A 55,699-nucleotide genomic window follows, 5' to 3' on the forward strand; every position below is an offset into this window, starting at 1 on the left:
GGCGCCGTCTGTTTCAAGGATGGTCAGCCAGTGGATCAGCGCGTCGCGGAATAGCGGGTTCGCGCCCAGGGCTGGCGGGATGACGGCGTCGACGGCGAGGATGGCAACCACCCGATCCTGCGTCGTGCTTGCCGCGCCGAGGGCTGCGGCGATGGGCGTCGCCAGCGGATCGTCCACGATATGGGGCTGGCCCAGATCATCCTGCCCGGCCTGCCAACGAACCCATGCGGCGACGGCCAGCGACAGCGCGTCGATCCCCTGCCCCGCCGCCAGTCGCGCGGCGATGGTGGCGAGGAGGCGCTGGGGCAGTTTCTGCGATCCGTCCATCGCGATCTGGCGAGTGCGGTGGCGCAGTGTGGGATTGTCGAAACGCGCCATCAACTCGCGGCGATAGGCGGCGACGTCCAGTTCCGGCGGGGGAGACAGGGTGGTTTCCGCTTCGTCCCACAGCGCTTCGACGAAGATGCGCGCTTCGGGCAAGGCGAGGACGTCATGGACATGGTCGATCGCCGCGAGGCCGCCCAGATAGGCGATGCCGCTATGTGCGCCGTTGAGCAGGCGGAGTTTGGCTTCTTCCCATGGGGCGACGGCGGCGGTGATCTGGACCCCTGCGCCGAAATCGGGGCGCGGGCCGCAGAACCTGTCCTCGATAACCCATTGGATGAAGGGTTCGGTTTTGACCATCGCCTGATCCTCGACACCCAGGCGCGCGGTCAGGGCGGCGATGTCGTCGGGCGTGGTGGCGGGGACGATGCGGTCCACCATGGTTTCGGGGAAAGAGCCCTCCGCCGCGATCCAGTCGGCCAGCGCGGCGTCATGGCGGCGGGCAAGCGCCAGCACGGCGTTGCGCAGGCGCGTGCCGTTATGGGGGAGATTGTCGCAGCTGATCGCGGTGAAAGGCGCAAGTCCCGCCGCCTTGCGCTGTGCCAAGGCAGCGACGAGATAGCCGGGCGCGGTTTGGGGGGCGTCGAGTGAGACGAGATCGGCGGCGAGTTGCGCATCATCCTCGATCAGCGCGCCGGTCGCCGGGTCGAGCTTATAGCCCTTTTCGGTGATGGTGAGCGTGACGATATGGGTGTCGGGCGACGCCAGCGCGGCGATGAGCGCTTGGCAGTCTTGCGGGGCGACGATGACATCCTGCACCGCACCGATGATGCGCGCCTGCTCCGATCCGCCGTCGCGCACCAGCATGGTGTAGAGGCCGTCCTGTGGCACCATCTGGTCACGCACCGATGGCGAACGGAGCGAGGCGGCGATGATGCCCCAGCGCAGATCGCCTGCGTTCAGGGCATTATCGAACACCACCGCCTGATGCGCGCGGTGGAACGCGCCGATGCCCAGATGGACGACGCCTGCCTTTACCTGCGCGCGATCATAGCCGGGGCGGATGACGTCGGCGGGCAGACTGGCGAGCGTCTGGCTCGACAGGCGGCTCACAACTTGTAGGCCTGCTTGACGAGATCATAGGCGAGCGCGCGGGCGACCTCGAACGCTTCATCCTCTTCCATGCGATGTTCCACGACCAGTTGCGCCAGCCAGCCGCAATCCATGCGGCGGGCGACGTCATGGCGCGCGGGGATCGACAGGAAGGCGCGGGTGTCGTCGTTGAAGCCGACCGTGTTGTAGAAGCCGCCCGTTTCGGTCGCGCGTTCGCGGAAGCGGCGCATCCCTTCCGGGCTGTCATGGAACCACCAGGGCGGGCCAAGCTTGAGCGCGGGATAATGGCCCGCCAGCGGCGCGAGTTCGCGCGAATAGACATCCTCGTCCAGGGTGAAGAGGATCAGCGTCAGGCGCGGATCGGTGCCGTAAAGGTCGAGCAGGGGCTTCAATGCCTTCACAAATTCCCCGGCGGTCGGGATGTCCGCACCCTTGTCCTTGCCAAAGCGCGCCAGTACGGCGGCATTATGGTTGCGGTGGACGCCGGGATGGAGCTGCATCACCATGCCGTCGGCGATCGACATACGCGCCATTTCGGTGAGCATATGGCCGCGGAACAGTTCCGCCTCCGCCGCGCTGACCGGGCCGCTGGTGACTTTGGCATAGAGCGCCTCAATCTCCGCGCGGGGCAGGTTGGCGGTGAAGGCGGACGGGTGGCCATGGTCGGTCGAGGTCGCGCCAGCCGCGCGGAAATCGGCGCGGCGCTTTTCATGGGCGCGCAGATAGCCCGCGAAGCTGGCGGCATCCTCGCCCGCAATGGCGCAGAAGCGCTGGACATTGGCGATGAATTTGGGGTCGTCGGGGTCCAGCACCGGATCGGGGCGATAGGCGGTGACGACCTTGCCGTTCCAATCGCTGGCGCGGATGGCGCGGTGATGGTCGAGCGGGTCGAGCGGACCTTCGGTGGTGGCAATGACTTCGATATTGTAGCGATCGAACAAGGCGCGCGGGCGGAAAGCCGGGGTTTTGAGCGCGGCGTCGATAATGTCGTAATAATGGTCGGCCGTTTCCGCCTCCAGCCGCACGTCGATGCAGAACGCTTCGGCGAACACCCAGTCGAGCCACATGCGCGACGGCGTGCCGCGGAACAGGTGATAGTTGGCGGCGAAGATGTGCCAGATGGCGCGCGGGTCGCTGGCGGTCGGGCTGCCATCGACGGTCGGCACGCCCAACTCTTCCAGCTTGACGCCCTGGCTGAACAACATGCGGAACACATAATGGTCCGGCACGATCAGCAACTCCGCCGGATTGGCGAACGGCTCGTCATAGGCGAACCAGCGCGGGTCGGTATGGCCATGGGGCGATACGATCGGCAGATCCCTGACACTGGCATAGAGCGCGCGGGCGATGTCGCGGGTACGCGGTTCGACTGGGAACAGGCGATCAGGGTGCAGGATGAGGGGCTTAGGCAAGAATCATGCTCCTTCGACGCTGGCTATGCCAGCGGTGGCAACGACCTGATAGCGCGGAATGATCAGATGAATAGTGCAAAGTGCGACTAGATAGGCGCAGGATGCGACAGCAAAGATCGGGCCGTAACTGCCGACGCTTTCCAATATGGTTCCGGCAAATTTGGCCATCATCATGCCGCCGATCGCGCCCGCCAACCCGCCAAGGCCGACGACCGATCCGGCCATCCAGCGCGGGAACACATCGCCCGGCAGGGCATAGAGATTGGCAGAAAAACCCTGATGCCCGGCGCAGGCCAGACCGATCAGGCCGACCGCGACCCACATGTTTGGCGCATGGCTGGCGAAGGCGATCGGCACGGCGCAAAGAGCGGCCAAGAACATTGCCGTCTTGCGCGCGCGGTTGACGCTCCAGCCCCGGCCCATGAAGCGCGAGGAGGCCCAGCCGCCCGCGACCGAACCGACATCGGCCAGCAGATAGACGGCGATCAGCGGCGGACCGAAATCCAGCATCTTGACGCCATATTGCTTGTTGAAGAAATCCGGCAGCCAGAAGAGGAATGTCCACCAGACCGGATCGATCAGGAAGCGGCCCAGCATATAGGCCCAGGTCTGGCGCAGGCGGAACAGGGTGGCCCATTTGACCGGGCGCTTTTCCTCGACCGGATCGGTTTCGATCCAGGCCAGTTCCTCTGCCGAAAGGCTCTTTTTCTCACGCGGGCGGCGGTAGAAGCTGAGCCAGGCGGCGAGCCACACCACGGTGAGCAATCCAGTGAGGATGAAGGCCCAGCGCCAGCCCATGGTGACCGCGATGATCGGGACGATCAGCGGCGTCAGGATCGCGCCGACATTGGAGCCGGCGTTGAAGATGCCGATGGCGAGCGCCCGCTCCTTCTTGGGGAACCATTCATTGGTCGCGGCGATAGCGGCGGGGAAGGTTCCTGCTTCGCCAATGGCAAGCGGGATGCGGGCGATCAGCATCCCGGCGGTCGAAGTGAAGAAGATATGGGCGACATGGCCGATCGTCCACAGCGTCACCGCCAGCGTATAGCCCGCGCGCGCGCCGATCCGGTCGATCAGGCGACCGAAAAAGACATAGGCAATGCCATAGCCAGCCTGAAACCAGATGGCGAGATCAGCATAGCCGCTTTCGGTCCAGCCATAGCGTTGTTGCAGGTCGGGCTTGAGCGTCGGCAGGACGAGGCGATCGACATAGGATAGCACGACCGCCGCGAACAGCAGGGCGCAGACGATCCAGCGTATTTTGCCGGACGGTTTGGGAATGTCTGTCACTGGCCGCTCCAATGAAAATCGTTGGTGATCCGTCCCCGAAGGAAGGGTGAGAGCAGATGTGCAGGCCGCCCCCACCCTTCCGCGCGATCGGCGCGCCTTCCCTCCCCCGGCAGGAGAGAGAAATCCGTTCCTGGGTTGGCATCACCAGTTGAACATGGTGCCATCTTCCAGCCGGTTCACCGGCAGGAACGCCCGATTATATTCATATTTCGCAGCCAGTTCCTCGTCGATGTCGACGCCCAGACCCGGCGCTTCGCCCGGATGCATCGCACCGTCGGCAAAGGTATAGGCGTGGGGGAATACGGCGTCGGTTTCGGGCGTGTGGCGCATATATTCCTGCACGCCGAAATTGGGGACCGACAGGTCGAAATGCAGCGCGGCGGCCATGCAGACCGGCGACAGGTCGGTCGCGCCATGGCAGCCGGTGCGGACCTGATAGAGATCGGCCAGGTTCGCGATCTTGCGCAGATGGCTGATGCCGCCCGCATGAACCACGGTGGCGCGGATATAATCGATCAGCTGGTTTTCGATCAGTTCGCGGCAATCATGGATGGAGTTGAAGATTTCGCCCACGGCCAGCGGCGTGGTGGTGTGCTGACGGATCAGCTTGAAGGCTTCCTGATTTTCCGCCGGGGTCGCATCTTCCAGCCAGAAGGGGCGATAGGGTTCCAGATCCTTGCCCAGACGGCCCGCCTCGATCGGGGTCAGGCGATGGTGGATGTCATGCAGCAGATGCACGTCCCAGCCCAGCGCTTCGCGTGCCGCCTTGAACAGTTCAGGCACGATGCGCAGATATTTGCTGGTGTTCCAGACATTTTCGGTCGGCAGGTCGGCGTCGGCGGGCTCGTAGAAATATTTGTCCTTGCTGACGCCATAGGTGGACGCCATGCCCGGCACGCCGCACTGGATGCGGATCGCCTTATAACCCTGCGCCTGATATTCCAGCGCGACCCGCACGGTATCTTCGACCGTCGTGCCATTGGCATGGCCATAGACCATCACGCTTTCGCGGCTGGCCCCGCCCAACAGCTGGTAGACCGGCAGGCCCGCCAGCTTGCCCTTGATATCCCACAGCGCGGTATCGACCGCAGCGATGGCCGACATGGTCACCGGGCCGCGCCGCCAATAGGCGCCCTTGTAGAGATATTGCCAGATATCCTCGATCCGGTGCGCGTCGCGGCCGATGAGGCAGGGAATGACATGGTCCTGCAAATAGCTGGCGACGGACAGTTCGCGGCCATTGAGGGTCGCATCGCCCAGGCCATAGACGCCATCGTCGGTGATGATCTTCAAGGTAACGAAATTGCGGCCGGGGCTGGTGACGATGACCTTGGCGTCAATGATCTTTGGCATGGGACGGTCCTGTTGCGATGAGACGAAGGTGGCGATTTGCGTGATGTCGGTATGAGGCCGACACGAAAATGATACCGTTACCATCTGATCGGGGCCGGCACGCTTGTCAATCCTGCACCGCAGCATGAAATATGGCGGCGATGCTGCACCCTATGGGGTCATTTTGCGCTTCGTGATGACCGCCTGGTTACGCTACGACCTTGTCCATGATCCATTTTGCACGACAAGGCCCGGTCCGTTGAGTGAAAGCAGAGCATCGCGCCGCCAGCGCAACGCACCGACGATCAATGACGTAGCGCGCCATGCCGGGGTGTCGCCGATGACGGTGTCGCGCGTCATCAATCGCGAACCGGCGGTCCGCCCGGCCACGCGCGCCAAGGTGGATGCGGCGATTGCAGCGCTCAACTATGCGCCAAGCCCTGCGGCGCGCAGCCTGGCAGGCGGCGAGGAAATGCGGATCGGCCTGCTCTACAGCAATCCGTCCGCATCCTACCTCAGCGAATTTCTGGTCGGCAGCCTGGAGCAGGCCAGCGGTAGCGGCGTGCATCTGATCGTCGAGAAATGGGATGAGCAAACGTCGGTCAAGGCGGTGATCGACCGTCTGTCGCGTGGGCGGATCGACGGGGTGATCCTGCCGCCGCCGCTATGCGATCTGGAGGCGATGGTGCAGGCTCTGGCCGCAGCCGACATAGCGGCCGTTGCCGTCGCCACCGGGCGATCGGGCGGTAATCTGGCCGCGGTGCGGATCGACGATCGGCAGGCCGCCTATGAGATGACCCGCCACCTGATCGCGCTGGGCCACAGCCGCATCGGCTTTATCAAGGGCCATCCCAACCAGAGCGCCAGCCGTCGGCGGATGGAGGGCTATCTCGCGGCACTGGGCGAGGCGGCTATTGCCGTGCAGGACGATTATATCGCGCAGGGCTATTTCACCTACCGGTCCGGGCTGGATGCGGCCGAACAGATATTGGCGCTGGCCAATCCGCCGACTGCCATCTTTGCCAGCAATGACGATATGGCGGCGGCGACCGTGGCGATCGCCCATCGGAACGGGCTGGACGTGCCGGGCGACCTGACCGTTTGCGGCTTTGACGACACGTCGCTGGCAACGACCATCTGGCCGGAACTGACGACGATCCGCCAGCCGATCAGCGCCATGTCGCGCGCGGCGGTCGAGTTGCTGGTGCAGATGCTGCGCGCCCGGAGGAGCAAGATGGAGACGGAACCGGCGCATCTGGTGCTGGACCATCAGCTGATCCGGCGGCAATCGGACGCGCCGCCACGGCTGCGGCCGAAAGTGGGCGGGATTTGGTAACGCCACGGGGCGCTGAAACAAGTTGGGTGTTCCCGCCTGAGCGGGAACACCCAATCCTCTACCGCGACACGTTTACGCTTCGCCGAATACCCGGCGGAAGATGGTGTCGACCTGCTTGAAATGATAATCGAGGTTGAACTTGTCCTCAATCTCCGCGACCGGCAGCGCGGCGGTGACATCAGTGTCGGCCTTGAGCAGCTCCAGTAGCGAAAGCTGGCCGTCCGATTCCCACACTTTCATCGCGTTGCGCTGGACATAGCGATAGCTGTCCTCGCGGCTGACGCCCGCCTGGGTCAGGGCCAGCAGCACCCGCTGCGAGTGGACGAGACCGCCCATCTTGTCGAGATTCTTCATCATCCGCTCAGGATAGATGAGCAGCTTGTCGATGACCCCGGTCAGGCGACCCAGCGCGAAGTCGAGCGTGATGGTGGCGTCGGGGCCGAAGAAGCGCTCGACCGACGAATGGCTGATGTCGCGTTCGTGCCAGAGGGCGACATTTTCGAGCGCCGGAACAACAGCGGCGCGGACGACGCGGGCAAGGCCGGTCAGGTTTTCGGTCAGCACCGGGTTGCGCTTGTGCGGCATCGCCGACGAACCCTTCTGACCGGGCGAGAAATATTCCTCCGCCTCCAGCACTTCGGTGCGCTGGAGATGGCGGACTTCGACGGCGAGGCGCTCGATGGACGAGGCGATCACGCCCAGCGTCGCAAAGAACATGGCGTGGCGGTCGCGCGGGATCACCTGGGTCGAGACCGGCTCGATGGCGAGGCCCAGCTTCTCCGCGACATGCTCCTCAACCGCCGGATCGATATTGGCGAAGGTGCCGACCGCGCCGGAAATAGCGCAGGTGGCGACTTCGGCGCGGGCGGCGATCAGGCGGGCCTTGCAGCGGCTGAACTCGGCATAGGCTTCGGCCATTTTGAGGCCGAAGGTGACGGGTTCGGCATGGATGCCATGGCTGCGGCCGATGGTAGGCGTCAGCTTATGTTCGAAGGCGCGGCGCTTGATGACCTCAAGCAGCTTGTCGATATCCTCGATCAGCAGGTCCGACGCGCGGGCGAGCTGGACCGCGAGGCAGGTGTCCAGAACGTCGGAGCTGGTCATGCCCTGATGCATGAAGCGGGCTTCGTCGCCCACCTGTTCGGCCACCCAGGTCAGGAAGGCGATGACGTCATGCTTGGTGACCGCCTCGATCGCGTCGATCGCGGCGACGTCGATCGCCGGATTGGTCGCCCACCAGTCCCACAGCGCCTTGGCCGCCGATGGCGGCACCACGCCCAGCTCGCCAAGCTTCTCGGTCGCGTGCGCCTCAATCTCGAACCAGATTTTGAAGCGGGCTTCCGGTTCCCAGAGGGCGGTCATTGCGGGACGGGAATAGCGGGGGACCATGGGCGAATCCTGCATAGGAGAGGGATAAGGTGCCGCGCGCCTAGCAGCGTCCTTGCGCCGGGGCAAATCGCGCTGATGTCTTCAAAGAAAATGAAGATACTGCCCTCAACTGGTCGCACTTGGCACAGCAAAGACAGTCGAATTGAGCGGATTCCCAAGACAAGCCGTTGAACATGAACGGATATTCAGGAACATTGGCGGGTTATCAGTCATTATCCCTCCGTCATTCAACGCCGGACAGAGCAAGTTTTCATGGCTCCGGCTCAAATAACCGAGGAGATTGTCATGATCCGCACGCTTCTAGTCACGACCGCCCTTGCCATCGCCGCCCCCGCCATGGCGCAGCAGGCCGCAACGCCGCAAAGTGCGACACCTGCCACGCCAGCAGCGCCAGCGGAACCGCAGGCGGCAACGCCGGAAGCGGCCACTCCGGCAACCCCGGCGACGCCGGCCAACCCGACCAATGCGGTTGCGTCGATCGTCGACACCGAATTTCCGGCCTATGACGCCAATAGCGATGGCCAGCTAGACCAGTCCGAATTTTCCAAGTGGATGGTTGCGCTGAAGGATCAGGAAATGAAGGCGACCGGCAAGACGCTGCCCGCCGAGCAGGTAACGGCCTGGGCCAATGGCGCGTTCACCACGGCGGACGCCGACAAGAGCGTATCGGTCAGCAAGCCCGAACTGGTCACCTATCTGAGCGGTGGCGCCGGATAAGCTGACACACGCATTCTCCCCGTCGCGAAGGACGGAGAAGAAGAGCCCGAAAGGGTCGCACAATGGGCGGTATGGTTCTAAAACCATGCCGCCCTCTTTGCATGGACGGGATTTAGCTGCGCTTGCGGGCGTAGAGCAGAGCCGCGACGATCGCGGCTGATCCGATACCGACGGCTGCGCCGGTCCAGGCGGCCTTGCCTGCGGATTTGCGGGCGGCGCTGGCGAGATCGCTCTTGTCGTCAGCAGGCTGTGCGGGGATGGCGGATGGGGCGTCGGTGTCCGGCGCGGTCTTTTCAATTTTGCTCATGACATCAGCAGCTATGCCGCAAAGCGGCGGCCGGGAAAAGATGAAAGGCAATTTTGTGACCACCATCGGTCGCAATCTTCGCTGCACGCGGATTGCCCCTGCCCTGCCCCTTGACTTCCCTGCATCGGCATTGTTGGTAGCGCTATCAATGATAGACTGCCAGGAGTTGATGATGCCCGTGGACATGAGCCTGTCCGATTGCCTGCCCGCCGATTGGCGCGATGGCCTGTTTATCGGTCGCGTGCTGCGCGCCGAAGGACCAAGCCCGCTGCTGGTGGCGCAGGGCGTCGCCTATGACATGAGCCGGGTGGCGCCGACCGTGGCGCAACTGATCGAGATGCTGCCGGTATCGCTGGACGCTGGCGAAGCGTTGGGCGCGCTCGATGCGCTGGACTTGCCGCTGCTCAGCCCCGTCGATCTGCAATGCGTCAAGGCGTGCGGCGTGACCTTCGCCCTGTCGGCGATCGAGCGGGTGATCGAGGAACGGGCGCGCGGCGATTCGGGCGCGGCGGCGGCCATTCGCGAGCGGCTGGAGGAGCGAGTCGGCGGCTCCATCCGCGCGGTCGTCCCCGGATCGAGCGAAGCGGCGGCGCTCAAGGCCGCGTTGATCGAGGATGGGTTGTGGTCGCAATATCTGGAGGTCGCGATCGGCCCCGATGCGGAGGTGTTTACCAAGGCCCCGGTGCTGGCGACCGTGGGTGCAGGCGCGGATATAGGCATCCGGTCCGATTCGACCTGGAACAATCCCGAACCCGAAATCGTGCTGATCGTCGATGCGGGCGGCACGGCGGTCGGCGCGACGCTGGGCAACGACGTCAATTTGCGCGATTTTGAGGGGCGGTCCGCACTGTTGCTGGGCAAGGCGAAGGATAATAATGCGTCCTGCGCGCTGGGGCCGCTGATCCGCCTGTTCGACGACGGTTTCACGATCGACCATGTGCGTAGCGCCGAGGTCGGGCTGACCATCGACGGGCCGGAAGGCTATCGGCTGGAAGGGCGCAGCAGCATGAACCAGATCAGCCGCGACCCACTGGAGTTGGTGCGCCAGACGCTGAGCGAACATCAATATCCCGACGGGTTCGCGCTGTTCCTGGGGACATTGTTCGCGCCGGTGCAGGATCGCGATGATCCGGGGCGCGGCTTTACCCATAAGGTCGGCGATGTCGTCACCATCGCGACCCCGCGTCTGGGCAGGCTGGTCAACCGGGTCGTGACGTCGAAGGACGCCGCGCCATGGACCTGGGGGCTGAGCGCGCTGATGACCAATCTGGCGCAGCGCGGCCTGCTGGCAAGGACGGACGCGGCATGAGCCGGGCGATCTATCCCAGCCTGGCGGGCAAACGGGTGTTCATTTCGGGCGGTGGCAGCGGCATTGGCGAGGGGCTGGTCGAGGCCTTTGTCGCGCAGGGCGCGCGCGTTGCCTTTTGCGATATTGCGCAGGCGGACAGCGAGGCGCTGGTCGCGCGGCTCACAGGTGCGGCCTTTACGCCGGTCTTTCACCATATCGACCTGCGCGACATTGATGCTGTGCAGGCGATGATTGGACAGGTGGAGGCAGAGCTGGGCGGCATCGATATCCTGATCAACAATGCCGCCAATGACGACCGGCACAGCATCGGCGAGGTCACCCCGGCCTATTGGGACGAGCGGATGGCTGTGAATCTGCGCCACCTGTTCTTTGCGGCGCAGGCTGCCGTCCCGGCGATGAAGCGCGCGGGAGGCGGGGTGATCCTGAATTTCGGGTCGATCAGCTGGCATCTCGCCCTGCCCGATCTGGTCCTGTACCAGACCGCCAAGGCCGCGATCGAGGGGCTGACACGCAGTCTGGCCCGCGATCTGGGGCGCGACAATATCCGCGTCAACACCATCATTCCGGGCAATGTCAAAACCCCGCGCCAGATGAAATGGTACACGCCCGAAGGCGAGGCCGAAATCGTGGCCGCGCAATGCCTGGACGGGCGGATCATGCCGGTCGATGTCGCGGCGCTGGCGCTGTTCCTGGCGTCGGACGATGCGCGTTACTGCACCGGTCATGATTATTTTATCGATGCCGGGTGGCGCTGACGCGGCATAACCGGATTATCGCAACGATATAAAACGGGAAGGACGCACGAGGATGAGTGAGGGCAGCGCGGAGAAGGTCAACATGGCCTTTATCGCCGCGATCGTCGCGGTAGCGACGATTGGCGGGTTCATGTTCGGCTATGACAGCGGGGTCATCAACGGCACGCAAAAGGGGCTGGAAAGCGCCTTTGACCTGGGCAAGCTGGGCATTGGCGTCAATGTCGGCGCGATCCTGGTCGGATCGTCCATCGGCGCCTTTGGCGCAGGGCGGATGGCCGACATGATCGGGCGGCGCGGCGTCATGATGCTGGCGGCCATCCTGTTTCTGGTCAGCGCACTGCTGGCGGGCGCTGCCGGGTCGTCGGCCATCTTCATCTTCGCCCGGATCATCGGCGGGCTGGGCGTGGGCGCGGCGAGCGTGATTTCGCCGGTCTATATTTCCGAAGTCACTCCGGCGGCAGTGCGCGGGCGGCTGTCGAGCATACAGCAGGTCATGATCATTTCCGGCCTGACCGGCGCCTTCATCGCCAATTTCGCTCTGGCGCGATACGCTGGCAGCTCCACCGCGCCGCTATGGCTGGACTTCCCGGCATGGCGCTGGATGTTCTGGTTGCAGGCGATACCGGCAGCGATCTATTTCGTCGCCTTGCTCTTCATCCCCGAAAGCCCCCGCTATCTGGTCGCGCGCGGTCGCGATGCGGAAGCGGAAGCGGTGCTGACCCGGCTGTTCGGCGCGCAGGAGGCCGCCCGCAAAGTGGTGGAGATTCGCGACAGTCTGGCCGTCGACCATCATCGGCCCAAGCTGTCCGACCTGATCGACAAGAGCAGCGGCAATATCCGCCCGATCGTGTGGACGGGCATTGGCCTCGCCGTGTTCCAGCAGCTGGTCGGCATCAACGTCGTCTTTTATTATGGCGCGACCTTGTGGGAAGCGGTCGGCTTTTCCGAAGATAATGCGTTGCAGATCAACATATTGTCGGGCGTGCTGTCGATTGGTGCCTGCCTGGGGTCGATGCTGTTGATCGACCGGATCGGTCGCAAGCCGCTGCTGCTGATCGGATCGGCGGGCATGGCGGTGACGCTGGCGATCGTCGCCTATGCTTTCTCCACCGCGGTCACCGGCGCGGATGGCGGGGTCAGCCTGCCGGGGCATAATGGCCTGATCGCCCTGATCGCCGCCAATCTCTATGTGATCTTTTTCAACATGAGTTGGGGACCGATCATGTGGGTGATGCTGGGCGAGATGTTCCCCAACCAGATTCGCGGATCGGGGCTGGCCGTCGCCGGCTTTGCCCAGTGGATCGCCAATGCCGCCATCTCGGTCAGCTTTCCCGCGCTGGCGGTGTCGCCGGGACTGGTCATGACCTATAGCGGCTATGCGCTGTTTGCGGCGATATCCTACTTTTTCGTGCGCAAAATGGTGCAGGAGACCAAGGGTCGCGAGCTTGAGGATATGGTCGGCTGAGCGGCGGGCCGGTCCTGTTGCGGGCGGCCGTGCTGGAAGCGGCCATCGACAAAAACGATCAGACGCTTCCGAAACGCCACGGGATCGCCTAAGCTGCCCCGGTTGAGCAGCAAGAGGATATGCCGATGCAATTTTTGCGGACCGCCTTCTGGGTCGTGATCGCCGTCGCCCTCGCCTTTTTCTGCATGGCGAATTATGTACCCGTGACCGTCCGCCTGTGGGGCGACATGGTGATGGAAACCAAGTTGCCGGTGCTGCTGATCGGGGCGTTTCTGCTGGGCGCGCTGCCCTTCTGGATCATGGCGCGTGCGACGCGCTGGCGGTTGAAGCGGCGGCTGGACAGCGCCGAGCGGGCGCTGGCCGTGACAGCCGCCACCGCCGCGCCGCCAGTTGCCTCGCCACCTGTTACCACGCCGCCTTTGGCCTCTGACGTCTCCATCCCCTCCCTTCCCCCCCTCAACCCCGCAGGACCCGTATGAGCAGCCCCCTTTACGTCGCGATCGACACGCCGGACCTCAACAAGGCGCAAAATCTGGCGCAGCAGGTGCGTCATCATGTCGGCGGGCTGAAACTGGGGCTCGAATTTTTCTGCGCCAATGGTCATCATGGCGTGCATGAGATGATGAAGTTCGGCCTGCCGATCTTTCTGGACCTGAAACTGCACGACATTCCCAATACGGTGGCCAAGGCGGTGCAGGCGCTGCACCTGCTGGAACCGGCCATCCTGACCGTCCATGCCGCGGGCGGGCGGGCGATGCTGGAGGATGCCAAGGCCGCGGCAGGCATCAAGACCAAGGTGGTGGCGGTGACCGTGCTGACCAGCCTGGACGATGCGGACCTGCTCGACATTGGCGTGGGCGGCAAAGCGGAGGACCAAGTTCGCCGACTGGCCGATCTGGCGCAAAATGCCGGGCTGGACGGGATCGTCTGTTCGGGCGAAGAAGTCGCGATGGTCAAGAAACATTGGCCCGACGGCTTCTTCGTCGTGCCGGGCGTGCGACCCGCAGGGGGCGCGATGGGCGACCAGAAGCGCGCCGTGACGCCGCGACAGGCGCTGGATCGCGGCGCGTCCATCCTGGTCGTCGGACGTCCGATCAGCCTGGCGGAAAATCCCGATCTGGCCGCGCGTGAGATTGAGGCGACGCTGTAACCTGTGATCCGGCTCATTCCTCCCCTTGTAGGGGAGGTGTCGGGCCGCAGGTCAGACGGAGGGGTGTCGCCCATCGAGAGGACACCGCCCCTCCGTCATCGCTACGCGATGCCACCTCCCCTTAAAGGGGAGGATGACGCAGCAGACCTGCCTTTAGAAGCGCCAGCCGACGCTGGCCACGACCTGATGCCGGTCGGTGTCGATGTTGAATTCGCTGCTGGTCGCGCCGTCCATATAGTCGATATGGGCGCTGTCATATTTGGAGTAGCGATATTCCACCTTGGCAAAGGCGTTCTGGTTGATCGCGCGCTCCACGCCACCACCGATGCGCCAGCCGTCCAGCTTGAACGCGGTGTCGGTGGTTTCGTCCGTGTCGCCAGCGAGCACGTTGAGCTTGGTGTTGGTATAGCCGCCCTTCACATAGACCAAAGTGTTGGGGCTGGCGAGGATACCGGCGCGTGCGCCGACATAGAGGTCACGCCCCTGGCTGACGCGGCCGAAACCGAACTGGTCGGTCAGGTCGGAACGGTCGCTCTTGGCAGTGGAGTCGGTATATTCGCCCTCGACGCCGACGACCGCGCTGCCCAGATTGATGTCGTAACCAGCGCCGACACCGTAGAGCAGACCGTCGATCGACTGGTCGTCGCGGCCATTATTATTGTCGACATCGCTGCCGGCACCGACATGGTCATAGCCCAAAATCGCTTCGACGCGGGGACCGGTGAAGGTCGGGCCAGTGTCCTGTGCCAGGGCAGGTGAGGCGACCGCGGTTCCGGCCAAAAGGGTTGCGACCACTAACTTACGCATATGCTTAACTCCAATTGTCATTCACGCCCCGCAGGGGTGAGACGTTGAAGTCCGGGCAAAGCCGTTGGTTGCATGAACCTAAGATAAACAAAGACTTATGTTGCCAAATTGGCACAGTGAAGATCGTCTCGTCCCGATATTGTGGCCTGAAAAGGACGAGCCGATAGGAAGCTGCTCAGCATTCCACCACGTTGACGGCCAGCCCGCCGAGCGATGTTTCCTTGTAGCGGCTGGCCATATCTTCGCCTGTCTGGCGCATGGTTTCGATGACCGCGTCGAGGCTGACGATATGGCGACCATCGCCCTGGAGCGCGAGATAGGCGGCGTTGATCGCCTTGACCGCGCCCATCGTATTGCGCTCGATGCAGGGGATCTGGACGAGGCCGCCGATCGGGTCGCAGGTGAGGCCCAGATTATGTTCCATGCCGATTTCGGCGGCGTTCTCGATTTGCCCGTTGGTGCCGCCCAACACGGCGGCGAGGCCCGCTGCGGCCATGGAGCAAGCGACGCCGACTTCGCCCTGACAGCCCATTTCAGCGGCCGAAATGGACGCGCGTTTCTTGTAGAGGAAGCCGATGGCGGCGGCGGTGAGCAGGAAGCGCCGCTCGCCATCGCGATCCGCGCCGGGGACGAAGCGGCGATAATAGTGCAGCACCGCCGGGATCACCCCCGCCGCGCCATTGGTGGGGGCGGTGACGACACGGCCACCGGCTGCATTCTCCTCATTCACCGCCAGCGCGAACAGGCTGACCCATTCGAAAATCTGTGCCGGGCCAAGTGCGTCCTGTTGCAGGCGTAGCCGCTGGTGGATCGCCATGGCGCGGCGGCGGACCTTCAGGCCACCGGGCAGCAGCCCTTCCTGCGCCATGCCCCGGTCGATCGAGGCGCTCATCGCGTCGATCACGCTGTCGAGGAAGGCGTCAGTATCCGCCTGCACCCGCCACGCGCCTTCGTTACGCAGAACCAGCGTGGCGATGGAGAGGCCCGTCGCTTCGCCCTGCGCCAGCATTTCCGCGCCGGAGGAGAAGGGATAGGGCTGGACGATATTATGCCCGAGCGGCGCGTCGGGCTGAGGGCTGCCGGGCAGAACCGCGCCGCCGCCAATGGAGTAATAATCCTGCACTTGGCGATCGCCCTGCCCGTCGAACCAGGCGGTAAAGCGCATTCCATTGCTGTGCGCTTCCAGAAATTCACCCTTGTGGAAGATCAGGTCGCGCGCTTCCTCAAATGCGATCCAGTCCTCGCCCGACCGGATGCGGCCATCGTCGCGGATGGCGCGCAGGATAGCGGGGATGGCATCGGGATCGACGCTTTCAGGACTATAGCCGGACAGGCCGAGCAGGATGGCGCTGTCGGTCGCATGGCCATGGCCGGTCAGCGCGAGTGAGCCGTATAGATCGCAGCGGACGCGGACAGGCCGGGCGGGCAGCGATTCCATGAACATCAGCGCCGCGCGCATCGGGCCGACGGTGTGCGAACTGGACGGGCCGATGCCGATGGTGAACAGGTCCATGACGCTGATCGCAGCGGCAGCGTCAATGCGCGATTTGGTCACGCTCAATAATCCTTCGACACGCGCACATTGGCGCTTTCGCGGCCTAGGGTCGAGATGGCACCGAGCAAGGAGAGCCAGCGCGTGACCTGATATTCGATCCGGGTGGCGCTATAGCCCTGCCCGTCGGTGATCAGTTCGACATAGGTTTTGCGGGTCAGATATTTGCCCGCCGCGATCGACGTCCCCTGCCCCTGCGTCGGGTCAGCGGCGATGATGCGCAGCCGGTCGAGGCCCGCCGCCTTGCGCACCGCATTGATCGGGTCCAGCCCGCCGCCACCCTGCAATGACCCAACGGCCGAGGCGAGTTGCAGGGCTTCGGGCGCGGACAGGTTGGTGATCGAGGTGCCGAACAGGATGCGGGAGAGCAGTTCGTCCTGCGGCAGGGCAGGCACGCTGGTGAAGGTGATTTCGGGTTTCAAGCCAGTGCCGCCGACATGGATGGTAGCCGTAAGGTCGCTGACATCGGCCTGGGCGTCGATGTCCAGCGTCGGGTTGACCGGCGTCCTGCCGTCAAACTGAATGCGGCCTTCGCGCAGGTCGAAGCGGCGACCGGCAAATTCATAGCCGCCACGCACCAGTTCGGCCCGGCCCGCAATCGCCGGACTGGTGACGGTGCCGCCAATGTCGAGATCGGCGCGCCATTCGCTGTCGAGACCAAGGCCGGTGACGGTCAGGCGGTTGCGCGCCCGCGCCTTGATCGCCAGCGCCCAGGGGACATTGGTGCGGACCCGCTCAACCTCCTCGCCGCGCCGGTTGATTTCCGTGACCGCAAGTTCGGGGATTTGCGCGACGGCGGCGGCGCGGCCCAGGGTGAAGCGGCTCTTGTTGAGCGTCAGGTCGCCGCCGATTGTCCCGCCCACGCCATCGGAGCGCAGGCTGATCGGCCCGGTGACGGTGGCGGCGATATCGTCGCGCTCCAGCAGCGCAGCATTGTCCGCCTGCATCGCCAGGTCCATGCCGACGCCCGCTATGCCGTTGAAGGTGAAGCGGCCGGTGCCGCTGACCGTGCCGCCATTTTGGGCGGTCGCGCCAAAGCTGGAGATGACCAGCTGGTCCCCGGAGAAGCGCCCACGCGCCTTGACATTTTTCAGGCGCATTCCGGTGACGGGACTGTTGATCGCGGCATTGTCGGTCGCCAGCGATCCAGTGATTTGCGGGGTGCCGAGTGTGCCGCGCATGTCGGCGGAGACATTGACGGGACCGCCAATGTCGACAATCTCCACACCGGTCAGCCGCCACAGCGTGTCCGCCGTGCCGCCGTAACGCAATTGCGCGAAGAAGGGCGCACGGTTCAAGCGCTCGACCAGCCCGCCCTCACGACCCAAAGGATTGAGCAAGGCCTGCGCCCGGCCGATCGTCTTGCCATCGGCGACGAAGATCATGCGGGTGGCGAGGCGATCGGCGGTCAGCGCGGCATTGAGGCCGACATCGACCGGGCGGGAGCTGAGCGACAGGCCCGACCGCGACAGGCCACGGATGCGCAGTTCCGCCGTGCCGGTCGGCAGGCCGCCGCCGCGCGGCTGGGCATAGCTTAATGACCCGGTCGCCGTGCCGCCCAGCCCCAGATTGTCATAGCCAATGTCGAGCAGGGAGAGCGGCAATTTCTGCATCCGCGCCTCGACATGGGTGGAGGTGCTGCCCAGTTCGCCCGCCAGTTGCAACGATCCGCCCGCATAGCTGATGGTCGCGGGCGACAGTTTCCAGCCATCGACGGTGCGGGTCAGTAGCGCCGCGCGGGTCAGGCGGATGGGACGCTTGTCGATGGTGCCGCCAGCGGTCAGGCGGATGCGGTCGGCATCGACCTGCGCTTCGCCCTGTATGTCGAAGATACGGCCGCGCTGGCCCGACAGGCTGCCGCGTATCTTGCCCCGGCCATCGACCAGATCGGCATTGGCGGCAAAGCGCCCTAGCAGCACGCCGCCAACGCGCAGACCCCGCGCCTGCGCCGTGGCGGTCAGCGTGGTGCGGGATGGATCGAGCAGCATCGTCGCGTCCAGCGTGCCGCGCCGCACCGCAATGACGGTCGGCCCGTCGAAACTGGCGTCGTTAGCAGTGAGTTTGAGCTGCACCTGCTGGATCGCGCCCACCGGTTTCAGGCTGATATAGCCGGTGACGGGACCATTGACGGCCAACTGCCCATCAAGACCACCCGTCACCGGGCGAATATCGCCGCTGGCGGTGACGCCGGACACGTCGATCCGGGCGATGCGCACGACCGCCTGCCCGCCCTGCGGCAACAGGATGACGCCGCGTCCGGTGAACGGACCAAGGGTCGATCCGCCCGCGGCAGTATAGCTGTAACCGGTCGCATCGGGGATCAGCTTCGCGCGTACGTCGCGCAGGCCCAGCGCCTTCATCGGGCTGGCGAGCAGCAGGTCGATGGTCGGGCGCTCAATCTTGCCATCCAGCGTCAGTGTGACCGGACCATATTGGCCGTGCCGCCCCTGCCCCTCCAGATGGAGCGTGCCGTCGCGGTGACGCAGGCCATTGCCGGTGAGCGTCAGCAACGGCGCGTCGAGCCGCAAATTGGTCAGTGCCAACTGCCCGTCGGGGCGGAGCGCAAGCGCGCTGCGCACGGTCGGCAGGCCGCCGCCCAGCGTGCGCAGAAATTCATTGTCCAGCCGCCGCACCCGCGCCAGCGCATTGCCGCTGAGGCCAAAGCTGCCATTGGGACCGGGGACCGCGCGCAGCTTGGAGGTCAGATCGACAATGCCGAGGCCGCGAATGGCCAGGCCGTTGATCTGGCCATCCAGGCCGAAATCATAGCGACCAGTCTTGAGGTCCGCGAGCATGACCAGCTTGCCGCGCAGCTTGTCGGAGCGCACGTCCATCGGGTTGCTGACGATCTGCTGGCCGTTCAGCTGAAGGACGCCATCGAGCGCAAAATTGCGGATGATGCCCTCGACCAGTTCGCCCTGCCCGTCGAGCCGCGCGGCGCGCAGGCGCAGCGGGATCAGCGCCGGGCCATTCTCCGCCCGACGACCCTTGCCATCCATCCGCACAGTGCTGATCAACGTCTTGTCGAAGGCCAGCTGGCGGGCGGTGAGCAGATATTCATAGCCCAACGTCGCGAAGGGGCCATCGAGGCGGATCTTCGCCGCGACATCCTGACCCCGCATATTTTTGAGCAAGGCCTGCGGGCGGGCGAGTTTCAGCTGCACCAGCATATTGTCGAGCGCGCTGTTGCGCAGGTCGAGCGCGCCGTCCGCATCCAGATCGATCGCGGCGGAACGGAGCCAGAGGCGCCCGTCGATCACCCGGTCGACCATCGTGCCATTGGCGCGGACAGCGAGGCGCGGCGCGGCGAGGCGCTGCACAAGGCCGGTGCCGGCAATCGCGCCACCCTCGATCGAACCGCGCGCCGAATAAGCGCCGCTGCGCGCGGCCAGCACGAAGTCGGCGACAGGCTGGCTGTCGAGCGTGGCGGACAGGCGACCGTCCCAGCGGCTCCAGCCCCCCTTGCCGCCGATGCGCAGATTGGCGTCCTGTTTCAGGCCCGCCATCGCCGCCAGCACGCCGCCTTTGGGCGCGTTGACGGTGACGTCCAGGCGGAAGCGGTCATTGTCGGGGCGGCTGTCGAGCGCGATGGTCAGCGCGTCCTGCCCGTCGATGACGCGGGCGGTCAGATCGATGATCGCGCGTCCGCCGCGAATGTCGGCGTCGCCCGCCATCGTCGCCTGCTGCACCCGTCCCGTGATGCCCGGCGCGATCGTCAGCTGCCCGACGGAGAATTGCATCAGGCGAATGTCGAAACCGGGCAGGATCGGACCCTGTTTCAGGCTGGGATTGAGTTTGGGCAATTTGTGCAGGGTGGCGCGCGGGATCACCAGCCGGTCGATATCCAGCCGGTTATAGGCCCAGGCGAAGGGCCACCAGTCCAGCTCCACCCGTGGCGCGTCGAAGAAACGGCCCCTGGGATCGGACAGGGTCAGATTGTGCAGGACCGCCTTGCGATAGATGCTGCCGTCGATGCGGTCGACCTGGATGCGCAGGCCCGATGGCGGCTTGATCGTCGCGATCCGGCTGATCAGGAAGCGATGGCCCGATGATGTATCGAGCCACGCCAGCGCGCCGACCACGATCAGCAGCAGCGATGCGACGATGCCGACCAGCCAGCGCTGCCACCGCCCGTCCCAGGCGCGGCGGCGATGCGGCTTGGCGGCGGGGGCGTCGTCCGTCATCAGAAGGCCTGCCCCAAGGACACATAGACGGCGACGCGCGGGTCGCCCTTTTGCGGGTTGATCGGCGTGCCGACGTCGATGCGGATCGGCCCGAAGCTGCTATAGTAACGCAGGCCAAGCCCGGTGCCGATGCGCAGGTCGCGGAAGCGCGGCAGGAAGGTGGTGGAGATATTGCCGGCATCGACGAAGGGCACGACGCCGAAATTGCCAAAGCGCACCCGCGCCTCCAGCGAAAATTCGGCGAGACTCTTGCCACCGACCGGATCGTTATCGACGCCGAAACGCGGGCCGATCGCCTGATAGCCATAGCCGCGCACCGACGCGCCGCCACCGGCATAGAAACGCCGCGACGGCGCGATCTGGTCGACCGTAGAACCCAGGATAGTGCCAAAGCGCGCGCGGGCGGCGACCACCAGCTTTTCGCCCATCGGCTGATAGAGGCTGCCATCGACCTGCACCTTGGCATAGCCGAAAGTCTTGTCCTGAAAGGAGAGTTCGGGACTGATCCGGCCGCCTAAACGAAACCCCTTGGTCGGGTTCAGCAGGTCGTCGCTGCCGTCATAGGTGAGGCTCAACGGGATCGCGCCGATCAGGAAAGTACGGCGCGCGCCGCCGCTGAAGGCATCGGCTTCGTCCGACGCGATCAGTTCCGCGCCGAAACGCCAGACCCAGTCCTTCTGGAACAAGATGTTGGTCTGCCGCTCCAACCCGCCCGACAGGGTGATGGTGCGCGCATCATAGGCATCGCGCTTGATGTTGCTGACCGACAACAGGCCGGTCAGCACATTATCGCGACGGTGGAAATTGTTGCGGCGATAGGTGAAGGAGGCGGTCTGTTCCTGTGTGCCGACGACACCGCGCACCGTCACTGCGCCTTCGGGCGGGAAGAAGTTGCGATGCTGCCAGCTGACTTCGGCGCGATAGCCTTCGCCCGTGCCATAGCCCAGCTGGCCCGCAATTGTGCGCAGCGGTGCAGGGCGGACATCGACGGCGAGATCGACATGGGTGCCGTCGCCTGCCTCTTTGGGCGTCAGGCTGACCGAGGAGACAAGGCCGGTCGCGACAATGGCGCGGCGCAGATCCTCGACATCCGACGCCTTGTACGGATCGCCGGGGTCGAAGCGGGCGATTTCCTGGACATGGTGGGCGCTGAACAGCTTGTCGTCGTTCATGCGGATCGCGCCGAAGCTGCGATAGCCGCCGGGCGTGACGATGATGTCGAGGTCGCCCTTGCGCTCCTCATGGTCGATCCGCACTTCGGGTTCATCGACCTTTGCGAAGGGAAAGCCGGTTTCGGCCAGCACCGCCGACAGTGCGTCGCGCCCGGCCAGGATCGCATCGGCATCGACCGGATCGCCGACCTTGGGCGGGAAAGCGGCGCGCAGTTGCGCTTCCTTGTCGCCCGTCTCGGCGAGACCGGTGAGGTCAACCGATTCGAGCAGATATTGCGGGCCGGGCGTGATGTCGAAACTGACGGCAAGCCGGTCGCTGCCTGCGGGCGGCGCGGCGACGGCACCCCGGATGCGCGCGGCATAATAGCCCTTGGCGCGCAACAGCCGGTCGAGCAGCTCGTCATCCTCTTTGATCCGACGGTTGATCTGCGCCAGGTTGGCGGCCTTGCCCTCCCCCAGCCGCAATGCGGACAATTCGTCGAAGCGCAGCTTGAAGGTGGCATCGGCGATCGTGTCGACGCCGGTGAGCTGGACGGTATAGCGCCGTTCCTCCCCTGCGTCGGCGAAGGTCGCGGCTTCCTCGACCGGCTCGACCGGCGCGCTGGCATCGGGCGCAGCGTCAGGCGTTGCCACCTGCACGTCAGCCGGATCGTCGGGCAGCGGCTTGACGCTATCTTCTTGCCCCATGTCGGGCCAGTCCAGGCCGATGTCGGGCATGGTGTCGAGCGACTGGTCGATGTCCGGCATGGCGTCTGGCGGCGTGACGGACTGCGCCAGCGCGCCGCCCGGACAGGCGAGCAGCATCGGAACAAGCAGGAGCCGTGCGGGGTGCGGGCGGCCAGAAGGGCGGCGAAAGGTCCGCAAACCATGGATCATGGCGATGGTCTAGACCAAGTGCGGGCGAAAGCGCCAGCCTTAGAAAGCGAAGAATGCGGCCAAATGCTCAGAGGTTGCACCCGCACCGGCCCACACCCCCACCCGACCGCCCACAGAGTGTATCCTGAATGGGAGGTCGGGTGGGGGTGTGGGCCGGTGCGGCAACCGAAATACGATCAGAAGGCGCTGTGCAGCCGGTCGATCAGCGCGCGGGCCGGGTTGGCATCCTTGACCGTGGCCGGACCCATCATCAGGTCCATCCGGTCCTGCAACCGGGCAACCCGGTCATATAATTCCTGGCTCGCATCGATCAGCGATCGAGCCATGAAGGGGAAACCGGCGGCGAGTTCAGGTGCCGTCTGGGTCGCGCGGCCCAGTCGATATTTCTCGTCCGACAGGTCCGCGTCGCCAATCTCGCCACGCTGCCACGCCCGCTGGCTGAGCAGCCAGGCGATGATGTGCATCAGGCGGGTCGTCACTTTAAGCGATTCGCAGGCGAAGGAGACGCGGCGCAGCGGATCGCTCATCCCCTCATCGGTGCTTGTGCTGCCGTCAAAATAGGATCGCGCCTCGTCAGCCATGACCATGGCTTCGAGATAAAGGCCGTCGACCAGTCGGCGGTGAAGGCCACGATCCAGAAAGGCTGCGCTTTGCATGAAGGATGAGTGACATATTATCGCAACCTTGTCAGGCCCGCCGGTGCGCTTTTAGCGCGCGCTGTCCCATTCAGGGTCGGTTAGCCCGGCGTTAACCACAATATTCCGACATCGAAACGAATTTACGCAATGATGTCCGGCACCAGCGCGTCCTCCAGCTGGGCGATTTCGTCGCGCAGGCGCAGCTTGCGTTTCTTGAACCGGGCAATCTGCATCTGGTCGCCCGCGCCCGCCGCCATCAGAACGGCGATCGCGCTGTCGAGGTCGCGATGCTCCACCCGCAACAGCTCCAGTCGGCGCATAATATCTTCCCGGCTCACTGCGCCCCCGATCCGTCAACCATGCTCGTCATATGCCCTGATAACCCGCCGCCCGGATGCGGGCCATCGCAAAATTTTCTCATTCAGGCGCAGGGTGCGAATCAGGGCGAGACAAGCCGAATATTTCATGATCTACTTCGTCATCCATCACCCCTCATCTGGAGAATGTTATGGAAAACAGCCACATTTCAGCTCTTTCTGCCAAGCACGCAGGTATCGACGCCCGAATCAAGGCGGAGACGAGTCGGCCCATGCCCGACGCTATTTTGGTCGCTTCGCTCAAGAAGCAGAAATTGCGGTTGAAGGAAGAACTGGAAGCGCAGCACTAAGCAGCAGTGCGCGATACGGGAGGAGGTTGGGACCCGGCGGCGACAGACTGCCGGTCCGACCCTTCCCGATCATTCCGGTCCCTATTGTTCAGACAGTAAAACGCCCCGCAACCAGTTGGTTGGCGGGGCTTTTTACTGCCTGGCCGGATGAATGCCTGGTCGGATCAGCGGCGCGGAATGCTATGCTGGTACAGCCGCAGATAATCAGGCATCCCCTGTGACACTGTGCCGGTCGACACCGGCTTGCGCGCCAGTTGCGGGTCGATCGGTTCGTCAAAGGCAAGGCCGATCTTGTCCTCGCGCGCCCAGGCAACGATGCCGGTCACCTTGCCGATGCCCCGCAGTTCAAATTCCACCCTGGTGCCAGCAGGAACGCCGCGTTCGCAATCCGCCATCAGGCCGGTGGCCGACAGGTTGCGGACGCGGGCCTTGCCCAGCGGCGCACCTTCGGGCGTCATGAAGCTGGTGAGCAGGAACAGGCTGTCACGCGGCGCGGAGCGTGCCGGTCCCCGATCGGAAGAATCCTGTTCGTCGTTCATGCCAAGACCCGCGAATAAAATGCCAGATAATTGGTGGGCATTATAGTCGCGGGGGAATGGAGAAAGGGTTAATCGTCGCGCGAGATCTTCTCTTGCCGCTCGTGCCGTTCCTGCGCTTCGACCGTCATCGTCGCGATCGGCCGAGCCTCCAGTCGGCCCAGCGAAATCGGTTCGCCGGTGACTTCGCAATAGCCATATTCGCCATCCTCGATCCGGCGGAGCGCCGCCTCGATCTTGGAAATCAGCTTGCGCTGGCGGTCGCGGGTGCGCAGTTCGATCGACCAGTCGGTCTCGCTGGATGCGCGATCGTTCAGGTCAGGTTCGCGCAGCGGCTCATTCTGAAGGACGGCCAGCGTCCCTTCCGCTTCGGCGTGGATCTGCTTCTTCCAGTCCCACAGCCGCTGCCGGAAATATTCCAGCTGGAGCGGGTTCATGAATTCCTCATCGGCGGACGGCCGGTAATCAGCAGGAAGTTCGACAGTCGATTTGGGCGGCTTGTCGCCGTCTTTATCGGAATTCAGGACCGATGCCATCTGGCTCTCCGACTCGGAGGACGCCGGCGCTTAACGTCCGGGCGCCCATGACTTTTCATTGAGGGCGCCTCATAGCGATGGGCGCAGGGCGACACAAGCGGGCATTCTTGCGCTTGCGCTTCATTCTGTCGGATTTCGCAGGAGAGCGACAGCCTGCCCCGCCGAGTCCGACCCGCCGGGCAAAAGGGCGAAACATGCCAAGCGATTTTTACCCGGCACGCGACAGTCGTTCCATAGTGGGACGTTAACCATTTCCCTTGGGAAGAAGGCAGGATTTCCCTCGACTTGATCATCACATTCAGGGTTAACACCGTTGCAGTTAACGCTTTCTTTTGCGTTCTTGCGCATAGGAAGTTCCAAGCAGCCCTTCATTGGATAACGCCAATGCCGGGTTGCAGGACAACAAGATGAAGAGTGGACCCTATGTCGGTACGGATGGCTTTGGCTAAATTGTGCGCCTGCACTTGCGGCGGGGCGATCATCGGCGGTGGCGCGGTGCATGTCGCTGAAAATGCGCGACCGGCAGTGGTCCACAGCAGCAAAAGCACAAAGGCGGCAGCGCCCCGGAAACGCTATGCCGTGCGGACAGTGAAGCGCAAGGTGGTGCGGACGGTCACGACCAGCACACCGCGCACGGTGACGGTCGTCACCCAGCAAGCGCCCATTCCCCTGCCAGCACCGATGGCCGAAATGCCGATGATGTCGGGCGGCGGCGGTGCCGTTCCCATGGTCATGGGCGGTGGCGGCGGCTTTGGCGGCGGCGGCTTCGTCGGTGGTTTCTTCGGCGGCGGTGGCGGCGGCAGCGGTGGCGGGTCGGTGGTGATCTCCTCGACCAGCAGCTCGACCGGCGGCATCAGCAGCTCGACCAGTTCGACCACGGGCGGCGTGTCCACATCGACCGGCGGCGTTTCGACCTCCACCGGTGGCGTCTCGACCTCCACGGGTGGCGTTTCCACCTCCAGCGGCAACGTGTCCACATCGAGCGGCGTGTCGACGTCGAGCGGTAACGTGTCGACCTCCAGCGGCAATGTCAGCAGCAGCAGTTCGTCCAGTTCCAGCTCTTCGTCCTCATCCTCCTCGTCCAGCTCTTCATCGAGCAGTTCGGGCGGATCGAGCGGCGGCAAGCCGGGCAAGCCTGGCCATGGTCACGGGTCAAGCGGCGGATCGGGTGGCAGCTCCGGCTCCAGCGGCAGTTCGGGATCGAGCGGCAGCAGCGGATCGTCGGGCAGTTCCGGGTCGAGCGGCAGCAGCTCGTCCTCCTCCTCCTCGTCGGGCAGTTCCTCCTCTTCGGGCGGTTCGTCCAGCTTCGGCAGCACGGGCAGCAGCGGATCGAGCGGCAGCTCCGGTTCCAGCGGCAGTTCGGGGTCGAGCGGTTCGTCCTCCTCGTCGAGCAGCAGCTCTTCCTCCTCGTCCAGCAGCTCCAGCGGCGGATCGAGCAGCAGCGGCGGCACCGACGTCCCTGCCCCGCCGATGATCCTGCTGTTCGGCGCAGCCGCGGTCGCGCTGGTCGCCCGCCGCCGCTTTGCCGAGCGCAAGGGCGACAAGGCCGCCTGATCCGTCAGGCAGTGACGCGAAAAAGGGCGGCTCCCGATAGCGGGGGCCGCCCTTTTCGTTTATGCCGAACCACCACTGCGATGATCGTGATCTGTAAGGCTCCTCCCCCTTTGAGGGGGAGGCTGGGTGGGGGTGTACTGCGGCCAGCGCGGACGCTCGGCTTCGCCTCGCTCCCCCTCCCCCGACCCCTCCCCGCTGGGAAGGGGAGATGCAGACTGGTCCAGTGCATCTTGCTACAAACCGCTCCCAAATCAATTATCGGCGATGATCCGTTCGATGTCGGCGATCGGATGGTTGACCAGATCCTTGGCGATCTCACCGGTCAGGCGGCTTTCGACTTCCTTGTGATAATGTTTGCGCATTTCGCCCAGCGTGCCGGGCGGGGCGACGATGATCAGTTTCTCATAGTCGTTGGCAAAGGCGCGGTGCTTGAGGATGTCGGCGGCTTGCGCTGCGAACCGGTCCTCTTCCAGATCGTGGAAATTGGTTTCCGACATGGCGCTGCGATGTCCGCCGACCGAGCTGAAGGCGCGACCGGGCGTGTCCGTCCCCTGATCGCGACCGGCCGGATTATCCTGCTTTTCGACCTGCTCGGTTTCCAGGCTGGGGATGGCGGCGTCGCCCTTGTTACGGAAAAACAGCATCTTGCGGCCGTCGGCCACCAATATGAGCGCGTCCTGGTCTATCTGCATCGCCTTGTCCTTTTCATTTTACGGGATGCTTGCCTAACGGATGACAGCGCGCAGGGTTGCGTGGCCCGTCGCACGGCGGCATAGGACTGGCCCATGCACGACATCCGTTTCATCCGCGAAAATCCTGCTGCTTTCGACGCTGGCCTGGCCCGGCGCGGGCTGGCGCCCCTGTCCGCCGAGATATTGGCGCTGGACGAGCAAAGCCGGGCGCTCAAGACGCAATTGCAAGTGGGGCAAGCCCGTCGCAACGAGGCGAGCAAGCTGATCGGTCAGGCCATGGCGGCGAAGGACGTCGAGAAGGCGGAAGCACTGAAGGCCGAAGTCGCAGCGATCAAGGAAGGCACGCCCGCGCTGGAAGCGCAGGATCGCGAGGTTGGCGACGCACTGGGCGCGATGCTGGCGGCGATCCCCAACCTGCCTGCCGACGATGTGCCGCAAGGCGACAGTGAAGCCGACAATGTCGAGGTGAACCGCTGGGGCAATGTGCGCGACTTCGACTTTGCGCCGCAGGACCATGCCGATTTCGGCCCGGCGCTGGGGCTGGATTTTGAGGGCGGCGCAGCCTTGTCCGGCGCGCGCTTCACCGCGCTCCGCGGCCAGATGGCGCGGCTGCACCGGGCGCTGGCGCAGTTCATGCTGGATCGGCAGACGGCTGAGAATGGCTATGAGGAGGTCAATCCGCCTCTGCTGGTGCGCGACGAGGCGCTGTTCGGCACCGGCCAATTGCCCAAATTCGCCGAGGATCTGTTCAGGACGACCGATGGCCGCTGGCTGATCCCGACCGCCGAAGTCAGCCTGACCAATCTGGTCGCCAACCAGATCGTGCCGCTGGCCGACCTGCCCGTCCGGCTGACCGCGCTGACCCCCTGTTTCCGATCCGAAGCCGGGTCCGCCGGACGCGATACGCGCGGGTTCATCCGCCAGCATCAGTTCGAGAAGGTCGAGCTGGTCGCGATCTGCGCGCCCGACGAGTCGGAGGCCGAGCATGAACGCATGTGCGCGGCGGCGGAGGGCATCCTCCAGGCGCTTGCCCTGCCCTATCGCAAGATGTTGCTCTGCACCGGCGACATGGGCTTTGGCGCGCGCAAGACGTGGGATCTGGAAGTGTGGCTGCCCAGCCAGAATACGTATCGCGAGATCAGCTCCGTTTCCAACTGCGGCGATTTTCAGGCGCGGCGGATGAACGCCCGCTACAAGCCGGAGGGGGAGAAGCAGACGCGCTTCCTCCATACGCTGAACGGGTCGGGGCTGGCCGTGGGACGGACGCTGGTGGCGGTACTGGAAAATTACCAGCAGGCCGATGGCAGCGTGATCGTGCCGGAGGTGCTGGCGCCTTATATGGGTGGGGTGACGGTGCTGGAGCCGCGCAAATGATCCTCCCCGGTACGGGGAGGGGGACCATGCGCAGCATGGTGGAGGGGGCTGTCGGCAGGCGCTGTGTTTGGGGCAATCCCCCTCCACCACGCCCTTCGGGCGCGGTCCCCCTCCCCGTGCCGGGGAGGAATTGATGCGCATACTGCTCACCAACGACGATGGCGTTCATGCGCCCGGCCTCAAAGTGCTGGAGGCAATCGCCCGGCAGTTTTCCGACGATATCTGGATCGTCGCGCCGAGCGAGGAGCAGTCGGGGGCTGGGCATAGCCTGACGCTGACCCGGCCCTTGCGCATCCGCAAACATGGCGAGCAGCATTTTAGCGTCACCGGCACGCCGACCGACGCGGTGATGATGGCGGTGGGGCATTTGATGAAGGATGCAAAGCCTGACCTGATCCTGTCCGGGGTCAATCGCGGGGCCAATCTGGCCGAGGATGTCACCTATTCCGGCACGGTCGCAGCCGCGATGGAAGGCGCGATTTCGGGGATCAGGTCGATCGCGCTGAGCCAGGTCTATGCGCGCGAGGGAATGGGCGACGCGGTGCCATTTGCGGCGGCGCAGGCGTGGGGGGCGAAGGCGATTGCGCCGCTGATCGCCATGCCGCCATCGCGCCGGATGCTGTTCAACGTCAATTTCCCGGCAATCGAACCCGATGCGGTCAAGGGCATCCGCGTTGTGCGGCAGGGCTTTCATGATGTCGATCGCACCAGGATCGTCGAAGGCACCGATCCGCGCGGCTATCGCTATTTCTGGTTCAGCCTGGGCAGCAGCGACGCGGTGCCGGAGGGGAGCGATCTGGCGGCGATTGCGCAGGACTATGTCACGGTCACGCCGCTCCATTATGACCTGACGCAGGACAGCGCCATGGCGGCGACGGCGGCGGCGTTCGGGCAATAAAGGCAGGGGGTGGCAAGCGCGGCGCGATGCGATAGACAGGCGGCGATGCAACGCCCGTTCCTTCATGCCGCCCTGCTGCTTGCCCCGATGCTACTCGCTGCCTGCATCCCCAATGAGGCAGCGCCCGCACGGGGAGAAACACCCCCGCCCCGGCTGGATGCCGATGCGTCCGCCGTCGAACTGGTCGAGGCGGAACCGGTTTGGACCGCGCAACAGGTGGTCCCCAATGCGCAGACGGTGGCGACATCCACCTATGTCGTCCAGCCCGGCGACACGCTGCGCGGCATCGGCAATCGCAGTGGCGCGGGATCGGAAGCGATTGCGCGCGCCAATGGCCTGACCCCACCCTTCGCCATACGCGTCGGTCAGAAGCTGACCATCCCCGGCGGCCGCTATCATCTGGTGGCGGAGGGGGAGACGGGGATCGCGATCGCGTCCGCCTATGGCGTAGCGTGGAGCCGGATCGTGACGGCCAACGGGTTGAGCGAACCCTTCATGCTGCGGCGAGGGCAGAGGCTGTTATTGCCGGGTGACGCGCCGGTGGCCGCACCGGACCTGGAGCAGCGCGCCGCCGCCTTCCGCATCGATATTGACGATGTGCTGACCGGCGGCCAGCCCGCTGCGGCCGAAAATGCGCCGGTGGCGGTCGCCTCGTCGCAACCGCGCCCGCTGCCGAGCAATGTGCCGATCGCTCAGCCCGCCAGCTTTACCGGCCGTTTTGCCTGGCCGGTCAAGGGCAAGCTATTGTCGCGCTTTGGCCCCGGCGAAAGCGGCGCGAAAAATAATGGCATCGACATTGCTGTCCCGGCCGGCACGCCGATCCGCGCGACGGCGGACGGCGTGGTCGCCTATGCGGGCGACCGGGTGGCGGTGTTTGGCGGACTTGTCCTCATCAACCATGGCAGCGGCTGGGTGAGCGCCTACGGCCATGCCAGTCGTGTCGACGTGGTGCGCGGGCAGAAAATCACGCGCGGGCAGATTGTCGGCCTGACCGGCGATAGCGGCTATGCCAGCCAGCCCAAGCTGCATTTCGAACTGCGCAAGGACCGAGTGCCGGTGAACCCCATTCCCCAGCTGCCGACCGCGCCATGAGGGTGGACCGGGCGGCGTCGCGATCGACCGAAGGCTTTTTGCGGCGGCGATCGTCCATGCCGATGTGGGTGGATTTGAGCTGGCGCGTGGCGCTGGTGTTCGGGCTGATCGCGCTGGTGCTGCTGCTCCACTGGGTCGGGCGCGATGGGCTGAAGGACAATCTCGACAATCATATCAGCTTTGTCGATGTGCTGTATTTCACCACCGTCACGGTGACGACGGTGGGCTATGGCGACATTGTCCCTGTCACGCCCGAAGCGCGATTGTTCGAATCGCTGTTCGTCACGCCGATCCGGCTGTTCGTGTGGCTGATCTTTCTTGGCACAGCCTATTCGCTTTTCCTCCGCAACATCCTCTACAGGTGGCGCATGGCCCGCATACAAGCCGATCTGCACAATCACATCATCGTCACAGGGTTCGGCACCAGCGGGCAGGAAGCGGTGCATGAACTGCTGGCGCGCGGCACCGACCCGCGCGAGATCGTCGTGATCGACGGCAGCGAGCAGGCGCTGGAACTGGCCGAGGCGCAGGGGTGCAACATATTGTGCGGCGATTCGACCCGCGACCGGACATTGAAGGACGTGGCGATCCACCGCGCGCGCAGCATGATCGTGTCGGCCGGGCGCGACGATACGTCGATCCTGATCACGCTGACCGCCAGGCATCTGGCCCCGCGCCTGCCGATCAGCATCGTCGTGCGCAACGAGGATAACGAGTTGCCTGCGCGGCAGGCGGGCGCGACGACGGTGATCAACCCGGTCAGCTTTGCCGGGCTGCTGCTGGCGGGCAGCACCAGCGGCAAACATATTGCCGATTATATGGCGGATCTGGCCGCGTCGGGCGGGCGGGTGAAGCTGAATGAGCGGTTCGTCAAGCCGCAGGAGATTGGCGGGCCATTGTCGGCGATCACCACTGGTCTTGGCGTGCGCATCTATCGCGACGATCGCCCGATCGGCTTCTGGGAGGACGGCGCGCGGCAGCTCCAGACCGGCGATCTGATCATCGAGATTGTCGAGGGTGATGGCGCAGGAGCAAGCCGCGAACCGGCCTGAATGGCGTATCCCCATCGCGCTGCGTGACATTCCGCGCAAAAATCCCTATGTGCGCGACCATCATGGCAACCAAATTTCCTGACGCGCCGAAGATCGGCATGGTTTCGCTCGGCTGTCCGAAAAACCTGGTCGATAGCGAGCGCATCCTGACCAAGCTGCGCTCCGACGGCTATCAGATGTCGCCCGACTATGCCGGGGCCGACGTCGTGCTGGTCAACACCTGCGGCTTTCTCGATTCGGCGAAGGAAGAATCGCTGGAGGCCATTGGCGAGGCGATGGCCGAAAATGGCCGCGTCATCGTCACCGGCTGCATGGGTGACGAGGCGGAGTTGATCCGCGCGAAATTCCCGCAAGTGCTGGCCGTCACTGGCGCGCATCAATATGAGCAGGTCGTCAACGCGGTGCATGACGCATCGCCGCCCGTCCCCAATGCCTTTGTCGATCTGGTGCCGGAAGGTGGCCTGAAACTGACGCCGCGCCATTACAGCTATCTGAAGATTTCTGAAGGGTGCAACCATCGCTGCTCCTTCTGCATCATCCCGTCGATCCGGGGAGATCTGGTGTCGCGGCGGATCGATGCGGTGCTGCGCGAGGCGGAGAAGCTGGTTCACGCCGGCACCAAGGAATTGCTGGTCATCAGCCAGGATACGTCGGCCTATGGCGTCGATACCCGGCATGAAAGCCGGCCGTGGAAGGGCCGCGACGTGCGCGCGCATATGACCGACATGGCGCGCGAACTGGGGCAGCTGCGCACGGCAGAAGGGCGCGCGCCATGGGTGCGGCTGCACTATGTCTATCCCTACCCTCATGTCGATCAGGTCATTCCGCTGATGGCGGACGGGCTACTGACGCCCTATCTCGACATTCCCTTCCAGCACGCCGCGCCCAGCATATTGAAGGCGATGAAGCGCCCGGCAAACGAAGCCAAGGTGCTGGACCGCATCCATAAATGGCGCAGCATCTGCCCCGACATTACGATCCGCTCGACCTTCGTGGTCGGCTTCCCCGGTGAGACGGAGGCGGATTTCCAATATCTGCTCGACTGGCTGGACGAGGCGCAACTCGATCGCGTCGGCGCGTTCCGCTTCGAGCCGGTCGAGGGCGCAGCAGCCAACGCCCTGCCGGGCGCTTTGCCCGAAGAGGTCAAGGAAGAACGCTACCAGCGGATCATGGAAAAGACCGCCGCGATCAGCGCCGCCAAGCTCGCGGCCAAGGTCGGGCGGGTGCTGCCGGTGATCGTCGATGAAGTGGGCGAGCCGGACGAGGAGGATGGCTCGATCGGCGCAACCGCGCGCTCACAGGCGGATGCGCCGGAAATCGACGGCAATGTGTTCCTGCGCGATGTCGGCGAAGGGCGCAAGGCTGGCGACATGTTCGACGTGATGATCGAGGATGCCGACGAGCATGATCTGTACGGGGTGCCGGTTTAGGGGCACACGCTCCGTCATCCCGGCGAAAGCCGGGATCTCCCTTCTTCTGTTTCGAGTGGATCAAGAAAAGCGGGATCCCAGCATTCGCTGGGATGACGGACGCTAATTTACCGCCACAAACCCGTCTTGATATTCGGTCTTGATCGCCTTGCGCATCGCGACATCGATCGGCAGCGCAACCTCATACGTTCCTTCCGCATAGGGCCCGGCGCTGTAGGGGCCGACCACGACGGTTACGCCGTCGATCAGCTTGCCGTCCTTCGACGTCAGTACCAGCACCTGTTCCATCGGGTCGATGCACTGGGTAAATTCATCGTCACCCCGGACCACCGGCGCACCACGTTTTTCGGCGCGTTGCTTGTCCAGTTCGGCGCAGAAGCGGTCGCGGATGGCCGCGGCGAAGGCGGCGGGGCTGGTCATCACCGCCTTGACGCTGGTTTCGCGGCTGCGCGCCTTGTCCCATAACAGGCTGTCATAGCCGGTCATGCCGTGCGCGCCGCCGGTAAAGACATAGGTTTGCGACTGGAGCGCCAGGAAGCGCGGGGTATCGGCGGACACGCTCCACTCTGTTTCCAGACTATGCGCGTGGAAGGGGAAGCCCGATTGCTTCGCCGCCGCGCTGTCGTCCTTCGCCATTTTGAGGGCATCGGCCCTTGATGTCGCCAATTGCTTGCCGAACTTCTCCACCAGCGCGGGGATGGCGGCGGCCTGCGCCGGATAGGCATAGGCAAACTCCAATAGAGCGCTCTTGTCTGTCTGCGCGAAGGATTTGGCGGGGGGAGCCGGTGGCGGTGTACCCGCCATCTTGTCGGCAAAGCGGGACGCCGCGACATTGGCCGCCGCGTTGCCGCTGACCTCCTCCTGCGAGGGGGTGCAGGCGACCAAGAGCATCGCGGCGATACCCAATAGCCCCGCCGACCGGGCCAGCTCCCCGTGCTGCATCAGTGCGCCCGTGCAGCGCGGCAGCGTTCGCCGATCGCCTTGCGCGCATAGTCGCTTTGCAGCGCCTGCCCGGCATTGGGCCAGCCTTCGGCGATCAGCGCCTGTTCGACGGCATGGCCATTGTCGAAATGGCCGCTTTCCGCCAGCGTATAGGCGCGGGCGCGAGCGGCCTGGAGGCCGCGGTCATCGGAATGAATCATCGTCTCTCTCCTTGGCATTTTGTGATGCGCACGAAGCTAGGCCTCACCGGCGCAGGACGCAAATGGGGAAAGGGCGACTTGTGCGATGCGGGCGATGAAATTTCGCACTTTCCATCACTTGCGCCTTTCTCCTACACCCACGCCATGACCGATTATTCAGCCTTGCTCAAAGCCGACAACAAGCAGCCCGCCCGTTCGATCCACCTGATCGAGGCGACAGGCTATGACGATTGGCTGGCGACCCAGCCGGAGCGGGTCCGCACGATCGTGGCGGCGCAGAAATTTCAGGGGAAGCCGGGCGAACAGGCAATCGTGCCGGGCGAGGCAGCGGGCGACTGGTGGGTGGTGGCCGGTATCGCCAGCAAGGCCGCGCCCGGTCCCTGGTGCCTGGCGAAACTCGCAGAGACCTTGCCCGAAGGCACATACCGGCTGGCGGAAGGCTCGCCCGATGCGGCGGCCCTGGGCTGGCTGACCGCGCATTACCGGTTCGACCGTTATCGCAAGGAGGATGGCGCCATCGGCCCGCGCGTGCTGCTGACCAGCGACGTCGCGCGGATCGAGGCGACCGTGCAACTGGCGCAGGCGATCGCGCTGGTGCGCGACCTCGTCAATACGCCAGCCGCCGACATGGGACCGGCCGATCTGGAAGCAGCGGTGGCGCAGGTCGGCAAGGCGTTCGGGGCCAGCGTCAGCACGACGCGCGGCGACGCGCTGGAACAGGGCTATCCGATGATCCACGCGGTGGGCAAGGCGGCGGACAAGAGCTTTGCCCCGCGCCTCATCGAACTGACATGGGGTGATCCCGCCGCGCCGCGCATCGCGATCGTCGGCAAGGGCATCTGCTTCGACAGCGGTGGCCTCGACATCAAGCCGTCGTCGGGGATGCGGCTGATGAAGAAAGATATGGGCGGCGCGGCCCATGCGCTGGCGCTGGCGCAACTCATCATGGGCGCGCGGCTGCCGGTGCGGCTGCACCTGCTGATTCCGGCGGCGGAAAATGCGATCAGCGGCAATGCTTTCCGCCCCGGCGACATATTGCATACGCGCCAGGGGCTGACGGTCGAGATCGGCAATACCGATGCGGAAGGGCGGCTGGTGCTGGGTGATGCGCTGACCCGCGCTGGCGAGGAGAAGCCGGAGCTGATCATCGACTATGCCACGCTGACCGGCGCGGCGCGGGTGGCGGTAGGGCCGGACCTGCCTGCGCTGTTCGCCAATGACGATGCGCTGGCGGCGGAGATGGCGGCGGCGGGCGTCCAGGTGGACGATCCGACCTGGCGGCTGCCGCTCTGGGATGGCTATGCCGATATGCTCAAATCCGACATTGCCGACATCAACAATGCGGGCGAAGGTGGCTTTGCAGGGGCAATCACCGCCGCCCTGTTCCTCAAGCGCTTCGTGCCGGACGATGTGGCCTGGCTGCATCTGGATACGTTCGCCTGGCGACCGGCGGCGAAGCCGGGGCGCGCCAAAGGCGGCGAAGCGCTTGGATTGCGTGCGGTTTTCCGCCTGTTGCAGGAGCGTTACGGGCGCGATTGAGCATGTGACGATTGTGCGCGTCCGTTACGCAACCGGATTGTGCATCATGCGTTAAGCCCACATGAACGCTCATCCCGCCACCGATCTTTCGCCCGCAATCGACCGGCCCGGCATATTGCCGCTCACCCACTGGATGCGCACCCTCGTCGATTATGTCCGGTCAGGCAAACCCGACCTCACCAACCGCCAGATGGCATTGATGATGACCGTCTATATTGGCGACGGGCCGCATACGGTGCGCGGCCTGGCCGAAGCGCTGCATGTGTCCAAGCCCGTCATCACCCGCGCCCTGAACAAATTATCGGCGCTCGGCTACCTCCGCCGTGAGCGCGATGTGAGCGACCGGCGCAATATTTTCATCACCCGGACCCCCAAAGGGGCGGAATTTCTTGACGCCTTTCACCTTTTCATCGCAGGAACCGCGCGCGATGACAGGTATGAACAGCCCCGCGCGGAACGGACCGCCTGAAAGAACCCGCTTCAAGCTGGACGGGCGTTCCGTCGCGCTCGACCGCCGCATCCATGCGGCGCGGGGCGATCTGGCCGACCTGGCATTGGCTGGCACATTATTTTCCGCCCATTATGCCCGCGCCGTCGCCCTCACCTGCGTTGCGCCCGGCACGCCGATCCTGAGCGCGCCATCGGCGAGCGGCGAAGCGGTCAGTGAATTGCTGCGTGGCGAGACTTTCCATGCGCTGGACGTGATGACCGACTGGGCCTGGGGCTTTTGCGGGCATGACGGCTATGTCGGCTATATAAGGCGCGAAGCGCTGGACGTGTTTGAAACGCCGAGCCACCGGATCATTGCCGAGACCGCCCCGCTGTTCCGCGCGCCCGACATCAAGGCGCCGATCGCCGATTATTGGCCGGGCGGCGCGCTGTTTTCGGGGGAGGCGGAGGATGGCTTCATCGCCTGCGCCGAAGGCTTCATCCATGCGCGCCACGCCGCCCCGCTCGATGCCCCTGCGGCGGACTGGGTCGCGGTGGCGGAGCGTTATCTGGGCCAGCCCTATGTCTGGGGCGGGCGCGGGCATCGCGGCATCGACTGTTCGGGGCTGGTGCAGGTGGCGCTCGGCCAATGCGGCCTGTCCGTGCCGCGCGACACCGACCTGCAATGCGAAGGGATCGGCAATCCGATCGACAGCGACGCGGTGTTGCAGCGTGGTGATATTCTCTTCTTCCCCCGCCATGTCGGCATCATGATCGACGGCAAGATGCTGCTCCACGCCAATGCGCACTGGATGGCGGTCGTCGCCGAACCGCTGGCCGATGTGGTCGCGCGGCTGGCCGGGGACCATGCCCAACCCATCATCGCGCGGCGGAGGATCGGCGCATGACCACACAGGTTTTCATCGACGGCGGCCATGGCACCACCGGCATCGAAATCGCCGACCGGCTGGCCGGGCGTCCTGAACTCTCGCTGATCCGGCTGGACGAAAAGGATCGCAGGGATGCAGGCGCGCGCCGCGATGCGCTGAACGCCGCTGACGTCGTGATCCTGTGCCTGCCCGACGATGCGGCGCGCGAAGCCGTGGCGCTGATCGACAATGACCGCACCTGCGTGATCGACGCATCGACGGCGCACCGGGTGGCGGATGGCTGGACCTATGGCTTTCCCGAACTGGAGCCGGGGCATCGCGAGACGCTGGCGGCCAGCCGCTTCGTCGCCAATCCGGGCTGCTGGCCGACCGGCTTTCTGGCGCTGGTGCGGCCGCTGACGCTCGCCGGGCTGCTGCCTGCCGACTGGCCGGTCACCGTGTCGGGCGCGTCGGGCTATTCGGGTGGCGGCAAGGCGATGATCGCGGAATATGAAGGACCAGACGGCGCGCCGACCGCGTTCCGCGCCTATGGCCTTGGTCTGGCGCACAAGCATGTACCAGAAATGACCCGCTATTCCGGCCTGACCCACGCGCCGCTTTTCGCGCCTGCCGTCGCCAACGCCTATCGCGGGATGCTGGTCGAAGTGCCGTTGCAATTGCGCGCCATGCCCGACGCGCCCGCGCTGGCCGATGTTCATGCCGCTTTGGCGTCGGCCTATGCCGGATCGCCGATCGTCAGCGTCGCACCGCTGGCCGACAGCGACGCCATGGGCGCAATCGAGCTGGAGCAGGTCGGCGCGACCGACCGGCTGCAATTGTTCGTGTTCGGCAATGCGGCCAGTGGCCAGGCGCGGCTGGTCGCGGCGCTCGACAATCTGGGCAAGGGTGCGGCAGGCGCGGCGGTGCAGAATCTCAATATATTGGCGGGGCTGCCGGAGACGGCGGGATTGCGGCTGTAAGCTTTCATCCGTTCGTTTCGAGCGAATGTTGCCTATCTCAGTGAATCGTCCCCAGCGGCTGGTCATAGGTCAGCAGCACGATCAGCCGTTCGATCTGACGCCAGTGGCAGAAATGGATATGATTGCCCACGTCCAGGCTGCGGTCGGCGCGCGCGGCGGCTTCATAGCCGGCATTGTCGCCGAACAGCGCCATCAGTTCAGCGGCATCCTCATAGCTCTTTCGGCCCGAAAGATATGGCAACTGCATTGCGACCCCCATCATTTTTTTGGCGACACCTGTTGGTTGGCTACCACCTTCAATCCCCGTGCCATTTCAGCGCCTTGGCGCGGCAGGCGGGATGCGAGGGTGAACGGGACGTTAGCCAAGTCCCATCGCGGGACGACCATCCCGTAACGGCACGATCCGTCCCGACACGGCGCGCAGCATCAAAGCCGCTGGCCTTGCCACGCCGTCCATGGCAAGGGGCTGACCATGAGCAATGACAGGAAAGACCCGACCGGCGCGGGCGCGATCATCGCCTTCCTCATCCTGGGGGGTGCGATCACCGGCGGGCTGATGGGCCAGCCCAGCATCGGCCTGCTGGCGGGCGTTGGCGCGGGCATCGTGATCGCGCTACTGCTGTGGCTGCGCGACCGGCGCAAATAAGCGACACAGCCAGCCCCATCTGCCTTGCCCGACGCGGCATCGCGACATAGATGAGGGGAATGAACAAGCATCTGATCGCCCTCCCGCTCGTCGTCCTCACTTTGGCCGGCGGCGCATTCCTGTATTTCGCGCAAGGGGACACGGCGCAATTGCCGCCCGGCGCGGATATGGGACGCGAACCGGTGTTCACCGGGCCACGCAGCGAGATGATCCCGACCGTCAATATCGCCGAAGTGAAGCCATGGACCGCTGGCGAAAAGCCGGTGCCGGCCAAGGGGCTTGCCGTGGCGCGCTTTGCCGAGGGGCTGTCCCATCCGCGCTCGCTGCTGCGCCTGCCCAATGGCGATGTGCTGGTGGCCGAAACCAACAGCCCGCCCCGCCCGACCGGCGGCATCGTCAACCGGGTGATGAACTATCTGATGAACAAGGCGGGCGCGGGCGATCCGTCGCCCAACCGCATTTCGCTGCTGCGTGACGCCGATGGCGACGGGCGGGCAGAGACGAAAACCGCCTTCCTGACCGGGCTGAATTCGCCCTATGGCATGGCGCTGCTGGGCAACACATTGTTCGTGGCGAATACCGACGCGCTGATGGCCTATCCCTACAAGCCGGGCGACACGAAGATCAGCGCGCCGGGTCGCAAGATATTGAACCTGCCCGCGCAGGCGCCCAACATACACTGGACCCGCAGCCTGACGGTCAGCCCTGAAGGGCTGCTCTATGTCGGTGTCGGGTCGAACAGCAATATCGGCGAAAATGGTCTGGAAAGCGAAGCCAACCGCGCGTCGGTGCTGGAGGTGAATCCCCGGACCGGCGACTATCGCATCTGGGCGTCGGGGCTGCGCAATCCTGTCGGCCTGGCCTTCGAACCCAAGAGCGGCGCGCTATGGGGCGTGGTCAATGAACGCGACATGCTGGGCAGCGATCTGGTGCCAGATTATCTGGCGCGGGTCGAATTTGGCGGCTTTTATGGCTGGCCGTGGAATTATTGGGGCGGTTATGAGGATCGCCGGGTCCAGCCGCAACGCCCGGAAATCCGCGAATATACCAAGCGGCCCGACTATGCGCTGGGCAATCATGTCGCACCGCTGGGGCTGACCTTCGCCGACAAGGTGGTGCTGGGCGCGCCTTACACCGACGGCGCGTTCGTGGGCCTCCACGGCAGCTGGAACCGCAAACCGGCGGCGGGTTACAAGGTGGTGTTCGTCGGCTTTGCCGACGGCGAGGCGGGCAAGGCCAAGCCGGTCGATGTGCTGAGCGGCTTCCTCGACAAGGATGGCAACGCGCATGGTCGCCCGGTGGACGTGACCGCCGACGCCAAGGGCGCGCTGCTGGTCAGCGACGATGTCGGCGGCGTGGTGTGGCGGGTGACGAAGGGGAAGTGACTTAGGCCCAATCGACATTCAGCCCTGACGGCCTGCAAATGGCGATTTCTCGTGCTTCCGGTGCTCACCTACTTTTAGTAGGCTGCGCTCCGGGTCACGAAAAATCACCATTTTCGGCTCGTCATCATCTGAATGTCGATCGGCCCTAGCATAGCGTACTCCCGCCTGCGCGGGAGCACGCTGCATCAGATACGCAACCCGTTGCGCCCCGCCAATTCCACCACATATTGCCACGCTACGCGCCCCGACCGGCTGCCGCGCTGGGTTGCCCACTGGATCGCCTCCAGCGGATCGAAGCTGATGCCGAGTTTCGCCGCATAGCCGCCAACGATCGCGACATAGGCGTCCTGATCAAGCGCATGGAAGCCCAGGCTCAAACCAAAGCGGTCGGACAGCGCCATCCGATCATCCACCACATCGCGCGGATTGATCGGGTCATCCTGCTCCGACAGATGGCGCGGCACGATATGGCGGCGGTTCGACGTCACATAGAGGCGCACATTGGCGGGACGCGCGGCGGTGCCGCCCTGCAACAACGACCGCAGCGAACGGGCATCGCCCACGCCTTCGTCAAAGCCCAGATCGTCGAGGAACAGGATGAAGGGCCGCGACGTGCCGCGCAGCAGCGAGAAGAGCGTCGGCAGGCTCGCCAGTTCATCGATCGCGCATTGCAGCAGGGCGATGTCCTGCCCCTCCCCCTGCAACTGGCCGACGACGGATGCGACCACCGCCGACTTGCCCGTCCCGCGCGCACCCCAGAGCAGCACGTCATGCGCGGCATGGCCCGCCGCATGACGGCGGCTATTGTCGAGTAAAGCGCCCTTCTGCGCGTCGATCCCGGTCAGCAGATCATAATCCACCGGCGCGAACGCCTCGACCGCGTGGATCGCGCGGCCATCCCAGACATAGGCAGGCGAGGCGGCAAGATCGGCGGACAGCGCGGGCGGCGGTGCGAGCCGTTCCAGCGCCTGGGCAATGCGGTTGAGGAGTTCGTCGGTCATGGCGCGGGCTTACCGGGCGACGGGCGCGACGGCAAGCATGGGAACTTGCTGTCATGCGTCCATGTCATGCGACTGACGCAATGGCCTTTTACTCGGTGGGTTCGCCGTCTATATCGCGGGGGCCGTGACCATCGCCAATCCAGCCTATTCCACCCGATCCTGCCGTTATGGCGCGGAATCCCTGCGCGAGGCGGCTTTGCTGATCCGCGCCGGCGAACCCGTCGCGGTGCCAACCGAAACCGTTTATGGCCTGGCCGCCGATGCGACCGACAGCCACGCCGTCGCCGCCATCTACAGCGCCAAAGGGCGACCCAGTTTCAATCCGCTGATCGTCCATGTCGCCGACCGGGAAATGGCGGAGCGGCTGGCGGATTTCTCAGCCGTGGCCGATACACTGGCCGATCGCTTCTGGCCGGGGCCGTTGACGTTGGTGCTGCCGGTGCGGGCCGATAGCGGCCTCTCCCCGCTGGTCATGGCCGGCCTGCCCACCGTAGCGCTGCGCCTGCCCGCCCATCCGGCGATGCGCGCGCTGATCCGGGAAAGCGGGCGACCGCTTGCCGCGCCATCGGCCAATCGCAGCGGATCGATCAGCCCGACACGCGCCGAACATGTGCTGGCCAGCCTGAATGGCCGGGTGCGGATGATATTGGATGAAGGGCCGACCAGCGAAGGCTTGGAATCGACCATTGCCGCGCCGGAGCATGACCATGTCCGCCTGCTCCGGCCCGGCCCGGTGACGGCGGCGATGCTGGAGGAAGCGACCGGGCTGCCGGTTGTGATCGGTAAGGACGGAGGCAAGATCGAAGCGCCCGGCCAGCTCGAAAGCCATTATGCGCCGTCCAAGCCGGTACGGCTCGACGCCATGCGCGCGGAGCGGGACGAATATCTGATCGGCTTTGGCCTGATGCCCTGCCACATCAATCTCAGCCCGGAAGCCGACGTGCGGGAGGCTGCGGCCAATCTGTTCGCAGCGCTGCACATCGCCGACGCCAGCGCGCAGCAGCGCATCGCGGTTGCGCCTATCCCCGAAGAAGGAATCGGCGCGGCGATCAACGACCGGCTGAAGCGCGCGGCGGCGTAGAGCGGTGCAATTTCACCTCGACCCGTTCGTTTCGAGCGAAGTCGAGTAACGTTGCGCGCAGGTTTCTCGACTTCGCTCGAAACGAACGGAGGTTGGGGAACTCAGCCTGCCTTAATTGCCTAATCGCAATTATCGTAACCCGCATCCTCGCACTGGCGGCGGCGTTCCTTGTCCGCCTTCTTGCGCGCCTTGCCATCGCGCGCTTCCTGTTCGCGCATCTTGCGGCCATAATTGCGATCGGATTCGTCCTGACTGGTCGTCGCCCAGTCCGCCGCCTGCGCGCCAGCGCGCACCGGCATGGTGGCGATATCCAGCGCCGTCTTGGCGATACAGCCGGGCAGAGCCAGCAGCATCAGCGGCGCAGCCAGCATCACAATCTTGTTCATCATCAGTCCCCCGACTTGGTTCGCCGCCGTCCTGGCACAGGCCACCTTAACCGCAGCCTAAGCCAAACACAAAAAGCGGCGAAACCTGTCGCGGAAAATCAGCCGTCAATCTTGTCGGCAAAGCCCTTGCGCAGTTTCGCGAGCTTTGGCGGGATGACGGCCATGCAATAGGGGTTACGGTCGCCGACCCGGTCCCAATATTGCTGATGATAATCCTCCGCCGGATACCAGGGGCCATCCGGTTCGATTGTGGTGACGATCGGATCGCCATGGTCCGCCTGCGCCCGGTCGATCGCGCCCTTGGCCTCTGCCTCCTGCTCGCGCGAATGGGGGAAGATGGCGGATCGATATTGGGTGCCGACATCATTGCCCTGGCGATTCAGGGTCGTGGGATTATGCGTCGCAAAGAAAATGTCGAGCAGGTCGGCATAGCTGGTGACGTCAGGGTCGAAGCTGATGCGGATCGCCTCGGCATGGCCGGTCGTGCCAGAACAAACCTGCTCATAGGTCGGGTCGGGCTTTTCCCCGCCGATATAACCGCTCTCGACCGCGCTCACGCCCTTGAGATTCTGATACACCGCTTCGGTACACCAGAAGCATCCGCCTGCGAGTGTCGCGATTTCCTGCGCCATCTGTCCATTCCTATCCATGTTGGCCACACAGATAGGAACGCTCAGGCCGCCGTTCCAGCCTCCGCTGTCAACGCCGCGGCTTTCGCCCGCTCCTCGGCCACCAGTTCCTTGCGGGACAGCTTGCCGACCAGCGTGCGCGGCAGGTTCAGCCGCACTTCGACCTCGCACACCCGCTCATGCTTGCCCAGTTGCGGATTGAGCCAGTCTTTCAGCGCCGCGCCGTCAATCTGCGCGTCGTCGATCAGCGTCACGAACGCCTTGGGCTGTTCGCCGCGATAATGGTCGGGGATGCCGATCACCAGCGCCTCCTTGACCATCGGATGATGGTAAAGGACCGCCTCGACCTGGCTCGGAAAGACCTTGAAACCGCCGACGGCGATCATGTCCTTCAGCCTGTCGACGATGCGGACATAGCCATCCTCGTCTATTTCGCCCACGTCCCCGGTGCGGATGAAATCGCCGATGAACACTTCGGCGTCGGCGTCGGGCCGGTTCCAATAGCCCTTCATCACCTGCGGTCCGGCGAACAGCAATTCGCCTGGCTCTCCGGGCGGCGGCGGCCTGGTCGGATCTTCGCGATCGACCAGCTTCACCCGCGTCCCCGGCACCGGTTGCCCCACCGTCCCGGTCTTGTTCAGCCCCTCATAGGGGTTGGAACAGACGATCGGGCTGGTTTCGGTAAGGCCATAGCCCTCGATCAGCTTGGCGCCCGTCGCCGCCTCGAACCGTTGCCGCACTTCCAGCGGCAACGGCGCACCGCCCGAAATACAGGCGCGCAGCGAGGAAAAGTCGATGTTGCGGATCGCGGGGTGATCCAGCAGTGCCTGGAACATGGTCGGCACGCCGGGCAGCGACGTCGCCTTCACCCGCTGCACCGCCGCCAGCACCTGCGCCGCGTCGAAACGGGGCAGCATCACCATCTCGCCGCCGTTCATCACGGTGCGGTTGAGGGTACAGGTATTGGCGAACACGTGGAAGAAGGGCAGCACCGCGATGATGCGGTCCTCCTCATTGGCGTGCGGGTCGATCGCCTGCGCCTGCCGGGCATTGGCGGTCAGATTCTGGTGGGTCAGCATCGCGCCCTTGGGCGTGCCGGTGGTGCCGCCCGTATATTGCAGCAGGGCGATGTCCCGCTCCGGGTCGATCGGCGGCACGGTGCAGTCGCCCGCATTGGCGATCAGCCGGTCATAGCGCAGCACGCGCGGATCGTCCGGCAGCGGCACGGACTCGCTCGCCTTGAACAGGCGGAACAGCACGGATTTGACCGGGGGCAGCATCTCCGCCACCGATCCGACGACCAGCTTCTCCAGGCTGCTATGGTCCAGCACCTGCAAGGCCGTGGGCAGCAACGCCTTGGCCGACAGGGTGAACAGGATTTTCGTCCCGCTATCCTCGACCTGATGCTCCAGTTCGGCGGCGGTATAGAGGGGGGAGAAATTGACGACGATCGCACCCGCGATCAGCGCGCCATAATAGGCCGCGACATAATGGGGGGTGTTGGGCAGATAAAGGCCGACCCGGTCGCCCTTCTTCACCCCCATCGCCTGCAATCCGCAGGCGATGCGGCGGATCTGCCCGAACATCGTGCCATAGCTGAACCGGCGCCCCATGAAATCGATCATCGGCGCATCGGGGTGGGCCAGTGCGCTGGTGGTGACCATGTCCCCCATCGACAAGGGGGGGAATGTCCGGTCCCAGACGGTGGGGTGCTGATAATGCTCCCGCCAGATTTTTTCTATGCTCTCCATGGAGGAAGTCTATGGAGAATGGCTGCTTTACGCAAGCGTCAACCACAGCAAAAAGGGCCGCGTCGGTTACCCGGCGCGACCCTTGAAAATGCTGCATTGCGGCGACTTACGGACGGTCGCCGAATGACGCTACGGCATCACACCGCGCCCTTGTTGTTGCTGAACGGATCAAGGATGGTGGCGACGCCGGAAATCAGTTCCGCCTCGCTGCGCAGAGCCTCATCAGCACGCCGCGCATTGTCGTCACGCTCGCGCCGCAGCTCCTCGATCAGCGCCGCACGGTCGCCATCCAGCCGCGAATCGGTCGGTGCCTCGATGCCCAGCTTCTTGGCGGTCTTGGCCACCAGTGCGTCCAGTTCGCGCTGCGAACACAGGCCCAGCGTCACCGGGTCTTTGGGCGTGATGTTGGAAATATTCCAGTGGGTCCGGTCGCGGATCGCCGCGATGGTGGTGCGGGTGGTGCCGATCAGCTTGCCGATCGCACCGTCCGACACTTCGGGATGGTTGCGCAGGATCCAGGCGATGCCATCGGGCTTGTCCTGACGCTTGGACACCGGCGTGTATCGCGGCCCCTTGGTGCGACGGACAGGCTCCGGCCCTTTCAGCATCTTGAGCTTGTAGTCGGGGTTCTGCTCGCCCTTGTGGATTTCGTCCATGGTGATTTCATGGGCGCGCACCGGATCACGACCGGTATATTTGGTGCTGGCGGTATCGTCGGCGATCGCCTGCACTTCCAGGATGTGAAGCCCGCAAAATTCCGCGATCTGGTCAAAGCTCAGAGCGCTGTTGTCGACCAGCCAGCTGGCGGTCGCATGGGGCATGAGTGGCTGGGACACGGGAACATTCTCCGGCACAAAAACGATAAGGGCCGCCCAAGCAGGGCGGCCGCGACCGTCTGGAGATAGTCGATCATCCCCGCTGGAGCAAGGAAAAGCGTCAGGCCGCGCTATCCAGCCCCAACCGGTCAATGGTGTGCAGCCCCGCCAGGAACTCGCGCGCGCTGCGTTCCCAGCTGAAGCTGCGGCCATAGGCGGCGCAGGCGGCCCGGTCACAGCGTAGCGCTCCGGCAATCGCCTGCCCCAGATCATCCGACAGCGCGCCGCTTTCCGGGGTCACGATGTCCACCGGCCCCGTGACGGGATAGGCCGCAACCGGCGTGCCGCAGGCCAGCGCCTCGATCATCACCAGCCCGAACGTGTCGGTGCGGCTGGGGAAAACGAACACGTCTGCCCCGGCATAGGCGCCCGCCAGCGCCTCCCCGAACAATGGTCCCATAAAATGCGCCTCTGGGTAGCGCCGCTCCAGCGCCGCACGCGCCGGACCATCGCCCACCACCACCTTGGTGCCGGGATGATCGGTGGCCAGGAACGCCTCCAGATTCTTCTCCACCGCCACCCGGCCGACAGCCAGCATGATCGGCCGGGGCAGGTCGGCAAACAGCGCGGGCGGCGGCGCGTCGGGCGTGAAGGCGCCCAGGTCCACCCCCCTGCCCCATGGCAGCACATTGTGCAGCCCATGAGCGCGGAGTTGCGCGCGCACCGACCCGGTCGACACCAGCACCGCCTGCGCAGACCCGTGAAACCAGCGAATATAGCGCCAGAACCAGGCCGCAGGCAGGCCGGTCCGCTGCGCCACATAATCGGGGAAATGGGTGTGATAGGCGGTGGTGAACGGCACATGCTCCCGCAAACACCAGCGCCGCGCGGCCAGACAGAGCGGCCCTTCCGTCGCCAGATGCACCGCGTCAGGCCGGAACGCCGCAATCGCCTGCCCCACCACGCCAGGCCGCACCAAGGCCAGTCTTATTTCGGGATAGGTCGGGCAGGGAATGGAACCATAAAGATCGGGCGAAATCACCCGAACCTCATGCCCCATCGCCTCCAGCTCCGCCCGGATCGTCTGGAGCGTGCGCACGACGCCGTTGACCTGCGGGGTCCAGGCATCGGTGACGATCATAATGCGCATTTGGTTACCTCACTCACCGTGTTCCCGCGCAGGCGGGAACCCAGTTCAACGGCCGGACTGTGTTCCCGCCTGCGCGGGAACACGCGGCATAATATCTCAAGCCGCCATCCGCGCCCGTTCGCCCTGCTCGGCCTGCGTCCGCGCGGCGATCTCGTCAGCCCAGTGCAGCACTTCCATCCGTCCGCAATCATGTTCGACCAGAGCGGTGCAGCCCTCCACCCAGTCGCCATCATTATAATAGGCTACGCCGCCAATCTCGCGCATTTCCGCGTTATGGATATGCCCGCACACCACGCCATCGACGCCGCGCGCACCCGCTTCATGGGCGACAACTTCCTCAAACTGGGAAATGAAGGATACGGCATTCTTGACCTTGTGCTTGGCCATTTTGCTGAGCGACCAATAGGGCAATCCCATACGCTGCCGCACCGCGTTCACGACGACATTCAGCCGCATCAGCGTGGTGTAGGCAGCGTCGCCGACAAAGGCGAGCCAGCGATGCGCCAGCATGATCGTGTCGAATTCATCGCCATGCAGCACCAGCAGCTTGCGCCCGTCGGCGGTGGTGTGGATCGCCTTGCGCCGAATTTCCACGCCGCCGAAATTCATGCCGGTGAACTGGCGGAACATTTCGTCATGATTGCCGGGGATATAGACGACCCGCGTGCCGCGCTTGGCCCGCTTCATCAGCCGCCACACCACGTCATTATGACTGGCCGGCCAGTAAAAGCGCTTCTTCAGCCGCCATCCGTCAATGATGTCGCCCACCAGATAGATGGTGTCGCTGTCCACATTGTCGAGGAAATCGATCAGCATCGCCGCGTTGCAGCCGCGCGTGCCAAGGTGGATGTCGGAAATCCAGATGGTGCGAAACCGGCGACGCTCGCCCTGCGTCCGTTCCGGGACAGAAAATGGCTCTGCGCCGTCCTCCGGCAGGTCCGCCAGAAATGGCAGGCGCGTGATGGCGTTCATGATGCGATCCCCAAAGACTGATGCCCTCAGGACCGGTTCCCTACCGCCGCAATGTTACAGTTCCGAAGGGATTATGACGGAAATGCTACGGTTTGCGGGATTTTCTGCTCCCCCTCCCGCCTGCGGGAGGGGGTTGGGCGGTGGGCCAACGCACCCTCAAACCACCAGCACAATCTTCCCGAAATGCTCGCCCGCATCCATCCGCGCGTGCGCCCTGGCTGCGTCCGCCAGCGCGAACCGCTGATCCATCGCCGGGCGCAACTTGCCGTTTTCCACGAACGACCACACCGTCCGCACCAGTTCATCCGCGACCAGGCTCTTGAACCCCACCGACCGCGCCCGCAGCGTCGATCCGGTGATCGTCAGCCGTCGCTGCATGATCGCGGGAATGAACACACTCGCCTTCGCCCCGCCCAGCACCGCGATCGACACATGCCGCCCATCCTCGGCCAGGCACTCCAGGTTGCGCGGAAGATAATCGCCGCCGACCATGTCCAGCACCGCCTGGACGCCCTGCCCGCCGGTGATGCGTTTCACCTCCGCGACATAATCCTGGGTCTTGTAATTGATAGCCTCGTCCGCGCCCCACGCCCTGGCCTGTGCGCATTTCTCGTCCGACCCGCAGGTGACGATGATCTTCACATCGAACAGGTTGCACAGGCGGATCGCCATCGTGCCGATCCCGCTGGTCCCGCCATGCACCAGCACCATGTCGCCGCCCACCGCATAGGCGCGCTCGAACAGGTTGGTCCACACGGTAAACAACGTCTCCGGCAGCGCCGCCGCCTCGACCATGTCATAGCCGTCCGGCACCGGCAGGCATTGCCCCGCAGGCGCCACCGCATATTCCGCATAGCCACCGCCCGCCAGCAAAGCGCAAACCTTCTGCCCGACCAGCAACTCCGCCCCGCGCCCGGCAGCCACGACCGTGCCGGACACTTCCAGCCCCGGAATGTCGGAAGCGCCGGGCGGCGGCGGATATTTGCCCTGTCGTTGCAGCACATCGGGCCGGTTCACCCCGGCAGCAGCGACGCGGATCAGCACCTCGTCATCCCCCGGCACCGGCACCGTGCGCCGCTCCCGCACCAGCGCGTCAGGACCACCCGGAACGGGAATGGCAATCGCCATCATCTCGCCCGGTACGCGGCTGCCATCGGCCATCATCGCTTCCCCCAAAAACACGCTCATGCTGCACCGCACCAAAATCGACAGGCAGAACGAGCGCCCTTATTGACAGAGTGGCCCGCAGGGTCAACATTACGCTTTATGGACAAGGATGATGATCTCCCCCGCCGGGCTGACGATCCACTGGCCCGGCTGCACGCGCAGGATCTGGACCCCTTGTCCGTGGCTGAACTGGACGCCCGCATCGTCGCTCTCAAGGCGGAAATAGCGCGGACAGAAGCGAAAATGGAATACGCCGTTAACCATAAGGCAACTGCCGAGGCGTTATTCAAGCGATGAACCCGCGCCTTGCCCCACGCACCCTTTTGACGGGTTCTACCGGGCACGGTCAGTCTGGCAATTCCGCAGGTCGGGACGCACGTCTTGATCCGGCGTCGAGCAATGCCGACATAAGGTTCGATACCGCCCTCTCATCGGGCCAGGAGTAGAACAGACATGCCCTCTTTCGCACCCGCTCTGGAAACGACCCTGCACAATGCGCTGACCCATGCGTCGGAACGCAAGCATGAATATGCCACGCTGGAGCATCTCCTACTGGCACTGATTGATGACGAACATGCGTCAAAAGTGATGCAGGCGTGCGGCGTGGAAATCGGCGAACTGGGCGACGCCGTCACCCAATATCTCGATACGGAACTGGACAGCCTCAAGGTGGAGGGCGCGTCCGACCCCTCCCCCACCAGCGGCTTCCAGCGCGTGGTCCAGCGCGCCATTCTCCATGTGCAATCGTCCGGCAAGGATGAAGTGACCGGGGCCAATGTCCTCGTCGCGCTCTTTTCCGAACGCGAAAGCTATGCCGTCTATTTCCTGCAACAGCAGGATATGAGCCGTCTCGATGCCGTGAGCTTCATCAGCCATGGCGTCGGCAAGGGTACGCCCGCGCCTGAGCGTCAGGAGACCAAGGGGGCAGCCGAAGAGGAGAAGAAGGTGCAGGACGGCAAGGGTAAGAAGGACAGCGCCCTCGATCAGTTCACCGTCAACCTCAATGAGAAGGCGGCGCGCGGCAAGGTCGATCCCCTCATCGGGCGCGGCCCCGAAGTGGACCGCACGATCCAGATCCTGTGCCGCCGCTCGAAAAACAACCCGCTCTATGTCGGCGATCCCGGCGTCGGCAAGACCGCGATTGCCGAAGGTCTGGCGCGCAAGATCATCGAGGGCGAAGTGCCTGACGTCCTCAAGGAAGCGGTCATCTACTCGCTGGACATGGGCGCGCTGCTGGCCGGCACCCGCTATCGCGGCGATTTTGAGGAACGGCTGAAAGCGGTCGTCACTGAACTGGAAAAGCTGCCCCACGCGGTCCTGTTCATCGACGAAATCCACACCGTGATCGGCGCTGGCGCGACCAGCGGCGGCGCGATGGATGCGTCTAACCTGCTCAAGCCCGCTCTGTCGGGCGGCACGATCCGTTGCATCGGATCGACCACCTACAAGGAATTCCGCAACCATTTCGAGAAGGACCGGGCGCTGCTCCGGCGCTTCCAGAAGATCGACGTCAACGAACCTACGATCGAGGATACGATCAAGATCCTCGCCGGGCTGCGCACCGCGTTCGAGGAACATCACCACGTCCGCTACACGCCCGACGCGATCAAGGCGGCGGTGGAGCTTTCGGCGCGCTACATCAACGATCGGAAATTGCCCGACAAGGCGATCGACGTGATCGACGAAGTCGGCGCAATGCAGATGCTGGTCGTGCCAAGCAAGCGCAAGAAGGTGATCACCCCCAAGGAGATCGAACTGGTGATCGCGACCATGGCCCGCATCCCGCCCAAGACCGTCTCCTCCGACGACAAGAGCGTGCTGGAATCGCTGACCACGGACCTGAAGCGCGTCGTGTTTGGCCAGGACAAGGCGATCGAAGTGCTGTCCTCCGCGATCAAGCTGTCGCGCGCGGGCCTGCGCGATCCCGACAAGCCGATCGGCAACTATCTCTTCTCCGGCCCCACCGGCGTCGGCAAGACGGAGGTGGCGCGCCAGCTTGCAACGCTGCTCGGCATCCCGCTCCAGCGCTTCGACATGTCGGAATATATGGAACGCCACTCGGTCAGCCGCCTGATCGGCGCGCCTCCGGGCTATGTCGGCTATGACCAGGGCGGCCTGCTGACCGACGCCGTCGACCAGCAGCCGCACAGCGTCCTGCTGCTCGACGAAATCGAAAAGGCCCACCCCGACCTGTTCAACATCCTGTTGCAGGTGATGGATAATGGCCGCCTGACCGACCATCACGGCAAGACCGTCGATTTCCGCAACACCATCCTCATCATGACCACCAATGCCGGCGCGTCGGACATGGCGAAGGAATCGATCGGCTTTGGCGAACTCACGCGCGAGGATGTGCAGGAGGATGCGGTGAAAAAACTTTTCACCCCCGAATTCCGCAACCGCCTTGATGCGATCGTCCCCTTCGGCTATCTCCCGCCGGAAATCGTCGCCCGCGTCATCGACAAGTTCGTCCTGCAACTCGAACTGCAACTGGCCGACCGCGACGTCCACATCACCCTGGATCAGGATGCCAAGGACTGGCTCACCAAGAAGGGCTATGACAAGCTCTACGGCGCCCGCCCGATGGGCCGCCTGATGCAGGAAAAGATCAAGCAGCCACTGGCCGAGGAACTGCTCTTCGGCAAGCTGGTCCATGGCGGCGAAGTCCATGTCCATATGAAAGACGAAGCCCTCGCCTTCGAAATCACCCCCGCGGCCCCCAAAAAGGGCAAGAAGGGCGGCAAGGCCAAGGCCTCCGAAGGCACAAAATAAGCGCGATGACCGACGCAAACGAAAAGGGCGGCCCGCAACGGCCGCCCTTTTTCATGCCACCCCACCAATCCCCCAACCCCGTCATCCCCGCGGAGGCGGGGATCCATCCTTCGCCACGCGTCTCGATTGGCGAGGGCAGAGGAAGTCAGACTGCTAACCCAATATGGGTGGATGGCGGTCAGTCTGCTTCGGAGGACTTGCGGTCCAATAGATGCCGTAATGAGGTGACGGAAAACCCTGAACTTGAGGTTTTCGCGCATTCGTCCAATCCGACAGTGTTTATCGGGCATAAAGTCGCCATGGACGGAGCGGCATTCAAGCCTCGAAAAACGTGTGTGAAAATTATGTGATTTACGGCAGGTGGCCGGAGGCGACCTCTATGCTACCGACTCCCCTTGTGTCGGATCGACCCCGCTAAGCCTTGCCGCTGCGATACCACCCGCCAATTCGTCTGAAATAAAAATGCCCCCACTAGACAGATGCTTATCGCACCACATGTGCTTTTCACCAATTTGCGATAGGCTGAACACCATTTTCGGCTCGACACTCACATCGAAGCCAAGCGGTATCAGTTCGGGGCGGTCATCGAGATGGCGTGCTGGCATCCACATTTTGCCGCGCACCAGAACCATCGTGGTCTTTTGGTGATCGAGGCTGTCGATACGGTTGCCGACGATCAGGAAAAAGCGATGTTCAAGGTGATCGCCTTCCAGATTGAGATATTCCACAGGGACAAACTGGTGCACTCCCGGTTCGAACTGTTCAAGTAGCGCCTTGGCTCGCGCTGAAACATTGAGCGCATGTTGCCGATCAAAATCCGGGACCGGATGCCCATGCCGATCCAGCCAATGCATCCGCTTGGGTAAGGTGTCGGTCTTGATGTGCCGACCGGAATAGAGTCCTTGCGGCGTATAGCCTCCATCGGCCGTAGGATCGACCAGCTCAACGCGATCGAGCGTGCCGTCAAGAACTTCGGTATCTACATAGTAGCCGTGTTCTGGCTTCACGTTCAGGCCATACACCATCTTCAATTTCACCCGCCTATCAACTCATGGCCCGTCTGCTAAAGGGATTTTCTTAAGAAACGAGCGACATGACGCAAAACAGGTGTTTTCCGTCAGCGTCCGCTTCCGAGCGTCGCGCATTCCCGAACGACTGATTGCCATTGGTCGTCAGCAGCAGTCCGTCTCCTCATCATGCCAGGCTAGGTTAGGCAGCCATCCACATATGTCGATAGCGGACGACCCCACCAAATCCCGCTGGCCCCGTCCCCACATTTCCGCCACCCTCTCCCCAACCGCCCCGCCAAAGGAGAGCCACGCCATGCCCGACACCATCACCCTCTACACCAACCCCATGTCGCGCGGGCAGATTGCCCGCTGGATGCTGGAGGAGGTCGGCGCGCCCTATGAAACAATCGTTCTCGACTATGCGACGAGCATGAAAGCCCCCGATTATCTCGCCATCAACCCGATGGGCAAAGTCCCTGCGATCGTCCACAACGGCACCATCGTCACCGAATGCGCCGCCATCTGCGCCTATCTCGCCGACGCCTTCCCCGCTGCCAACCTCGCCCCGCCAGCGCAAGCGCGCGGCGCTTATTATCGCTGGCTCTTCTTCGCCGCTGGCCCGGTCGAAGCCGCCATCACCAACAAGGCGATGGGCTTCGTCCTGCCCGAAGGGCGGGATCGCAGCGCGGGCTATGGATCGCTCGACGCGGTGCTGGACACGCTCGAACAGGCGGTATCGGGGACGACATGGATTTGCGGCGATCAGTTCACCGCCGCCGACGTCTATGTCGGATCGCAGATCGACTGGGGCCTGACCTTCGGCACCATGCCGGAACGCCCCGCCTTCACCGCCTATGCGGAGCGCCTGCGCGCCCGCTCCGGCTATCAGCGCCAGAAGGAGATCGACGGCGCCCTCATCGCGGCGATGCAGAAACAGCCCTGATCCCACCCACCCCGTACTCCCGCGAAGGCGGGAGTCCAGTGCGGCGCTTGCCCCCCACCACGACCTTCGTGGGATCATCCGCACAAACAAAAAAAGGCCCGGCGGAGATCACTCCGCCGGGCCTTCCTTATCTCGCTACCGCGCCAATCAGTCGCGATTGCCCATGAAGCGCAGCAGGAACAGGAACATGTTGATGAAGTCGAGATAGAGGTTCAGCGCCCCCATGACGACCGACTTGCCCATCATGTCCGTACCCGCAACATGCGCATAGATGCTCTTGATCTTCTGCGTGTCATAGGCGGTCAGGCCCGCGAACAGCAGCACGCCGATGAAGCTGATGACCAGATCCATCGCGCTCGATTTCAGGAACAGGTTGATCAGGCTGGCAACCAGCAGGCCAACGACACCCATGATCAGGAAGGTGCCGAAACCCGACAAATCCTTCTTGGTGGTATAGCCAAACAGGCTCAGTCCCGCGAAAGCCGCCGCCGTCGCAAAGAAGGTCTGGCCGATCGACGTGCCGGTATAGACCAGGAAGATGGACGAGAGCGACAGGCCCATCACCGCGGCATAGGCCCAGAACAGCCCCTGCGCCGCCGCCGTCGACAGCCGGTTGATGCCAAAGCTCAACACCATCACGAACACCAAAGGCGCGAACATGATGACATATTTCAGGATGCCGGGACCGCCCAGCACCTGCAATGCCAGCCCGCTCGACGCAAACAGCACCGCGACGATGCCCGTCAGCAGCACGCCGCTCGCCATATAATTATAGACCGACAGCATATAGCTGCGCAGACCGGCGTCGTACGCCGCACCCTGCGCGACGCTGCTGCCGCCAAAGCCCGCAATATCGGAACGGGGATCAGACCAGTTGGCCATGAAAATTCTCCTTCGTCGGCGTCACTGTCGCCGCTGCATCCATTATCGGCTGTTATGCTCCGATATTCAAGCGCTCTCGTAACCACACTGGCCTAACGCGCGGTAAAGCCTATAGTCGCCGCGTCATGCACCGCCTGTTCGTCGCCATCCGCCCGCCGGCCAGCCACCGCGCGCAGCTGCTTGCGCTGATGGGCGGGGTCGCGGGCGCCCGCTGGCAACGCGACGACCAGCTGCACCTGACGCTGCGCTTCATCGGCGAAGTCGACCGGCATCGCGCCACCGACATCGCCTATGCGCTGCGCGCCATCCGCTTCGCTTCGTTCGACGCCAGCGTCTCAGGCGTCGGCGCGTTCGACCGCCGCGGCGTGATCGACACGCTCTGGGCCGGGGTCCAACCGCGCGATCCGCTCGCCAGCCTGCATCGCAAAGTCGACCGCGCCTGTGTCGCACTTGGCCTGCCGCCCGAAGAACGCGCTTACCTGCCCCACATCACCCTCGCCCGCTTCGGCCGGACAGGCGCGCTGGTCGATCCCTTCCTCGCCGCCCACGCCGCGCTGACCAGCCCGCCCTTCACCATCGACAGCTTCGCCCTGTTCGAAAGCCGCCTCGGCCACAACGGCGCCAACTATCACATCGTCGAGGATTATGGGCCGGGCAGCCCGGCCTGAACGCCGACCCTAGCCCGCCGTCAGTACGCCGCAGGCGATCCGCCCGCCCGCATTGCCCGCCGGATCGCTCATATTGTCGTCGGCCTGTGCATGGATCACCACCGCCGCGCCGTCGGTATCCAGCAAGGGCATCGTCCCGCTGCTGATCTTTCCACCCGCAATGACATATTCGATCGCACCCGTGCCGTCCGACCCGACCGTCATATTGGGCATGTCGCCCATATGCGCCCCCGCCGGATTGTCCATGCCATGCTTGCGCCCGGTCGGGTTCCAATGCCCCCCGGCGCTGGCAAAGTCCGGCGCGGTGCAAATGCCGGTCATATGCACATGCACCGCGTGAATGCCCGGCGTCAGCCCTGTCGCCTTGACCAGCACATGCAGCCCGTCCGCCGCCTCGGTCACGCTGGCGGTGCCACGCGCGGACCCATCACCCGCCGTCAGATTGGCACTGGCCGTTGGCGCAGACGGGTTCGACCCGGTCGTCGCACAGGCCGATGCCGCGACAGTCAAAGGCAAGGCGAGC

The 55,699-nt window shown here is 64.3% G+C and carries 55 protein-coding genes (2 of these 55 only partly in view); 24 read left to right on the plus strand and 31 right to left on the minus strand.

Annotated features, from left to right (window positions below; translation table 11 throughout):
- The 4 genes from ACODR8_RS04385 to manD all read right to left on the minus strand — a co-directional run.
- On the minus strand, positions 1-1,437 hold the 5' portion of the coding sequence (locus tag ACODR8_RS04385; protein ID WP_489006111.1) for a mannitol dehydrogenase family protein. 33 nt of this gene lie to the left of the window's left edge; the window shows 1,437 of its 1,470 coding nt (coding positions 1-1,437); the start codon lies at positions 1,435-1,437; its stop codon lies beyond the left edge, outside the window.
- The gene (uxaC, locus tag ACODR8_RS04390) at positions 1,434-2,849 is read right to left on the minus strand and encodes a glucuronate isomerase (RefSeq protein ID WP_489006112.1); all 1,416 of its coding nucleotides are present in this window, start codon (positions 2,847-2,849) and stop codon (positions 1,434-1,436) included. Before uxaC ends, ACODR8_RS04385 begins: the two co-directional genes overlap by 4 nt.
- Before the next feature lie 3 nt (positions 2,850-2,852).
- Positions 2,853-4,139 carry an MFS transporter gene (locus ACODR8_RS04395; protein ID WP_489006113.1) on the minus strand — a complete coding sequence of 429 codons (1,287 nt, stop codon included), beginning with the start codon at positions 4,137-4,139 and terminating at the stop codon, positions 2,853-2,855.
- Positions 4,140-4,280: 141 nt separating this feature from the next.
- The gene (manD, locus tag ACODR8_RS04400) at positions 4,281-5,492 is read right to left on the minus strand and encodes a D-mannonate dehydratase ManD (protein ID WP_489006114.1); all 1,212 of its coding nucleotides are present in this window, start codon (positions 5,490-5,492) and stop codon (positions 4,281-4,283) included.
- A gap of 238 nt (positions 5,493-5,730) precedes the next feature.
- Between manD and ACODR8_RS04405 the strand changes: the two genes are divergently transcribed.
- Positions 5,731-6,807: a LacI family DNA-binding transcriptional regulator gene (locus ACODR8_RS04405; protein WP_489006192.1), complete on the plus strand. Its 1,077-nt coding sequence runs from the start codon at positions 5,731-5,733 to the stop codon at positions 6,805-6,807.
- A gap of 72 nt (positions 6,808-6,879) precedes the next feature.
- Here the strand turns inward: ACODR8_RS04405 and purB are convergent, their stop codons facing one another.
- A complete protein-coding gene (gene purB / locus ACODR8_RS04410) occupies positions 6,880-8,196 on the minus strand; it encodes an adenylosuccinate lyase (RefSeq protein ID WP_489006115.1) in 1,317 nt (438 codons plus the stop codon).
- Positions 8,197-8,481: 285 nt separating this feature from the next.
- Between purB and ACODR8_RS04415 the strand changes: the two genes are divergently transcribed.
- Positions 8,482-8,913, plus strand: a complete 432-nt coding sequence (locus tag ACODR8_RS04415) for an EF-hand domain-containing protein (RefSeq protein ID WP_489006116.1) — start codon at positions 8,482-8,484, stop codon at positions 8,911-8,913.
- A gap of 112 nt (positions 8,914-9,025) precedes the next feature.
- Here the strand turns inward: ACODR8_RS04415 and ACODR8_RS04420 are convergent, their stop codons facing one another.
- Positions 9,026-9,220, minus strand: a complete 195-nt coding sequence (locus tag ACODR8_RS04420) for a hypothetical protein (protein ID WP_489006117.1) — start codon at positions 9,218-9,220, stop codon at positions 9,026-9,028.
- 172 nt (positions 9,221-9,392) lie between these two features.
- On the opposite strand from ACODR8_RS04420, the gene ACODR8_RS04425 reads away from it, so the two are divergent.
- The 5 genes from ACODR8_RS04425 to pyrF all read left to right on the plus strand — a co-directional run bounded on the left by ACODR8_RS04425 (position 9,393) and on the right by pyrF (position 13,899).
- Positions 9,393-10,529, plus strand: coding sequence for a fumarylacetoacetate hydrolase family protein (locus ACODR8_RS04425; RefSeq protein ID WP_489006193.1), 1,137 nt, complete (start codon positions 9,393-9,395; stop codon positions 10,527-10,529).
- Positions 10,526-11,284 (plus strand): D-xylose 1-dehydrogenase, encoded by a 759-nt coding sequence (gene xylB / locus ACODR8_RS04430; RefSeq protein WP_489006118.1) that lies wholly within the window; start codon positions 10,526-10,528, stop codon positions 11,282-11,284. Before ACODR8_RS04425 ends, xylB begins: the two co-directional genes overlap by 4 nt.
- 52 nt (positions 11,285-11,336) lie before the next feature.
- The gene (locus ACODR8_RS04435) at positions 11,337-12,749 is read left to right on the plus strand and encodes a sugar porter family MFS transporter (RefSeq protein ID WP_489006119.1); all 1,413 of its coding nucleotides are present in this window, start codon (positions 11,337-11,339) and stop codon (positions 12,747-12,749) included.
- Positions 12,750-12,874: 125 nt separating this feature from the next.
- Positions 12,875-13,228, plus strand: coding sequence for a LapA family protein (locus ACODR8_RS04440; protein ID WP_489006120.1), 354 nt, complete (start codon positions 12,875-12,877; stop codon positions 13,226-13,228).
- Entirely contained in the window at positions 13,225-13,899 is a 675-nt protein-coding gene (pyrF, locus tag ACODR8_RS04445; protein WP_489006121.1) for an orotidine-5'-phosphate decarboxylase, read from the plus strand. The genes ACODR8_RS04440 and pyrF overlap by 4 nt, the downstream gene beginning before the upstream one ends.
- 153 nt (positions 13,900-14,052) lie before the next feature.
- On the opposite strand, the gene ACODR8_RS04450 is transcribed toward pyrF, so the two are convergent.
- From ACODR8_RS04450 to ACODR8_RS04475, 6 genes are all read right to left on the minus strand, one after another.
- Complete coding sequence (locus ACODR8_RS04450) at positions 14,053-14,706, minus strand: outer membrane protein (RefSeq protein WP_489006122.1); 654 nt, start codon at positions 14,704-14,706, stop codon at positions 14,053-14,055.
- Between the two features lie 175 nt (positions 14,707-14,881).
- Positions 14,882-16,261 carry an L-serine ammonia-lyase gene (locus ACODR8_RS04455; RefSeq protein ID WP_489006123.1) on the minus strand — a complete coding sequence of 460 codons (1,380 nt, stop codon included), beginning with the start codon at positions 16,259-16,261 and terminating at the stop codon, positions 14,882-14,884.
- A 2-nt stretch (positions 16,262-16,263) separates the two neighbouring features.
- Positions 16,264-20,442: a translocation/assembly module TamB domain-containing protein gene (locus tag ACODR8_RS04460; RefSeq protein ID WP_489006124.1), complete on the minus strand. Its 4,179-nt coding sequence runs from the start codon at positions 20,440-20,442 to the stop codon at positions 16,264-16,266.
- Complete coding sequence (locus ACODR8_RS04465; protein WP_489006125.1) at positions 20,442-22,490, minus strand: autotransporter assembly complex protein TamA; 2,049 nt, start codon at positions 22,488-22,490, stop codon at positions 20,442-20,444. The genes ACODR8_RS04460 and ACODR8_RS04465 overlap by 1 nt, the downstream gene beginning before the upstream one ends.
- Positions 22,491-22,666: 176 nt before the next feature.
- A complete protein-coding gene (locus ACODR8_RS04470; protein ID WP_489006126.1) occupies positions 22,667-23,146 on the minus strand; it encodes a DUF1465 family protein in 480 nt (159 codons plus the stop codon).
- Between the two features lie 122 nt (positions 23,147-23,268).
- Positions 23,269-23,448: a YdcH family protein gene (locus ACODR8_RS04475; protein ID WP_037492337.1), complete on the minus strand. Its 180-nt coding sequence runs from the start codon at positions 23,446-23,448 to the stop codon at positions 23,269-23,271.
- Positions 23,449-23,636: 188 nt separating this feature from the next.
- Between ACODR8_RS04475 and ACODR8_RS04480 the strand changes: the two genes are divergently transcribed.
- Complete coding sequence (locus ACODR8_RS04480) at positions 23,637-23,795, plus strand: YdcH family protein (RefSeq protein WP_006966541.1); 159 nt, start codon at positions 23,637-23,639, stop codon at positions 23,793-23,795.
- 164 nt (positions 23,796-23,959) lie between these two features.
- On the opposite strand, the gene ACODR8_RS04485 is transcribed toward ACODR8_RS04480, so the two are convergent.
- The 5 genes from ACODR8_RS04485 to ACODR8_RS04505 form a co-directional block, all read right to left on the minus strand.
- Positions 23,960-24,334, minus strand: a complete 375-nt coding sequence (locus ACODR8_RS04485) for a PilZ domain-containing protein (protein WP_489006127.1) — start codon at positions 24,332-24,334, stop codon at positions 23,960-23,962.
- Positions 24,335-24,402: 68 nt separating this feature from the next.
- On the minus strand, positions 24,403-24,867 hold the full coding sequence (gene dksA / locus ACODR8_RS04490; protein ID WP_006966545.1) for an RNA polymerase-binding protein DksA: 465 nt from the start codon (positions 24,865-24,867) through the stop codon (positions 24,403-24,405).
- Positions 24,868-25,439: 572 nt separating this feature from the next.
- Complete coding sequence (locus ACODR8_RS04495; RefSeq protein WP_489006128.1) at positions 25,440-26,000, minus strand: hypothetical protein; 561 nt, start codon at positions 25,998-26,000, stop codon at positions 25,440-25,442.
- 12 nt (positions 26,001-26,012) lie between these two features.
- Complete coding sequence (locus ACODR8_RS04500) at positions 26,013-26,411, minus strand: hypothetical protein (RefSeq protein WP_489006129.1); 399 nt, start codon at positions 26,409-26,411, stop codon at positions 26,013-26,015.
- A 261-nt stretch (positions 26,412-26,672) separates the two neighbouring features.
- Positions 26,673-27,113: a host attachment family protein gene (locus ACODR8_RS04505; RefSeq protein ID WP_119744322.1), complete on the minus strand. Its 441-nt coding sequence runs from the start codon at positions 27,111-27,113 to the stop codon at positions 26,673-26,675.
- Positions 27,114-27,206: 93 nt separating this feature from the next.
- Here ACODR8_RS04505 and serS point away from each other — a divergent pair, with 93 nt between their 5' ends.
- The 5 genes from serS to rimO all read left to right on the plus strand — a co-directional run bounded on the left by serS (position 27,207) and on the right by rimO (position 32,959).
- A complete protein-coding gene (gene serS, locus ACODR8_RS04510; protein WP_489006130.1) occupies positions 27,207-28,487 on the plus strand; it encodes a serine--tRNA ligase in 1,281 nt (426 codons plus the stop codon).
- A gap of 133 nt (positions 28,488-28,620) precedes the next feature.
- Positions 28,621-29,385 carry a 5'/3'-nucleotidase SurE gene (gene surE / locus ACODR8_RS04515; RefSeq protein ID WP_489006131.1) on the plus strand — a complete coding sequence of 255 codons (765 nt, stop codon included), beginning with the start codon at positions 28,621-28,623 and terminating at the stop codon, positions 29,383-29,385.
- A 45-nt stretch (positions 29,386-29,430) separates the two neighbouring features.
- On the plus strand, positions 29,431-30,477 hold the full coding sequence (locus ACODR8_RS04520) for a peptidoglycan DD-metalloendopeptidase family protein (protein ID WP_489006132.1): 1,047 nt from the start codon (positions 29,431-29,433) through the stop codon (positions 30,475-30,477).
- Positions 30,474-31,529, plus strand: a complete 1,056-nt coding sequence (locus tag ACODR8_RS04525; RefSeq protein WP_217672038.1) for a potassium channel family protein — start codon at positions 30,474-30,476, stop codon at positions 31,527-31,529. Before ACODR8_RS04520 ends, ACODR8_RS04525 begins: the two co-directional genes overlap by 4 nt.
- A gap of 47 nt (positions 31,530-31,576) precedes the next feature.
- On the plus strand, positions 31,577-32,959 hold the full coding sequence (rimO, locus tag ACODR8_RS04530) for a 30S ribosomal protein S12 methylthiotransferase RimO (RefSeq protein WP_489006133.1): 1,383 nt from the start codon (positions 31,577-31,579) through the stop codon (positions 32,957-32,959).
- Positions 32,960-33,061: 102 nt separating this feature from the next.
- Here the strand turns inward: rimO and ACODR8_RS04535 are convergent, their stop codons facing one another.
- A complete protein-coding gene (locus tag ACODR8_RS04535) occupies positions 33,062-33,901 on the minus strand; it encodes a DUF4163 domain-containing protein (RefSeq protein ID WP_489006134.1) in 840 nt (279 codons plus the stop codon).
- Positions 33,901-34,101, minus strand: coding sequence for a hypothetical protein (locus ACODR8_RS04540; protein WP_489006135.1), 201 nt, complete (start codon positions 34,099-34,101; stop codon positions 33,901-33,903). Before ACODR8_RS04540 ends, ACODR8_RS04535 begins: the two co-directional genes overlap by 1 nt.
- Positions 34,102-34,245: 144 nt before the next feature.
- Between ACODR8_RS04540 and ACODR8_RS04545 the strand changes: the two genes are divergently transcribed.
- The 4 genes from ACODR8_RS04545 to argC all read left to right on the plus strand — a co-directional run bounded on the left by ACODR8_RS04545 (position 34,246) and on the right by argC (position 37,918).
- Positions 34,246-35,640 carry a leucyl aminopeptidase family protein gene (locus ACODR8_RS04545; protein ID WP_489006136.1) on the plus strand — a complete coding sequence of 465 codons (1,395 nt, stop codon included), beginning with the start codon at positions 34,246-34,248 and terminating at the stop codon, positions 35,638-35,640.
- A gap of 61 nt (positions 35,641-35,701) precedes the next feature.
- Positions 35,702-36,109, plus strand: coding sequence for a MarR family transcriptional regulator (locus ACODR8_RS04550; protein ID WP_217672033.1), 408 nt, complete (start codon positions 35,702-35,704; stop codon positions 36,107-36,109).
- The gene (locus ACODR8_RS04555; RefSeq protein ID WP_489006137.1) at positions 36,069-36,977 is read left to right on the plus strand and encodes a C40 family peptidase; all 909 of its coding nucleotides are present in this window, start codon (positions 36,069-36,071) and stop codon (positions 36,975-36,977) included. The genes ACODR8_RS04550 and ACODR8_RS04555 overlap by 41 nt, the downstream gene beginning before the upstream one ends.
- Complete coding sequence (gene argC, locus ACODR8_RS04560) at positions 36,974-37,918, plus strand: N-acetyl-gamma-glutamyl-phosphate reductase (RefSeq protein WP_489006138.1); 945 nt, start codon at positions 36,974-36,976, stop codon at positions 37,916-37,918. Before ACODR8_RS04555 ends, argC begins: the two co-directional genes overlap by 4 nt.
- Before the next feature lie 37 nt (positions 37,919-37,955).
- Here the strand turns inward: argC and ACODR8_RS04565 are convergent, their stop codons facing one another.
- Entirely contained in the window at positions 37,956-38,165 is a 210-nt protein-coding gene (locus ACODR8_RS04565; protein ID WP_182913841.1) for a hypothetical protein, read from the minus strand.
- Between the two features lie 225 nt (positions 38,166-38,390).
- Between ACODR8_RS04565 and ACODR8_RS04570 the strand changes: the two genes are divergently transcribed.
- Both ACODR8_RS04570 and ACODR8_RS04575 read left to right on the plus strand, forming a co-directional pair.
- On the plus strand, positions 38,391-38,564 hold the full coding sequence (locus ACODR8_RS04570; RefSeq protein ID WP_182913842.1) for a hypothetical protein: 174 nt from the start codon (positions 38,391-38,393) through the stop codon (positions 38,562-38,564).
- Positions 38,565-38,623: 59 nt separating this feature from the next.
- Entirely contained in the window at positions 38,624-39,949 is a 1,326-nt protein-coding gene (locus ACODR8_RS04575; protein ID WP_489006139.1) for a PQQ-dependent sugar dehydrogenase, read from the plus strand.
- A 185-nt stretch (positions 39,950-40,134) separates the two neighbouring features.
- Here the strand turns inward: ACODR8_RS04575 and ACODR8_RS04580 are convergent, their stop codons facing one another.
- Positions 40,135-40,950: an ATP-binding protein gene (locus tag ACODR8_RS04580; protein WP_489006140.1), complete on the minus strand. Its 816-nt coding sequence runs from the start codon at positions 40,948-40,950 to the stop codon at positions 40,135-40,137.
- Between the two features lie 124 nt (positions 40,951-41,074).
- Between ACODR8_RS04580 and ACODR8_RS04585 the strand changes: the two genes are divergently transcribed.
- The gene (locus ACODR8_RS04585; protein WP_489006141.1) at positions 41,075-42,031 is read left to right on the plus strand and encodes an L-threonylcarbamoyladenylate synthase; all 957 of its coding nucleotides are present in this window, start codon (positions 41,075-41,077) and stop codon (positions 42,029-42,031) included.
- 119 nt (positions 42,032-42,150) lie between these two features.
- Here ACODR8_RS04585 and ACODR8_RS04590 read toward each other — a convergent pair whose 3' ends face one another.
- From ACODR8_RS04590 to ACODR8_RS04620, 7 genes are all read right to left on the minus strand, one after another.
- A complete protein-coding gene (locus ACODR8_RS04590) occupies positions 42,151-42,417 on the minus strand; it encodes a hypothetical protein (protein ID WP_489006194.1) in 267 nt (88 codons plus the stop codon).
- Positions 42,418-42,515: 98 nt separating this feature from the next.
- Positions 42,516-43,049, minus strand: coding sequence for a peptide-methionine (S)-S-oxide reductase MsrA (gene msrA, locus ACODR8_RS04595; protein ID WP_489006142.1), 534 nt, complete (start codon positions 43,047-43,049; stop codon positions 42,516-42,518).
- Positions 43,050-43,090: 41 nt separating this feature from the next.
- Positions 43,091-44,797, minus strand: coding sequence for an AMP-binding protein (locus ACODR8_RS04600; protein WP_489006143.1), 1,707 nt, complete (start codon positions 44,795-44,797; stop codon positions 43,091-43,093).
- A gap of 137 nt (positions 44,798-44,934) precedes the next feature.
- Positions 44,935-45,618 carry a DUF1013 domain-containing protein gene (locus ACODR8_RS04605; RefSeq protein WP_119744336.1) on the minus strand — a complete coding sequence of 228 codons (684 nt, stop codon included), beginning with the start codon at positions 45,616-45,618 and terminating at the stop codon, positions 44,935-44,937.
- A 115-nt stretch (positions 45,619-45,733) separates the two neighbouring features.
- Positions 45,734-46,762 carry a glycosyltransferase family 4 protein gene (locus tag ACODR8_RS04610; protein WP_489006144.1) on the minus strand — a complete coding sequence of 343 codons (1,029 nt, stop codon included), beginning with the start codon at positions 46,760-46,762 and terminating at the stop codon, positions 45,734-45,736.
- A 96-nt stretch (positions 46,763-46,858) separates the two neighbouring features.
- A complete protein-coding gene (locus ACODR8_RS04615; RefSeq protein WP_294137632.1) occupies positions 46,859-47,734 on the minus strand; it encodes a UDP-2,3-diacylglucosamine diphosphatase in 876 nt (291 codons plus the stop codon).
- A gap of 156 nt (positions 47,735-47,890) precedes the next feature.
- Positions 47,891-48,922: an NAD(P)H-quinone oxidoreductase gene (locus tag ACODR8_RS04620; protein ID WP_489006145.1), complete on the minus strand. Its 1,032-nt coding sequence runs from the start codon at positions 48,920-48,922 to the stop codon at positions 47,891-47,893.
- Positions 48,923-49,000: 78 nt separating this feature from the next.
- Here ACODR8_RS04620 and ACODR8_RS04625 point away from each other — a divergent pair, with 78 nt between their 5' ends.
- On the plus strand, positions 49,001-49,198 hold the full coding sequence (locus ACODR8_RS04625) for a DUF1192 domain-containing protein (RefSeq protein ID WP_489006146.1): 198 nt from the start codon (positions 49,001-49,003) through the stop codon (positions 49,196-49,198).
- A 156-nt stretch (positions 49,199-49,354) separates the two neighbouring features.
- Positions 49,355-51,673: an ATP-dependent Clp protease ATP-binding subunit ClpA gene (clpA, locus tag ACODR8_RS04630; protein WP_489006147.1), complete on the plus strand. Its 2,319-nt coding sequence runs from the start codon at positions 49,355-49,357 to the stop codon at positions 51,671-51,673.
- Positions 51,674-52,050: 377 nt separating this feature from the next.
- Here the strand turns inward: clpA and ACODR8_RS04635 are convergent, their stop codons facing one another.
- A complete protein-coding gene (locus ACODR8_RS04635; protein WP_489006195.1) occupies positions 52,051-52,698 on the minus strand; it encodes an imm11 family protein in 648 nt (215 codons plus the stop codon).
- A 298-nt stretch (positions 52,699-52,996) separates the two neighbouring features.
- Between ACODR8_RS04635 and ACODR8_RS04640 the strand changes: the two genes are divergently transcribed.
- Positions 52,997-53,626, plus strand: coding sequence for a glutathione S-transferase family protein (locus ACODR8_RS04640; RefSeq protein ID WP_489006148.1), 630 nt, complete (start codon positions 52,997-52,999; stop codon positions 53,624-53,626).
- 147 nt (positions 53,627-53,773) lie between these two features.
- On the opposite strand, the gene ACODR8_RS04645 is transcribed toward ACODR8_RS04640, so the two are convergent.
- Positions 53,774-54,508 carry a Bax inhibitor-1/YccA family protein gene (locus tag ACODR8_RS04645; protein WP_489006149.1) on the minus strand — a complete coding sequence of 245 codons (735 nt, stop codon included), beginning with the start codon at positions 54,506-54,508 and terminating at the stop codon, positions 53,774-53,776.
- Positions 54,509-54,633: 125 nt separating this feature from the next.
- On the opposite strand from ACODR8_RS04645, the gene thpR reads away from it, so the two are divergent.
- Positions 54,634-55,176, plus strand: a complete 543-nt coding sequence (gene thpR, locus ACODR8_RS04650) for an RNA 2',3'-cyclic phosphodiesterase (protein ID WP_489006150.1) — start codon at positions 54,634-54,636, stop codon at positions 55,174-55,176.
- A gap of 9 nt (positions 55,177-55,185) precedes the next feature.
- Here the strand turns inward: thpR and ACODR8_RS04655 are convergent, their stop codons facing one another.
- Positions 55,186-55,699 carry the 3' portion of a superoxide dismutase family protein gene (locus ACODR8_RS04655; protein ID WP_489006151.1) on the minus strand. Its footprint extends 20 nt past the window's final position, so 514 of the gene's 534 nt are visible here — the last part of the coding sequence; its start codon lies off the right edge, out of view; its stop codon occupies positions 55,186-55,188.

This window comes from Sphingobium sp. FG58 (assembly GCF_057809055.1).

What these genes read in the sequence shown, in the direction of transcription:
- thpR (WP_489006150.1), top strand. Translation starts at nt 54,634, where the DNA reads ATGCACCGCCTGTTCGTCGCCATCCGCCCGCCGGCCAGCCACCGCGCG.
- ACODR8_RS04535 (WP_489006134.1), bottom strand. Translation starts at nt 33,901, where the DNA reads ATGCAGCACGGGGAGCTGGCCCGGTCGGCGGGGCTATTGGGTATCGCC.
- ACODR8_RS04645 (WP_489006149.1), bottom strand. Translation starts at nt 54,508, where the DNA reads ATGGCCAACTGGTCTGATCCCCGTTCCGATATTGCGGGCTTTGGCGGC.
- ACODR8_RS04565 (WP_182913841.1), bottom strand. Translation starts at nt 38,165, where the DNA reads ATGCAGTTGCCATATCTTTCGGGCCGAAAGAGCTATGAGGATGCCGCT.
- ACODR8_RS04470 (WP_489006126.1), bottom strand. Translation starts at nt 23,146, where the DNA reads ATGCAAAGCGCAGCCTTTCTGGATCGTGGCCTTCACCGCCGACTGGTC.
- rimO (WP_489006133.1), top strand. Translation starts at nt 31,577, where the DNA reads ATGTGCGCGACCATCATGGCAACCAAATTTCCTGACGCGCCGAAGATC.
- ACODR8_RS04450 (WP_489006122.1), bottom strand. Translation starts at nt 14,706, where the DNA reads ATGCGTAAGTTAGTGGTCGCAACCCTTTTGGCCGGAACCGCGGTCGCC.
- ACODR8_RS04625 (WP_489006146.1), top strand. Translation starts at nt 49,001, where the DNA reads ATGGACAAGGATGATGATCTCCCCCGCCGGGCTGACGATCCACTGGCC.
- ACODR8_RS04540 (WP_489006135.1), bottom strand. Translation starts at nt 34,101, where the DNA reads ATGATTCATTCCGATGACCGCGGCCTCCAGGCCGCTCGCGCCCGCGCC.
- ACODR8_RS04590 (WP_489006194.1), bottom strand. Translation starts at nt 42,417, where the DNA reads ATGAACAAGATTGTGATGCTGGCTGCGCCGCTGATGCTGCTGGCTCTG.
- ACODR8_RS04475 (WP_037492337.1), bottom strand. Translation starts at nt 23,448, where the DNA reads ATGCGCCGACTGGAGCTGTTGCGGGTGGAGCATCGCGACCTCGACAGC.
- ACODR8_RS04580 (WP_489006140.1), bottom strand. Translation starts at nt 40,950, where the DNA reads ATGACCGACGAACTCCTCAACCGCATTGCCCAGGCGCTGGAACGGCTC.
- manD (WP_489006114.1), bottom strand. Translation starts at nt 5,492, where the DNA reads ATGCCAAAGATCATTGACGCCAAGGTCATCGTCACCAGCCCCGGCCGC.
- purB (WP_489006115.1), bottom strand. Translation starts at nt 8,196, where the DNA reads ATGGTCCCCCGCTATTCCCGTCCCGCAATGACCGCCCTCTGGGAACCG.
- ACODR8_RS04605 (WP_119744336.1), bottom strand. Translation starts at nt 45,618, where the DNA reads ATGCCCCATGCGACCGCCAGCTGGCTGGTCGACAACAGCGCTCTGAGC.
- ACODR8_RS04440 (WP_489006120.1), top strand. Translation starts at nt 12,875, where the DNA reads ATGCAATTTTTGCGGACCGCCTTCTGGGTCGTGATCGCCGTCGCCCTC.
- serS (WP_489006130.1), top strand. Translation starts at nt 27,207, where the DNA reads ATGCACGACATCCGTTTCATCCGCGAAAATCCTGCTGCTTTCGACGCT.
- ACODR8_RS04485 (WP_489006127.1), bottom strand. Translation starts at nt 24,334, where the DNA reads ATGAACGACGAACAGGATTCTTCCGATCGGGGACCGGCACGCTCCGCG.
- ACODR8_RS04425 (WP_489006193.1), top strand. Translation starts at nt 9,393, where the DNA reads ATGCCCGTGGACATGAGCCTGTCCGATTGCCTGCCCGCCGATTGGCGC.
- ACODR8_RS04415 (WP_489006116.1), top strand. Translation starts at nt 8,482, where the DNA reads ATGATCCGCACGCTTCTAGTCACGACCGCCCTTGCCATCGCCGCCCCC.
- ACODR8_RS04575 (WP_489006139.1), top strand. Translation starts at nt 38,624, where the DNA reads ATGAACAAGCATCTGATCGCCCTCCCGCTCGTCGTCCTCACTTTGGCC.
- msrA (WP_489006142.1), bottom strand. Translation starts at nt 43,049, where the DNA reads ATGGCGCAGGAAATCGCGACACTCGCAGGCGGATGCTTCTGGTGTACC.
- ACODR8_RS04520 (WP_489006132.1), top strand. Translation starts at nt 29,431, where the DNA reads ATGCAACGCCCGTTCCTTCATGCCGCCCTGCTGCTTGCCCCGATGCTA.
- ACODR8_RS04600 (WP_489006143.1), bottom strand. Translation starts at nt 44,797, where the DNA reads ATGGAGAGCATAGAAAAAATCTGGCGGGAGCATTATCAGCACCCCACC.
- ACODR8_RS04615 (WP_294137632.1), bottom strand. Translation starts at nt 47,734, where the DNA reads ATGAACGCCATCACGCGCCTGCCATTTCTGGCGGACCTGCCGGAGGAC.
- ACODR8_RS04420 (WP_489006117.1), bottom strand. Translation starts at nt 9,220, where the DNA reads ATGAGCAAAATTGAAAAGACCGCGCCGGACACCGACGCCCCATCCGCC.
- surE (WP_489006131.1), top strand. Translation starts at nt 28,621, where the DNA reads ATGCGCATACTGCTCACCAACGACGATGGCGTTCATGCGCCCGGCCTC.
- ACODR8_RS04555 (WP_489006137.1), top strand. Translation starts at nt 36,069, where the DNA reads ATGACAGGTATGAACAGCCCCGCGCGGAACGGACCGCCTGAAAGAACC.
- argC (WP_489006138.1), top strand. Translation starts at nt 36,974, where the DNA reads ATGACCACACAGGTTTTCATCGACGGCGGCCATGGCACCACCGGCATC.
- ACODR8_RS04635 (WP_489006195.1), bottom strand. Translation starts at nt 52,698, where the DNA reads ATGGTGTATGGCCTGAACGTGAAGCCAGAACACGGCTACTATGTAGAT.
- ACODR8_RS04550 (WP_217672033.1), top strand. Translation starts at nt 35,702, where the DNA reads ATGAACGCTCATCCCGCCACCGATCTTTCGCCCGCAATCGACCGGCCC.
- ACODR8_RS04620 (WP_489006145.1), bottom strand. Translation starts at nt 48,922, where the DNA reads ATGAGCGTGTTTTTGGGGGAAGCGATGATGGCCGATGGCAGCCGCGTA.
- ACODR8_RS04505 (WP_119744322.1), bottom strand. Translation starts at nt 27,113, where the DNA reads ATGCAGATAGACCAGGACGCGCTCATATTGGTGGCCGACGGCCGCAAG.
- dksA (WP_006966545.1), bottom strand. Translation starts at nt 24,867, where the DNA reads ATGGCATCGGTCCTGAATTCCGATAAAGACGGCGACAAGCCGCCCAAA.
- ACODR8_RS04545 (WP_489006136.1), top strand. Translation starts at nt 34,246, where the DNA reads ATGACCGATTATTCAGCCTTGCTCAAAGCCGACAACAAGCAGCCCGCC.
- xylB (WP_489006118.1), top strand. Translation starts at nt 10,526, where the DNA reads ATGAGCCGGGCGATCTATCCCAGCCTGGCGGGCAAACGGGTGTTCATT.
- ACODR8_RS04435 (WP_489006119.1), top strand. Translation starts at nt 11,337, where the DNA reads ATGAGTGAGGGCAGCGCGGAGAAGGTCAACATGGCCTTTATCGCCGCG.
- ACODR8_RS04480 (WP_006966541.1), top strand. Translation starts at nt 23,637, where the DNA reads ATGGAAAACAGCCACATTTCAGCTCTTTCTGCCAAGCACGCAGGTATC.
- ACODR8_RS04460 (WP_489006124.1), bottom strand. Translation starts at nt 20,442, where the DNA reads ATGACGGACGACGCCCCCGCCGCCAAGCCGCATCGCCGCCGCGCCTGG.
- ACODR8_RS04640 (WP_489006148.1), top strand. Translation starts at nt 52,997, where the DNA reads ATGCCCGACACCATCACCCTCTACACCAACCCCATGTCGCGCGGGCAG.
- ACODR8_RS04465 (WP_489006125.1), bottom strand. Translation starts at nt 22,490, where the DNA reads ATGATCCATGGTTTGCGGACCTTTCGCCGCCCTTCTGGCCGCCCGCAC.
- pyrF (WP_489006121.1), top strand. Translation starts at nt 13,225, where the DNA reads ATGAGCAGCCCCCTTTACGTCGCGATCGACACGCCGGACCTCAACAAG.
- ACODR8_RS04570 (WP_182913842.1), top strand. Translation starts at nt 38,391, where the DNA reads ATGAGCAATGACAGGAAAGACCCGACCGGCGCGGGCGCGATCATCGCC.
- ACODR8_RS04610 (WP_489006144.1), bottom strand. Translation starts at nt 46,762, where the DNA reads ATGCGCATTATGATCGTCACCGATGCCTGGACCCCGCAGGTCAACGGC.
- clpA (WP_489006147.1), top strand. Translation starts at nt 49,355, where the DNA reads ATGCCCTCTTTCGCACCCGCTCTGGAAACGACCCTGCACAATGCGCTG.
- ACODR8_RS04525 (WP_217672038.1), top strand. Translation starts at nt 30,474, where the DNA reads ATGAGGGTGGACCGGGCGGCGTCGCGATCGACCGAAGGCTTTTTGCGG.